Origin of the sequence: Actinomadura physcomitrii (assembly GCF_008923205.2) — a bacterium.
Classification (GTDB): Bacteria; Actinomycetota; Actinomycetes; order Streptosporangiales; family Streptosporangiaceae; genus Spirillospora; species Spirillospora physcomitrii.
In genome coordinates this window covers 1-57671 of sequence record NZ_WBMS02000047.1, presented here as the reverse complement: position 1 = coordinate 57671, position 57671 = coordinate 1, and the positions used below count along the sequence as shown (strand labels likewise).

The window sequence follows — 57671 nt, the reverse complement described above, 5'->3', positions numbered from 1 at the left end:
GGTGTTGGAGTCGTGCGCCGACGACGAGCCGCGCAGCATCGCGACGTTCCCGCTCTTCAGGCAGAGCGCGGCGGCGTCCACCGTCACGTTCGGGCGGCCCTCGTAGATGATCCCGACGACGCCGAGCGGCACCCGGACCTGCCGCAGCTCCAGCCCGTTCGGCAGCACGCTCCCGCGCACCGACTCCCCCACCGGGTCGGGCAGCACCGCGACCTTGCGCACCGCGTCGGCGATCCGCGCGATGCGGCCCTCGTCCAGGCTCAGCCGGTCGATCATGTACTCGGACGTGCCGCTCTCGCGGGCCCGCGCGACGTCCGCCGCGTTCGCCTTGACGATCTCGGGGGCCGCGGCGACCAACGCGTCCGCGATCGCGTGCAGCGCCGCGTCCTTGGCCGCCCGCGGCAGCGGCGCCAGGCCCGCCGCCGCCTCCCGGGCGCGCCGCGCCACCATCAGGAACTGCTCGCGCTCGCTCATCGCGAACTCCTCACTGCTCGGTCAGGACCACCAGGTGGTCGCGGTGGATGATCTCGCGCTCGTACTCGGCGCCCAGCTCGCGCGCCAGCCAGCGGGTCGAGCGCCCCATCAGCTCGGGGATCTCGGACGCGTCGTAGTGCACCAGGCCGCGCGCCACGACCCGGCCGGACGGGTCGCACAGGTCGACGGGGTCGCCCGCCGCGAAGTCGCCCTCGACGCCCGTGACGCCGGCGGGCAGCAGCGACTTGCGGCGCCGCACCACCGCGTCGACGGCGCCGGCGTCCAGCGTGACGCGGCCCTGCCCGGTAGTGGCGTGCGCGAGCCACAGGTCGCGGGTCGACATCCGGCGGCCGCCGGCCGGGTGGAACAGCGTGCCGACCCCGTCGCCGGCCAGCGCGTGCGCGGCGGACGCGGCGTTCGTCAGCACGACCGGGACTCCCGCGATCCGCGCCGCCTCGACCTTGGTGACCATCCCGCCGGTGCCGACCCGCCCGGACCCGCCGAGCTCGACCTCCGCGAGGTCGGCGGGACCGTGCACGTCGGTGATGCGGCGGACGCCGGGACGCCGCGGGTCGCCGGTGTACAGCGCGTCGACGTCGGACAGCAGCACGACCGCGTCCGCGCGGGTCAGGTGCGCGACCAGCGCGGCGAGCCGATCGTTGTCGCCGAACCGGATCTCGTCGGTCGCGACCGTGTCGTTCTCGTTCACGATCGGCAGGACGCCGAGCGTGATCAGCTGCTCGAGGGTGCGCTGCGCGTTGCGGTGGTGCGTCCTGCGGATCATGTCGTCCGCGGTCAGCAGCACCTGCCCGACCGTCACCCCGTACCGGGCGAACGAGGAGGTGTAGCGGGCGAACAGCAGGCCCTGCCCGACGCTCGCCGCCGCCTGCTGCGTCGCGAGGTCGCGCGGCCGCCGGGTCAGCCCGAGCGGGCCGAGCCCCGCCGCGATCGCGCCGGACGACACGAACACGATCTCGGCGCCGCCGGCGCGGCGCGCGGCGAGCACGTCCACCAGCGCGTCGATGCGGTTCGCGTCGATCGTGCCCTGCGGGGTGGTGAGCGACGACGATCCCGCCTTCACCACGATCCGGCGGGCCTTCGCGATCGCCTCGCGCTCGCTCATCGGGCCTCTCTCCTCAGGGGGTGCGATCGGAGCCTCCCGGGACGGGACGAACCCCGCGTCCCCCGCCGGCTCCCTCGGCATCAGTAGTGGCCGTCCAGGCGGCGGTCGGTGCCGCGCGGGCCCGCCGCCGCCTCGCCGGCGGCGATCTCCGGCTCCCAGTCGAACACGATCGAGTCGTCCGGGGTGCCGATCAGCACGGTCGCGCCGGCGCTCGCCCCGGCCTCGGTCAGCGCGTCCTCCACGCCGAGCCGCGCCAGCCGGTCCGCGAGGTAGCCGACGGCCTCCTCGTTGGCGAAGTCGGTCTGCCGCAGCCACCGCACCGGCTTCGCGCCGGTGATCAGGTAGGTGTTGTCGCCGAGGTCCTTCACCTCGAAGTCGGCGCCCCCGCCGACCGGCTCCGGCCGGATCACGATCCGGGTCGGCTCCGCCGGCGGCAGCGACGCCCGGTGCTCCTCGACCATCGCCGCCATCGCGAACGACAGCTCCCGCAGCCCCTCGTGCGACGCCGCCGACACCTCGAACACCCTCAGCCCGCGCGCCTCGAACTCGGGCCGCACCAGTTCGGCGAGGTCGCGGGCGTCCGGCACGTCGACCTTGTTCAGCACGACGATACGCGGCCGGTCCGACAGCGGCCGGTCGCCGAGGACCCGGTCGTAGGCCCGCAGCTCGCGCTCGATGACCTCGAAGTCGCTGACCGGGTCGCGGCCCGGCTCGGGCGTCGCGCAGTCCAGCACGTGCGCGAGCGTCGAGGACCGCTCGATGTGGCGGAGGAACTCCAGGCCGAGGCCGCGACCCTCGCTGGCGCCCTCGATCAGACCCGGCACGTCCGCGACGGTGAACGCGGTGTCGCCCGCGCTCACCACCCCGAGGTTCGGGACCAGCGTGGTGAACGGGTAGTCGGCGATCTTCGGCTTGGCCGCCGACAGCGCCGCGATCAGCGACGACTTCCCGGCGCTCGGGAAGCCGACGAGCGCCACGTCCGCGACGCTCTTCAACTCCAGCACCACATCGCGCTCCTCGCCCGGCTCGCCGAGCAGCGCGAACCCGGGCGCCTTGCGCTTGGCGGTCGCGAGCGCCGCGTTCCCGAGCCCGCCCTGGCCGCCGCGCGCGATCACGAACCGGGTTCCCTCGCCGACCAGGTCGGCGAGGATCGCCTCGCCCTGCTTCACCACGGTGCCGTCGGGGACGGGCAGCACCACGTCCGCGCCGTCCGCGCCCGTCCGGTGCCCGCCCTGCCCGGGACGCCCGTTGCCCGCCTTGCGGTGCGGGCGCCGGTGGTACTCCAGCAGGCTCGCCGCGTTCGAGTCGACGACGAGGACGACGCTTCCGCCGCGGCCGCCGTTCGCCCCGTCCGGGCCGCCGAGCGGCTTGAACTTCTCCCGGTGGATCGACGCGCAGCCGTTGCCGCCGTTGCCCGCGGCGACGTGCAGCACCACCCGGTCGACGAACTGCGCGCCCGAACCCGCTCCAGCGGCCACGGTGGTCCTCCTCGGTGTCGGCCCTGCGGCGGGGCGCGCGCCCCGCGCACGGGGGCGCCCCATGAACAGGGCAAAGGGGCGGACCTTCAGCGGTCCGCCCCTCGGAAAACGTCTGATGCAGGCGGACTACTCCGCCGGCGGGACGATGCTCACGGCGTTGCGGCCGCGGTACCGGCCGAACTGCACCGCGCCCGCGACCAGCGCGAACAGGGTGTCGTCGCCGCCGCGCCCGACGCCGGGGCCGGGGTGGAAGTGGGTGCCGCGCTGCCGGACGATGATCTCGCCCGCGTTGACGACCTGGCCGCCGAACCGCTTCACGCCGAGGCGCTGGGCGTTGGAGTCGCGACCGTTACGGCTGGACGATGCGCCCTTCTTGTGTGCCATGTGACCGCTCTCCCTTACTTCCCGGACTCGATACCGGTGATCTTGACCTCGGTGTACGGCTGACGGTGACCCATCCGCCGCTTGTAACCGGTCTTGTTCCGGTAGTGCATGATGTTGATCTTCGGGCCCTTGACCGCACCGAGGATCTCGGCGGTCACCTCGTAGCGGGCCAGATCGGCCGAGCCGCTGACGACGTTGTCGCCGTCCACCACCAGCAGCGCCGGGAACGTGACGGTCGAGCCGACCTCGCCGGCCAGCTTGTCGACGGTCAGCACGTCGTCGACGGCGACCTTCTCCTGCCTGCCGCCTGCGCGGACAATCGCGTACACCGCGGAAACCTCTCGTCTGCGCGCGCTTCCGGACTGAACCGGTCCCGCACGTGGCTTACACCAGCCTCCGGATGGAGGCCTACCCCCGGCACCGGGCCGAAGGCGGCACGCCGGGGCGGCACCCCAGGCGCTCTCTGCTGTTCCCCGCCGGATCGGCGGGGCGTGCACCGGACGAGCCCCGGACGGGCCTCGCGGTGCTGGTCCGGACGCGTCACAAGACGCGCCGAACTCCGAGTGTACTGCATCCTCCGCGCCCGCCGGGTCGTGCCGACCCGGCGCGGGGCCGGGCCGGCACGACGCGCGGGACTACTCGCTCTCGGCCTGGGCGGCCGCGCGCGGGCGGCGGGTGCGGCGGCGGCGCGGGGCCTCCTCCGCCGGCTCCGCGACCTCCGTGGATTCCGCCGGCTCGGCGGCCGGAGCCGCGCCGTTCGCCTCGGCCGGGGCGGCGCCGTTCGCCGAGACCGCGACCGGCTCGTCATCGAGGATGCCGGGCGAGGTGCCCGCCACCTCGCCCGCGGCCTCCGCGGCCTCGACCGCCGCCTGCGCCGGCGGCTCCTCGCCGTCGACCTCGGGCGGCGGGCCCGCGGGACGCTTGGCCGGGCCCGACTTCTTCGGCCGCGACCGGACCGGCTCGGGCCGCGCGGCCTCCGCCTCGGGCTCCTTCGGCTCGGCCTCCCGCCTCGGCTCGGCCGGCTCCTTCTTCGCCTCGTGCTGCGCCAGCTTCTCCTCGACGGCCTTCTCGACCTCGCCCTTGCGCTTGCGGCGGCGGCCCGTCTCCTTGCCCGCGGCCTTGTCCGGCTTCGGCTCGACCGGGGTGAGGTGGACGTGGATGCCGCGCCCGTTGCAGGACTCGCAGGTCTCCGAGAACGCGTCCAGCAGGCCCTGCCCGACCCGCTTGCGGGTCATCTGCACCAGGCCGAGCGAGGTGACCTCGGCGACCTGGTGCTTGGTACGGTCCCGCGACAGGCACTCGACGAGGCGGCGCAGCACCAGGTCCCGGTTGCTCTCCAGCACCATGTCGATGAAGTCGATCACCACGATGCCGCCGACGTCGCGCAGCCGCAGCTGGCGGACGATCTCCTCGGCCGCCTCCAGGTTGTTGCGGGTGACGGTCTCCTCGAGGTTGCCCCCCTGCCCGGTGAACTTGCCGGTGTTGACGTCGATGACCGTCATCGCCTCGGTCTTGTCGATCACCAGCGAGCCGCCGGACGGCAGCCACACCTTGCGGTCGAGGGCCTTGGCGATCTGCTCGTCGATCCGGAACGCGCCGAGCACGTCCTGGCCGCCGTTCCAGCGCTCGACGCGGTCGGCCAGGTGCGGGGCGACGTACTCGACGTACTCCGAGACGGTGTCCCACGCCTCGTCGCCCGAGACGACGAGCTTGGAGAAGTCCTCGTTGAAGATGTCGCGGACGACCCGGATCGTCAGGTCCGGCTCACCGTACAGCAGCGACGGCGCCGAGGCGGTCTTGACCTTCTTCTGGATGTTCTCCCACTGGGCGGCCAGCCGCGACACGTCGCGGCCGAGCTCCTCCTCGGTGGCGCCCTCGGCGGCGGTACGGACGATCACGCCCGCGTTCTCCGGCATGACCTTCTTCAGGATCGACTTCAGCCGGCTGCGCTCCTTGTCGGGCAGCTTGCGGCTGATGCCGGTCATCGAGCCGTCCGGCACGTACACCAGGTAGCGGCCGGGCAGCGAGACCTGGCTGGTCAGCCGGGCGCCCTTGTGGCCGAGCGGGTCCTTGGTGACCTGCACCAGCACCGACTGGCCGGACTTCAGCGCCGACTCGATCCGGCGCGGCTGGCCCACCAGGCCCGCGACGTCCCAGTTGACCTCGCCCGCGTACAGCACGGCGTTGCGGCCCTTGCCGATGTCGACGAACGCCGCCTCCATCGACGGCAGCACGTTCTGCACCTTGCCGAGGTAGACGTTGCCGACGTAGGACTGGTGCGTCGCGCGGTTGACGTAGTGCTCCACGAGCACGTCGTCCTCGAGGACGGCGATCTGCGTGCGGTCGCCCTCCTGCCGGACGACCATGACCCGCTCGACGGCCTCGCGGCGCGCCAGGAACTCCGCCTCGGTGATCACCGGCGGGCGGCGGCGGCCCTGCTCGCGGCCCTCGCGGCGGCGCTGCTTCTTGGCCTCCAGCCGGGTCGAGCCCCGCACGGACTGGACCTCGTCCTCGGCGGCGGCGCGCTCCTCGCGGGCCGTGCGCACGTGCACGACGGTGTTCGGCGGGTCGTCGGACCCGCCGCCGTCGCCGTCGGCGCCCGAACGGCGGCGGCGGCGCCGACGCCGGCGGCTGGTGCCGCCCTGAGAGCCCTCGCCCTCCTCGTCGCCCTCGGCCTCGTGCTCGGCCTCGGCGTCCTGCTCGTCCTTGTCCTTGGCGGACCTGGACTTCGACTTGGCCTTCGCGGGCTTGGCGGGCTCCTCCTCCTTGGCCTCGGCGGCCTCGGGCTCCTCGGCCTCGTCCGCCTCGTCCTCGGCGCCCTCCTTGCCGCCGCGGCCGCGGCCACGGCCGCCCCTGCGGCGGCGGCGGCGCGACGGCCGGTCCTCCGACTCGTCCTCGTCGGACGGCCCGTGGTCGCCCTCGTCCTCACCGGCGGCGGCGTCGCGATCACGGTCGCGGTCGGACGGCTCGGGCTTCGGCTCGTCCTTCGGGCGCGCGGACGGCTCGGCCGTCGGCTGCGGTGGCTGGAACACCACCATGGGCGGCTGGAACGTCACGCCGGGGACGCCGACGCCGCTGGCGGGCTCGCTCTCCGACACCTGGCCGGCCTCCGGCCCGGCGCCGGCGACCGGAACGGAGGGCACCTCCGGCACGGACGGCACCGGGGGCACCGTCGGCGCCGCGGGCGGCGCGGCGGTCTCGGGGGTCTCGGCGGTCTCGTCCTTGGCGACCGCGGTGCGCCGGCGGGTGCGGGTGCGGCGCGCGGGTTCCGGGGGCGCCTCGGCGGCCTCGGGCGCCTCGGCGGCGGCCGGGGCGGGCTCCTCAGCGATCTCCGGGGAGGTCCCGGCGCCCGTCGGCGGGACCGGCTCGGCGGTTTCGGCGGCCTTCGCGGCACGGGTGCGGGTCCGGGACCGGGCCGGCTTCTTCGCGGGCGGCTCGGCGGCCTCGGCCGCGGGCTCCGCGGCCCCGGCGGGCTCCGGCTCGCCGGACGACGGCGCGGGCGCCGCGGCGGGGGGCTCGGCCGCGGTCGCGTCCTCGACGTCCGGCGGCGGCCCGGCAGGGCGGCTCGCCCGGCGGCGCGGGTGCGAGGTCACGCCCGCCGCGGCGCCGTTCTCGGCGGCGGCGCCTCCGGTCGCGGTTCCGGTGGTCTCTTCTTCGGTGCCTTCGGCGTTGGCCGCATCGGCTTCGTTATCAAGCATCCGGGTGATCTCCCGTCAGGCTCCCGGGCGCGACCGCTCGTCCCGCCAGGGGGCGGGGCCGGGCGGTGCGCCGCGCGGGAGCGCTCCGTCAGTCGTCGGCGTCGTCACGAACGGCACGTGGTCCCGGCGGGTCCAACAAATAGTCGGGGGTGCGCCGCGGGGGTGCGCTCCGTCTGTGGTGGGGGTCGTCACGACCGGACGGTGGTCCGGTCGTGACGACGAAGTCGTCGGGGGTGCGCCCGCCGTCCCCTGCGGGACCGGTTCCGTGTCGCCACGGCTTCGGTCCCACGATCAGGCGCTGACGGCATCCGCGCTCGCGGGGTCCCCGGGGCGCGGCCGCGCGCCGCCGGCCGGACCGGCGTCGTCGCCGATCGGCAGGCCGGTCTCCCGGTCCGGATCCAGAGGATCCGCGAGGCCACCGGTGGCCGCGTCCAGGGGCCCCTGCGCCAGCCTGGTCACCAGTGGCGGTGACGGCGGCGCGAGGTCGGCGACCTGGCGCAGTCCGGTGAGGATGTCGTCGGGTCGTACGGCCGGTGTGGAATGCCGAACAACCATTCGAAGTATCGCACAAGGGGCATCCGCCGCCTCCGCGGCGCGCCGGTCCAGCTCGCAGGTGGACACGGCGGCGCGCACGTCGAAACGGCGCCGCCCCTTCTTGGTGAGGCGCTCGACCTCGATGCTCTCGGCGGCCATGAAGGCGGCCACGGCAGCGGCGGCGGCGTCGTGCGCCACCCCGTCCAGCCGGATCCGCCACTGCGACGCCTCGAGCCGATCGGCGAGCGCGGCCGGCCTGGCCTGCGCGTCGCCGGTGCGCCCCGGCCCGGCCGGCACGACATCCACGATGTCGAGCCCGGGGGGCAGGGCCGCGTCGAGATCGGCCTGCACCCGCGCAGGGTCGCGGGTCTCGGTCAGCCCGATCTCGAGGTACTCCGCCTCACTGGCCACCCCAGTCGCCGCCGCACCCGCGTACGAGATCTTCGGGTGGGGGGTGAATCCGCCGCTGAACGCGACAGGGATCCCGGCGCGCCGCACGGCGCGTTCCACGGCCCGGGAAATGTCGCGGTGGCTCGTGAACCGCAGCCTGCCGCGCTTGGCATAGCGCACGCGCAGTCGCTGGATCACGGGGGCCGGCGCCGGTCCCTCCGGCATGGGTGCCAGGGTTCTGGTCCTTCCTACTCGTGCCGAGTCGAAAAACAAGGTCTCTCTATAGAGTACGGGGCGGCGGACATCGTTGCGCCGGGCCCCGTCCCCCGGACGGCCGCCCCCGCCCAGGCCACAAGCCCGAAAAGCCCGATTGCAGCGGCGTTTCGCGGGGCCGGCGCGCGGCGTCAGACGACCGAAAGTGGAAGCAGCTTCCGGCCCGTCGGGCCGATCTGGATCTCCGTGCCCATGGTCGGGCACACCCCGCAGTCGTAGCAGGGCGTCCAGCGGCAGTCCTCGACCTCGGTCTCGTCGACGGCGTCCTGCCAGTCCTGCCAGAGCCACTCGCGGTCCAGGCCCGCGTCGAGGTGGTCCCAGGGCAGCACCTCGACCTCATCGCGCTCCCGGACGGTGTACCAGTCGAGGTCGACGGGCTCGCCGGCGAGGGCCTTCTCGGCGCAGGCCGTCCAGCGCTCGTAGGAGAAGTGCTCGCTCCAGCCGTCGAACCGGCCGCCGTCCTCCCACACCGCGCGGATGACCTTGCCGACGCGGCGGTCGCCGCGCGACAGCAGGCCCTCGATAATGGACGGCTGGCCGTCGTGGTAGCGCAGGCCGATCGCGCGGCCGTACTCCTTGTCGCCGCGCAGCTCGTCCTTGAGCGCCTTGAGGCGGCGGTCGACGGTCTCGTGGTCGCACTGCGCCGCCCATTGGAACGGGGTGTGCGGCTTCGGCACGAACCCGCCGATCGACACCGTGCAGCGGATGTCCTTGCGCCCGGTCGCCTCGCGGCCCGCCTGGATGACCCGCTTGGCCATGCCCGCGATCGCGAGTACGTCCTCGTCCTCCTCGGTGGGCAGCCCGCACATGAAGTACAGCTTGACCTGCCGCCACCCGTTCTCGTAGGCGGTGGTGACGGTGCGGATCAGGTCGTCCTCGGTGACCATCTTGTTGATCACCTTGCGCATCCGCTCGGAGCCGCCCTCCGGCGCGAACGTCAGCCCGGAGCGCCGGCCGCCGCGGGAGAACTCGTTCGCGAGCGTGATGTTGAAGGCGTCCACCCGGGTGGACGGCAGCGACAGCGAGGTGTTGGTGCCCTCGTAGCGGTCGGCGAGGCCCTTGGCGACGTCGCCGATCTCGCTGTGGTCGGCGCTGGACAGGCTGAGCAGCCCGACCTCCTGGAACCCCGACTCCTTCAGCCCCTGCTCGACCATGTCGCCGATCGTGGTGATCGACCGCTCCCGCACCGGACGGGTGATCATCCCGGCCTGGCAGAACCGGCAGCCGCGGGTGCAGCCCCGGAAGATCTCCACGCTGAACCGCTCGTGCACCGTCTCGGCCAGCGGCACCAGCGGCTTCTTCGGGTACGGCCACTGGTCGAGGTCCATGACGGTGTGCTTCTCGATCCGCCACGGCACGCCCGGACGGTTCGGCGCGACCCGCTGGATCCGGCCGTCGGGCAGGTACGTCACGTCGTAGAAGCGCGGCACGTACACCCCGCCGGACGCCGCGAGCCGCATCAGCAGCTCGTCGCGGCCGCCGGGCGAGCCCTCGCCCTTCCACTCCCGGACGACCTCGGTGATCGCCAGCGCGATCTCCTCGCCGTCGCCGAGCACCGCCGCGTCGACGAAGTCGGCGATCGGCTCGGGGTTGAACGCCGCGTGGCCGCCCGCGACCACGATCGGGTGCTCGTCGGTGCGGTCGGCGGCCTCCAGCGGGATGCCCGCGAGGTCCAGCGCCGTCAGCAGGTTGGTGTAGCCCAGCTCGGTGGAGAACGAGACCCCGAACACGTCGAACGCGGCGACCGGGCGGTGCGCGTCGACGGTGAACTGCGGGATGCCGTGCTCGCGCATCACGGCCTCCATGTCGGGCCAGACCGAGTAGGTCCGCTCCGCCAGCACGCCGTCGCGCTCGTTCAGGATCTCGTAGAGGATCTGGACGCCCTGGTTCGGCAGCCCCACCTCGTAGGCGTCCGGATACATCAGCGCCCACCGGACGTCGGCGCCGTCCCACTCCTTGACCTGCGAGTTCAGCTCACCGCCGACGTACTGAATCGGCTTCTGCACGCTCGGGAGCAGCGGCTCCAGGCGCGGGAAGAGCGACTCGACAGGCATGGCGGTGTCCTCCGTGCTGCGTACAAGGAATGAACGCCCAGCCTACCGCCGCCCGACCGGTCGAACGGCGGCTAGTCGAACGGCCTGCGGCGGATGTGCACGGCCTGGAGGAGGCCGAAGGCGATCATGTTGGCGAACGTCGCGGACCCGCCGTAGGACACGAACGGCAGCGGCAGGCCCGTGATCGGCATGATGCCGAGCGTCATGCCGACGTTCTCGAACGTCTGGAACGCCAGCCAGCACACCACCCCGGTCGCCACCAGGGTGCCGAACAGGTCGGCGGCCTGGGACGCGATCCGCAGCCCGCGCCACAGCACGACGCCGAGCAGCAGGACGATCACGGCGGCGCCGACGAAGCCGAGCTCCTCCCCCGCGACCGTGAAGATGAAGTCGGTCTGCTGCTCGGGCACGAAGTGCCCGCCGGTCTGCTGGCCGTTGAACAGGCCCTTGCCGAACGGGCCGCCCGAGCCGATCGCGATCCGCGCCTGCTGGGCGTTGTAGCCGGCGCCGCGCGGGTCCGCGGACGGGTGCAGGAACGCGGTGAACCGGTCGATCTGGTACTTCTTCAGCAGCCCGAAGAAGAACACCGCGGCCCCGGCCGCCGCGCCGCCCACGACGAGCCCCACGAGCCAGCGCTTCTGCGCCCCGGAGATCGCGAGCATCCCCAGCACGACGGCGATGAACACCAGCGTGGTGCCGAGGTCGGGCTGCAGCATGATCAGGACGCCGGGCACCCCGGCGAGCGCCAGCGCGAGCAGCACGTCCCGGCGGCCCGGGCCGATCTCCCCGTCGCGCGGCTCGCCCAGGATCATCGCGAGCAGCACCACCAGGCCGACCTTCGCGAACTCCGACGGCTGGATCTGGAACCCGCCGCCGATGACGATCCACGAGTGCGACCCGTTGATGGTGGAGCCGAGCGGGGTCAGCACGGCCAGCAGGCCGACGCACGCCAGCGCGTACAGGATCGGGACGTAGGCGCGCAGCAGCCGGTAGTCCAGGACGGTGACGACGCCGCCCAGCACGAAGCCGATGAGCAGGTTGAGGATGTGCCGCTTCAGGAAGCCCTCGGGGTCGTCGCCGTGCTCGAGCGCCAGCTGGAACGTCGCGGACCGCACCAGCAGCGCCCCGGCCACCGACAGCACCAGGACGGTGACGGTCAGCGGCCAGTCGAGCTTGCGCAGCCCGGCGAGCCGCCCCTGCCACAGACTCCGGTCGCCGTACCCGCCGACCGACCCGGCTCCCGTGCTGTTCAGCATCGTCCCGCTCCGATCGGCGGCTCGCAGTGCCGCACGGCGGCGCCCGCGGCGGTCACGGCGCGGTCCCCTGGACGGGCGCGCTCGGCAGCTCGGACGGCAGCTTCCCGTCCTTCAGCAGCGGCTTCTGCTTCTTCGTCCCGTACATGGCCTCCCAGATCTCCCGGACGGCCGGCGCCGCCGTCACGGCGCCCTGCCCGCCTTGGGCGACCATGACCACCACCGCGTACCGGGGGTGCTTCACCGGGCCGAACGAGGCGAACCACGAGTTGTCGTCCTTGCCGTAGACCTCCGCGGTGCCGGTCTTGCCGGCCACGTCGACCTTCTTGAAGTCGAAGCCGTTGAACGCACCGGCGGCCGTGCCGCTCTTGGTGACGCCCGCGAGGCCGCCCCGGATGTAGGCCAGCACCTTCGGGTCGACCGGCAGCTTCGTGGGCGGCGGGTCGGCGATCCGGCGCTCGATGCCGCCGTCCGGGCGCATCACCGCGAGGCCGAGGCGCGGGGTGAACAGCTTGCCGCCGTTGGCGACCGCCGCGTACGCGCGGACGAGCTGCAACGGCGTGACCAGCACGTCGCCCTGCCCGACGGAGAAGTTCGCCGCGTCACCGGCGCGCCACACGTACCCGTCGACGCAGTTCTCCGCGGCGACCGCCTTCAGGTACGCGGCGCGCGCCGGGTCGGTCTTCTGCACGTCGGGGAAGCCGCTCTTGGCCGCCTTGCAGTCCGCCTTCTTCGTGGCGTCCCAGTAGTCCTTCTTCCAGCCGCGGTCCGGGATGCGGCCGCCGGCCTCGCTCGGCAGGTCGATCCCGGTGGGCTTGCCGAACCCGTAGTCGCGGGCCATCTTCACCATCGGGTCCGACGGATTCTTCTTCGGGTGCATGCCGCCGTCGCGCAGCCACTCCTCGTACGCGAACTTGTAGAACACCGTGTCGCACGACTTCACCAGCGCGGTGTGCAGGCTCATGGAGCCGAGCGCCTCGCCCTCGAAGTTGTGGAACGCGCGGCTGCCGACGTCGAACGACCCGGGGCACTGGTAGGTGCCGTTCAGCGGGTAGCCGTCCCGCACCGCCGCCGCCACCGAGGAGACCTTGAAGGTGGAGCCGGGCGCGAACTGGCCCTGGGTGACCCGCGAGATCAGCGGCTCGCCCTTCTTCTTGCCGAGCAGCGCGTCGTACTCGTCCTGGGAGATGCCGCCGGTCCAGATGCTGGGGTCGTAGGTCGGGTAGCTGGCCATCGCGACCATCCGGCCGGTCTGCACGTCCATCACCACGGCGGCGCCCGCGTCGGACGGGTGGCCGCCCTTGCGGCCGTTCTCGATCGCGTGCTTCAGCGCCTTCTCCGCCGCGCCCTGCACCCCGGCGTCGATGCTGGTGACGAGGTTGCCGCCGGGCACGGCCGCCTTCTCCTCGGCGGTGCCGGTGACGCGGCCCTGGCTGTCGACCAGCACCCTGCGGAACCCGGGCTCGCCGCGCAGCGCCGCGTCGTACTGGGCCTCCAGCCCGGCGCGGCCGATCAGGTCGACGCCGCTGTAGCCGGTGACCTTCAGCCCCTTGCGCTTGTCGAGCTCCTCCTGGGTGATCGGCTGCAGGTAGCCGAGGACCTGCGCGGCGGTCGCGCCCTCGGGCCGCGGGTAGTCGCGGACGGCCTGGACCTGCGCGGTCACGCCGGGGAAGTCCTCCTGCCGCTCCATGATCTGCAGCGCGCGCTTGGGGTCGACGTGGTCCTCGACGGGGATCGGCTGGTACGGCGAGCCGGGCCAGCACGGCCGCTTGATGCCGGGTCCGCACAGCCGGATGCGGTTCGCGACGTCCTGGTAAGTGGTGCCGAGGACGCCGGCGAGCCGGCCCAGCACGGCCTTGCCGCCGTCCTTCTGCCGAGACAGCGTCGTGCGGTCGACGGACACGACGAGCGCGCTGCGGTTGCGGACGAGCGGGATCCCGCGGTCGTCGAGGATCATGCCGCGGACGGCCGGGACGACGATGTCGCGGGTGCGGTTCTGGTCGGCGAGCTGCTGGTAGTGCGAGCCGTCGAGGATCTGCATGCTCCACAGCCGGCCCATCAGGACGAGCAGCAGCAGCCCGACGAGCACGTACAGGACGACGAGCCGGAAGTGCGTTCTGGGGTTCACAGGCCGCCGCCCCGCCCCGACATCGCGCGGTAGCGGGCGGTGGGCACCGACAGGCGGTCCCCGCGGGAGCGTTCGCCGCGCTCGTACCTGCGGGTGACGCGCAGCACCGCCCATACGATGAACGGGCTGGCGACCACGTCGTAGCCGACCTGCAGCGGCACCATGCTCGACACGGTGTCCCACTGGGCGCGCGGATCGCCGAGGATCATGCCGGTCACCGCGTACAGCACGGTGCCGGCGAGGGCGCCGGCGGCGACCGCGAAGAACGGCACGAGCGTCTGCCGGTCCATCTCGGCGGACGCGATGCCGCACAGGTGGCCGATGAGGCAGTAGACGAGCGCGTACCGGCCGATCGTGTGGTCGGCGGGCGGGATGATGTCGGCGGCGAGGCCCGCGAGGAACCCGGTGACCATCCCGGTCATCGAGCCGAAGACGAGCGCGAGCGCGACCACCGCCAGCAGCACCAGGTCGGGCTGCACCCCGCCGGGCAGCGGCAGCCGGTTGGCCACCGACACCTGCAGGATCAGCGCGACCACGATCACCAGCACGGTGGTGAGGGTGCGGCCGGTCTGCGACGTCTCCGGTGGGTTCAGCACGTCATCCCCCCGAGGTCGGGTTCGCGGACGGGGTGGCGGTGCCGTCCGCTTCGGTCTTGGGTCCCTTCTTGCCCTTCTTCTTCTTTGCGCCGGGCGAGCCGCTGGGGGTGGGCGTCGGGCTCGGCGGCGGGGCGGGCTTGGGCGGCAGGACCGCGTCGCGCGGGTCGGTCTTCGGCGGCGCCACCACGACGGCGACCACGTCCAGGCGGGTGAAGTGCACGAACGGCTTGACGTAGGCGGTGCGGGTCAGCCCGCCGGAGGAGGCGTCGATGCGCTCCACGGTGCCGATCGGGACGCCCGGCACGTACGGGCGCTCGCCCTGCGAGCCGAGCGTGACGAGCCGCTGCCCGACCTTCATCGGCGCGCTGGCGTCCAGCAGCTGGAAGCGCAGCGGGGTGGCGCCGCCGCCGAGGCCCCGCCGCCCGGTGCCCTGCACGATGCCGATCTCCTTGGAGTCCTCCAGGCGGGACCCGACGGAGGAGGTCTGGTCGGTGGCGAGCAGCACGGTAGCGGTGGCGGGGCCGACCCGGGTGACCCGGCCGACGAGGCCGTCCGCGCTCATCACGGTCATGTCGGGGCGGACGCCGCTGCGGCTGCCGACGTCGATGGTGACGGTGTCCTCGAAGCCCTGCCCGGCGGAGATCACCTGCGCGGCGAGGATCTTGTAGCCGCCCATCCCGGCGGTGCCGAGCAGCCGCTGCAGCTGCGCGGAGCGGTCCTGGTCGAGCCGGGTGGAGCGCAGCTGCTCGCGCAGCCGCTGGTTGTCGCGGGCGAGCCGGTCCGCGCGGCGGCGCTCGCCCGGTGCGTCGGTGATGGCGTCGAAGGTGTTGCCGACCGGCCGCACCACCGCCGCCGACGCCCGCTCGACCGGCCCGAACACGGCCGCGCCGGCGCTTCTCAGGCCGCGCAGCGGCGAGTCGTCCCCGCCGCGGTAGTCCATGGTGATCATCGCGAGGGCCGCGACGAGCAGCACGCCGAGGACCGCGCGGGTGCGCCGGGTGTCCTTCACCCACCGACCTCCGGATTCTGTGGTCGCCGCCGGCAGTTCAGTGCCGCGACCGGTTCAGTGCCGCGACTCCGGTACGAGGACCTGCCGCAGCGACTCGAAGTCCTCGACGCACTTGCCGGTGCCGAGCACCACCGAGTCGAGCGGGTTGTCGACCAGGTGGATCGGCATGCCGGTCTCCTCGCGGAGCCGCTCGTCCAGGTTCTTCAGCAGCGCGCCGCCGCCCGTCAGGGCGATCCCGCGGTCCATGATGTCGCCGGACAGCTCCGGCGGGCACTTGTCGAGCGTGGTCTTCACCGCGTCCACGACGGCGTTGACCGGCTCCTCGATCGCCCGCCTGACCTCCTCGGCGGAGATCACGACGGTCTTGGGCAGCCCGCTGACGAGGTCGCGGCCGCGGATCTCGGCGTGCGGCTCCTCGTCGCCGCCGGGATAGGCGGACCCGATCGCCATCTTGATCTCCTCGGCGGTCCTTTCCCCGAGCATCAGCGAGTACTCCTTCTTGGAGAAGGAGATGACCGCCTGGTCCAGCTCGTCGCCGCCGACCCGCACCGACTGGCTCGTCACGATGCCGCCCAGGGAGATGATCGCGACCTCGGTGGTGCCGCCGCCGATGTCGACCACCATGTTCCCGGTCGGCTCGTAGACGGGCAGCCCGGCGCCGATCGCGGCGGCCATCGGCTCCTCGATGATGTACACGCGGCGGGCTCCGGCCTGGTAGCCGGCGTCCTTGACGGCGCGCTGCTCCACCCCGGTGATCCCGCTCGGCACCGCCACCACGATCCGCGGCTTGGCGAAGTGCCGGCGTTTGTGGACCTTCTGGATGAAGTAGCGCAGCATCCGCTCGGTGACGTCGAAGTCGGCGATGACACCGTCCTTGAGCGGGCGGACCGCCACGATGTTGCCGGGCGTGCGGCCGATCATCCGCTTGGCCTCGATGCCCACCGCGACGATCTTGCCGGTGTTGGTGTTGATCGCGACCACGGACGGCTCGTTGAGGACGATGCCGCGACCGCGCACGTACACCAGCGTGTTGGCGGTGCCAAGGTCGACCGCCATGTCACGGCCGAGAAACGACAGCTTGTTACCCATGAAGAAAGGGAGCCCTTCATGATTGTCGGGCGTGTATAGCGGCGCGTCCATCGTAACGTGCAGGCGCGCTCGCGGGCAGTCGCCCCCGCTCCGCGCGTCGCCCAAAAAACGGGTGCTGACCAGCCCGCTTTTAGCTAAAGCAACGCGGGCCGGAGATCTCCGGCCCGCGTGTCGTGCGGGACCCGTACGGGCGGTCGCGAGGGTCGCCCCCGAGGAGGGTCAGCCGAGCTCGGGGAAGAAGAGCTTGATCTCGCGCTCGGCGGAGTCGGGCGCGTCCGAGCCGTGCACGATGTTCTCGCCGATCTCCAGGGCGAAGTCGCCGCGGATGGTGCCGGGCGTGGCGCTGACGGGGTCGGTGGCGCCGGCCAGGGCGCGGAACGCCTCGATGGCGCGCGGGCCCTCGACGACCATCGCGACGAGCGGGCCGCCGGTGATGAACTCGACGAGCTCGCCGAAGAACGGCTTGCTCGAGTGCTCGGCGTAGTGCGCCTCGGCGGTCTCCCGGGAAAGGGTGCGCAGTTCGAGCGCGGCGAGCGTCAGTCCCTTGCGCTCGATCCGGGCGATGACCTCGCCGACGACGCCGCGCCGGACGCCGTCGGGCTTGACCAGGACGAGAGTGCGCTCGGACACGTGTGTTTCTCCTTGTGGAATTCAGATTGGGTGAGCGCGCGAATCCTACCCGGCTTCGGGGACCGGAGCGGATTCGGCGGCGCGGCGGTGCCGTTCACCGCTGCCGCCCTGCCGTTCACCGCTGCCGCTCTGCCGGGCGATGAGGCGCAGGGTGAGGGCGGCGAGCAGGACGGCGGCGCCGCCGGCGACGAGGAGCCAGACGCGGTAGCCGTCGGCGAGCGCGCCGAGGTGCGACGCGCCGGCGGGCGCGTCCGTGCGCCGCAGCCGGTCCGCCTGGAGGGAGAGGACGAAGAGCTGGCCGGTGAGGACGGCGGGGAAGCACAGCGAGAGGCCGAACAGCGCGGCGCCGACGTGCGCGTCCCGCAGGGAGGCGGCGAGGGCGAGCCCGGCGCCGGTGCCGATTGGGACGAGCAGGACGACCGGTGTCCAGCGTCCGGTGGGCCCGGCGGCTACGGCCAGGGCGATGCCGGCGGCCATCAGGGCGTGGCCGGCCGCGACGGCGGCGCGGGGGCGCGCGCGGGACGCGGCGAGCGCGCCGATGACCGCGGCCACGGCCGCGGCGGCGGGCGGCAGGGTATCGGACGCGGGGCCGCCCGCGGCGGCGAGGCCGGACAGCGGCGCCGCGAGCGGGTAGGTGAGCAGGCCGGTGGCGACCATGACGACCGCGCAGCCGAACGGGCCGCCCTCCGCGCCGCCGGCCGCCGCGATTCCGGCGAGCGCGGCGAGCGCGGACGCGGCGACGACGAGGCGGGCGCCGGGCGACCAGCCGTGCGCCGCGACGACGGCGAGGAACGCGAAGCCCGCGATGGGGACGGACGGGAGGGCGAGCCGTCCGCGCTCGGCGAGGCGCGGCGGCGGCAGCGTCCACGGGACGCGCCCGCGCAGCAGGAACCCGAGGACGGCGGCCGCCGCGGCGGCGCCCGCGAGCCAGGGGAAGGGGGCGAGCGCCGCGTGCCACCCGGCGGGCGCCGCGCCCGGGCGCGGCGGCGGGACGGCGTGCAGCGCGACGGGCATCGCGACGAGGAGCGCCGCGGCGAGCACGCCGGCCCAGACGACGGACAGGACCGCGTTCCGCCGCTCCCACACGAGGACGAGGGAGGCGGGCAGTGCGATCCCGGCGCCGGCGCCCTGCGCGGCGCGGACGGCGCCGACGAGCGGCACGGAGCCGGCGAACCGGACGGCGCCGAGCCCGCCGAGCAGGACGGCGAGGCCGGTGGCGAGGACGGTCCACGCGGGCAGCCGGCGGGCGGCGACGGCGGCGAGCGGGACGGTGAGCGCGAGCGCGGGCAGCGACAGGCCGGTGGCGCGCAGCAGGGCGGGGACGCGGGCGTCGCCGAGGCCGAGCGCACGCGCGGCGGCGGGGACGGCTCCGGCGGTGGCGTCGGGCACGACCAGCACGGCGGCGGGCAGGACGGTGACGGCGGTCAGCAGCGCGCCGAGCGCCGCGGGCAGGCGCCGTGCGGCGGCGCCCCCGCCGGCGGCGGGGCGGTCCGGCGCCGTGCGGTCCGGCGCCGTGCGGTCCGGCGCCGGGAGCGGGACGCCCGGCTGGTCGTGCGCGTGGGAGGACACGGCGTGCTCCTTCGGAGGTCGTCCCCGCCGAACGCACTATTTCCCAAAAAAGAAGAATGTCAGAATTGTTCGTTCATCGTGCGCAGGGATCCGGCGAGGAATGGGTGCCGTCCCCGCGAATTTAGCGCGCCGGGAGCCGCTCCACCTTGCGTCCCATCCAAAAGGCCGTCAGCCAGAGCGCCCCGAACACGGCACCGAGGAAGAACATGGCCGGCACCATGAACCCGGTCGCGATGATCGCCACCTGCAGCACCGAGCCCGCCGCGAACGACCACCGGAACCGCAGCAGCCCGGCCATCAGCAGGCACAGCACCGCCAGGCCGCCGCACACCGCCCCGGCCGTCGCGCCGGACACGTCCAGCACCGCGACCGCCACCGGGATCGCCAGCGCGATCACGATCGCCTCGCAGGCCAGCACCGTCGCGTACAGCCTGCGCACCCCGTCGGCGGCCTTCCTCCCGCCCCTTCCGGCCTGCTCCTCGACGCCTTCCGTCGTGCCTTCCGCCATGGCGGTCACCGGCCCTCCCCTACCCGCAGCAGTGTCCTGGCGTCGCCGGCGGTGACCACCGAGCCGGTGATCAGTACGCCGGCGCCCCGGTACTCGCCGGTCTCCTCGGCCAGCCCGATCGCGCGGTCGATCGCGTCGTCCAGCCGCTCGGCGACGTGCACCCGCTCCGGCCCGAAGACCCCCTCGGCGAGCTCCGCCAGCTCCTCCGGCGGCAGCGACCGCGGCGAGGAGTTGCGCGTCACCACCAGCTCGGCCAGGACCGGTTCGAGCTGGTCGAGGACCCCGGCGACGTCCTTGTCCGCGGCGACGGCGAGCACGCCGACCAGCCGGGTGAAGCCGAACGACTCGGTGACCGTGGCGACCGTCGCCGCCATCCCGGCCGGGTTGTGCGCCGCGTCCAGCAGCACGGTCGGGCCCGTCCGGGCGACCTCCAGCCGGCCCGGCGACGCCGACTTGGCGAACCCGCTGCGCACCAGCGCCGGGTCGAGCTGCCCCTCGTCGCCGCCCAGGAACGCCTCCCCCGGCGCGATCCGCGTGGCGGCCTCCAGCGCGACCTCTCCCCTGGTCGGCGCGCCGCTGGCGAACGCCTCGACGGCCGCCAGCGCGGTCGCGGCGTTGCTCGCCATGTGCTCGCCGAACAGCGGCAGGAAGATCTCCTCGTAGGTGCCGTGCAGCCCGCGCAGGCCGATCATCTGGCCGCCGACGGCGACGTCCCGGCTCAGCACGCCGTACTCGATGCCCTCGCGCGCCGCGGCGGCGCCGGTCTCCACGACCCGCCGCAGCAGCACCTCGGCCGCCTCGACGGGCTGCTGGGACAGCACCGCGACCGAGCCCGGCTTGATGATCCCCGCCTTCTCCGCGGCGATCTCCTCGAGGGTGTCGCCGAGGTAGCGGGTGTGGTCGAGGCCGATCGGGGTGACGACGGCGACGGCGCCGTCGGCGACGTTCGTGGCGTCCCACGTCCCGCCCATGCCGACCTCGACCACCGCCACATCGACCGGCGCGTCGGCGAACGCGGCGAACGCCATCGCGGTCAGCACCTCGAAGAACGACAGCCGCGCCTCGTGCTTGCCGTCGATCAGCTGCACGTACGGCAGCACGTCCTGGAACGCCTCGGCGAACCGCTCCTCGCCGATCGGCTCCCCGTCGATCGCGATCCGCTCGCGCAGCGTGGTCATCTCGGGGCTGGTGTACAGCCCGGTGCGCAGGCCGCGCTCGCGCAGCAGCGCCTCGATCAGCCGCGCGGTGCTGGACTTGCCGTTCGTGCCCGCGACGTGGATCACCGGATACGCGCGGTGCGGCTCGCCCAGCACGTCCACGAGGTCGCGGATCCGGTCGAGGGTCGGGTCGATCTCCCACTCGACGCCCCGGCTCATGATCGCGCTCACGGCGCCGCGGTAGTCGAGCGGCTCGGTTGCCTGGCTCACGATGCGAGCCTATCCGGCGCCGCCGGGAGCCCCGTCCGGACCCGCGCGCGGCGGCCGGGGGCGCGCGGAGTGGAACCATGGGACGTATGCGGGCCGACGAGGTTTTCTTCCGGGAATGGGAGCGGCGGCGTCCGGGTGAGACGCGCAGCCCGTCCCGCGCGCGGGAGCTGGCGGAGGTGCTCGGCGTCCTGTCCCCCGGCCTGCCGGTGCTGACCGTCGTCGGGTCCAAGGGCAAGGGGACGGCGGCGACGTACGCGTCGGCGTTCCTCGCCGCCTCGGGCCTGCGCGTGTGCACCGTCACCAGCCCGGGCCTGCGCAGCAACCGGGACCGGATCAGGATCGACGGCCGGGCGGTCGCGGCGGCGGACCTCGCGCGCCTCGGCGCCCTGCTCGACGCGGCCATGGCGGGGCTCGGCCCGCCGGTGGACGGCTACCTGTCGCCGTCCGGGCTGTTCACGCTGGCCGGCGTCCTGCACGCGCGCCGGGCGGGCGCGGACGCGCTCGTCCTGGAGGCCGGGATGGGCGGCCGGTCCGACGAGGTCGCGCTGTTCCCGCCGGACGTGGTCGCGATCACGCCGGTCTTCCTGGAGCACGCCGGGGTGCTCGGCGACACGCCCGCGGAGATCGCCGCGGAGAAGCGGGGGGTGGCGAAGCCGGGCACGCGGATCGTGTCGGCGCCCCAGACCCCGGACGTGACGGAGGCGCTCGGACCGGTGGAGCACGCCGGCGACGGCGGCGTCCCCGCCGATCTCCTGCCCGCCGGGCTCGGACGCGCCGCCGCCGCGACCGGCATCGCCGCCGCGCGCGTCCTCACCGGAGGCGATCCTCCGGCGGAGACGCTCCGACAGGTGCTGGCCACGGTCGTGCTGCCCGGCCGGATGTCGTGGCACACCGTGCCCGGGACGGCCACGACGCTGCTCATCGACGCCGCCATCGACGGCACCGGCGTCGCCGCCGCGCTCGCCGCCGCCCGCGACCGCTGGGGCGAGGTCGACCACGCCGTCGTCTGCCTGCCCGACCACAAGGACCTCGACGGCGCCGTGCGCGCGCTCGGCGACCTGCCCGTCACCTACGTCCGGCTGCCGCAGCCGCACCTGCGCTTCACCCGGCCCCTGCCGCCGTCCTGGGACGTCGTCGGCGCCGAAGCCGTCACGCCGGAGGCGCTGGCCACCCTCGGGCACCGGGTGGCCGTGCTCGGCACCGGCTACTTCACCGGGCTGGTCCTCGGCCGGATCGGCGCCGGCACCGAGCGGCTGTTCGTCCCGCCCGCTACCGCGCCGGCTTCTCGACGTCCTTCCTGATCCGGCGCATGACGTCGTCCATCAGCGAGAAGTCGGGGTTCCGGGTGGCGACGTCGGACGCGACCACCCCGTAGGAGTCGCGGGTCGCCCACGCGCAGTACGTGTGCGTCTCGGCGAGCACCGCGAACGTCCCGCACTCCGCCCTGCCGCCGTTCTGCCCCGGGTTGCCCTGCTCGCCGGAGATGAACGTGCTGGGCCGCAGCTTGCGCAGGAACGCCGCCGGGTCGCCGACCGCGCCCGTCCCGCCCACGAACAGCACGTTCGTGCGCCCGACCGGCTCGGCGTAGACGGCCGTGCCGTTCTTCGCCGCGGGGACGCCGGCGGCCTGCACGGCCGCCATGACGAACGGGTACGCCGCGCTGGCGGCGGGCTCGATCGCCTCCCTGGCCATCCCGCCGGCCCGCGGCACGGCGTTGATCTTCCGGGTGGACGCCGCGGGCCCCGGTCCGGCGGTCTTGCGCCCCTTCCCGGCGCCGGACCCGCCGGGCTTGAACGCCAGGACGCCGACCAGCAGCACCGCGACCAGTGCCGCGCCGATCGCGGCGCCGAGCAGCAGCCCGGACACGTTCCGGCGCTCCCGCGGCGGCTCGGCCGCGCCGGGCGGCGCCGCGCCCAGCGGCGCGGGCAGCGCGTGCGGCCCGGTCCCGTTCGGCAGGACGATCGGGCCGGTCCCGTTCGGCAGCGGGCGCCCGCCCGTGCCGCCGGGCAGCGGATGCCCGCCGGTGCCGCCGGGCAGCGGATGCCCGCCGGTGCCGCCGGGCAGCGGATGCCCGCCGGTGCCGTTCGCCGGGACGGGCAGGCGGTGACCGCCCGTCCCGCCCGCGACCGGCTGCGGGCCGGTGCCGTTCGCGATCATCTGCGGCCCGGTTCCGTCGGCGCCCGCCGACCACCAGGGCGGCGAGTCGCCCCAGGGCGCCGGGGCGGCGGTGAACCCCCCGGGCGGCCCGCCGTCCTCGACGACCTGCTGGCGGCCCGGCTCGTCGCCCGGCACCGCACCCGGCGCGCCGGGGCGAGGAGATGATTCGGCCATTGCTCTCCCGAGTCTTCCGTACCGCCTCAAAGCCCGCGGATCACCCGGATCGTAACCGGGCGGCCGGGCCGGTGCCGACCGTTCGCGGCAGGCCGCGCCGGGCCCGGCCGGGCCCGCCGCATGGCGCGCCGCGCTCAGGCCGGCGGCAGCGCGCCGAGCTGCGCCTCCAGCCGCGCGATGGCGGCCTCCGCCTGCGCCAGCCGGTCGCGGTTCTTGGCGACGACCGCCTCGGGCGCCTTCGCCATGAACGCCTCGTTGCCGAGCTTGCGCCGCGCCTGGTCGGCCTCCTTGCGGGCCGCCGCGAGATCCTTGTCGAGCCGCTTGCGCTCGGCCGCGACGTCGATGACCCCGGCGGTGTCCAGCCGGACGGTGACGCCCTCGACCGGCAGCGACGCGGTGGCCGCGAAGCCGTCGCCCGGCGCGGTCAGCCGCAGCAGGGCGCGGACGCCCTCCTCGTGCGCGGCGAGCGGCGACCCGCCCCACTCCAGCGCGGCGGCGACCTTCTGGCCCGGCTTGAGCCCCTGGTCGGCGCGGAACCGGCGGACCTCGGTGACGAGCCGCTGCAGCGACTCCACGACCGTCTCGGCGCCGCGGTCGGCGCGCGCGGCGTCGGCGGACGGCCAGGACGCGGTCACGATCGTCTCGGCCCCGGTCAGCGAGGTCCACAGCTCCTCGGTGACGAACGGGATCACCGGGTGCAGCAGCCGCAGCAGGTTGTCCAGGACCTCGCCGAGGACGCGCCGTGTCGCATCGGCGCGCTCGTCGGCGAGCTGCACCTTCGCCAGCTCCACGTACCAGTCGCACACCTCGTCCCACGCGAAGTGGTACAGCGTCTCGCACGCCTTGGCGAAGTCGTAGGACTCCAGCTGAGCGTCCACCTCGGCGATGACCGCGTGCAGCCGCGACAGGATCCACGCGTCCACCGTCGACAGCTCGGCCGGGACCTCGCCGCGCACGTGCGCACCGTTGATCATCGCGAACCGGGTCGCGTTCCACAGCTTGTTGCAGAAGTTGCGCGAGCCCTGCGCCCACTCCTCCGCGACCGGGACGTCGCCGCCCGGGTTCGCGCCGCGCAGCAGCGTGAACCGGGTCGCGTCCGCGCCGTACCGGTCGATCCAGTCCAGCGGGTCGACGACGTTGCCGAACGACTTCGACATCTTCTTGCCGTGCTGGTCGCGGACCATCCCGTGCAGCGCGATGGTCGCGAACGGCTGCACGCCGTCCATCGCGTACAGCCCGAACATCATCATCCGGGCGACCCAGAAGAACAGGATGTCGTAGCCGGTGACCAGCACCGACGTCGGGTAGAAGCGCTCCAGATCGGGGGTCTTGTCGGGCCAGCCGAGCGTGGAGAACGGCCATAGCGCCGAGGAGAACCAGGTGTCGAGGACGTCGCCGTCCTGCGTCCAGCCGGCGGGCGGCTCCTCGTCCGGGCCCGGGCAGGCGGTCTCGCCGTCCGGGCCGTACCAGACCGGGATGCGGTGCCCCCACCACAGCTGCCGGCTGATGCACCAGTCGTGCATGTTGTCGACCCACTCGAAGTAGCGGGACGCCATCTCCGGCGGATGGATCGCCACCCGCCCGTCGCGGACCGCGTCGCCCGCCGCCTTCGCCAGCGGCCCCACCTTCACGAACCACTGCAGCGACACCCGCGGCTCCACCACCGTGGAGCAGCGCTGGCAGTGCCCGACCGAGTGCTCGTACGGGCGGATCTCCTTGACGATCCGGCCCTGCTCGCGTAGCGCCGCGACGACCGCCGGGCGCGCCTCGAACCGGTCCAGGCCCTCGAACGGGCCGGGCGCGGTGACCACGCCGCGCTCGTCCATCACCGACATCGACGGCAGCGAGTGCCGGCGGCCGATCTCGAAGTCGTTCGGGTCGTGCGCCGGGGTCACCTTGACGGCGCCGGTGCCGAACGCGGGGTCGACGTGCTCGTCCGCCACGACCGGGATGCGGCGGCCGGTCAGCGGCAGCTCGATCTCGCGGCCGACCATGTGCGCGTACCGGGCGTCGTCCGGGTGGACGGCGACGGCGGTGTCGCCGAGCATCGTCTCCGCCCGCGTGGTCGCCACGACGATCTCGTCGTCGCCCGACCCGTACCGGATCGAGACGAGCTCGCCGTCCACGTCCTCGTGCTCGACCTCGATGTCCGACAGCGCGGTCAGGCAGCGCGGGCACCAGTTGATGATGCGCTCGGCCCGGTAGATCAGGCCGTCGTCGAACAGCCGCTTGAAGATCGTCCGGACGGCGCGGGCGCGGTGGTCGTCCATCGTGAACGCCTCGCGCGTCCAGTCGACGGAGTCGCCGAGGCGGCGCATCTGGCCGAGGATCCGGCCGCCGGACTCGGCCTTCCACTTCCACACCCGGTCGACGAACGCCTCGCGGCCGAGGTCGTGCCGGGACAGGCCCTCCTTGGCCAGCTCCCGCTCCACGACGTTCTGCGTCGCGATGCCCGCGTGGTCCATGCCGGGGATCCACGCCGTCTCATGCCCCTGCATCCGGCGGCGCCTGATCAGCGTGTCCTGGATGGAGTGGTCGAGGGCGTGCCCCATGTGCAGCGAACCGGTCACGTTCGGCGGCGGGATCACGATCGAGTACGCGGGACGCGACGGGTCGCGGGCCGGGTCGGCGGTGAACAGCCCGGCCGATACCCACCGCTCGTAGAGCCGGCCCTCGACATCGGCCGGTCGGTACTGGGTGGGCAGGTCGACGTCCGCGGCGGCCCCGTGGCCGCGCTCAGTGCTGGGCTGTGTCACGGCCAACGATTCTACGGGGACCGCGGCGGTCCCACGGCCCGCCCCGCGCCGCCCGCCCCGCGCAGCCCGGCGGCGCCGCGGACCGGCCCGCACCGGCCCCAGAGAGCGTTTTCCCGCCGTGTTCGGGACACAGGTCACCTGACACCGGGTCGCCCCCGAAGAAAGGGTGATGCCGACACGCCGCGACATCGGGGGCGAAGGGAGTGGGAAGGGATGCGAGCGGTACTGGGGCGCACCGCCGCGCTGGCCGGCGCGTTCGTCGCCGGAGCCGTCGCGGCGCACGCCGCGGCGATCCCCCACCTCGTGCGCCTCACCCGCGACCTGCAGCGCTCCCGCGAGCGGATCCTCGCCAGCCGGGAGGAGGAGCGCCGCCGACTCCGCCACGACCTGCACGACGGCCTCGGCCCCACCCTCGCCAGCCTCGCCATGTCGCTGGACGCGGCGCGCATCACCCTCGCCGGCGAGCCCGAGCGGATGGACCCGCTGCTCGCCGACGTGCGCGACCGGCTCGCCACCGCCGTCGGCGAGATCCGCGACCTCGCGCACGGCCTGCGCCCGCCCGCGCTGGACGACCTCGGCCTCGTCGCCGCCATCGAGTCGTTCGCCGAGGGCTGCGCCGAACGCGTCGACGTCCGCTTCGACGGCGGGCCCGCCGAACTGCCCGCCGCCGTGGAGGTCGCCGCGTACCGGATCGTCCAGGAAGCGCTGACGAACGTCCGGCTGCACGCGCCCGACAGCACCGCGATGGTGCTGCTGCGCCGCGACGCCGACTTGCACGTGATGGTCGCCGACTCCGGCCCGGGGCTGCCGGACGGCGCCCGCAACGGCGACCGCCCGCGACCGCGCCGCGGGATGGCCGCGATGAAGGAGTGGGCCGCGGAGATCGGCGGCGGCTGCACCGTCACGTCCCGGCCCGGCGGCGGGACCGTGGTGTCGGCGCGGCTGCCGCTGCCCGCCCCCGGCGCCGCCGGGTACCATCATGCTCCGCCCGGACACCGCAACGGGCACCCCTGAGCAGGTTGAGCGGAGGCCGCCGATGACGGACGCGATCCGGGTCCTCATCACCGACGACCACCCGGTGTTCCGGCAGGGCCTGAAGGGCCTGCTGCAGGCACTGGGCGTCGAGGTCGTCGGCGAGGCCGAATGCGGCCCGGACGCCGTCCGGATGGCCGCCGAACTGCAGCCCGACGTCGTCGTGATGGACCTGCACATGCCCGGCGGCAACGGCATCGAGGCCACCCGGACCATCACCCGCACCAGCCCCCGCATCGGCGTGCTCGTGCTGACGATGTTCCGCGACGACGACTCGGTGTTCAACGCGATGCGCGCGGGCGCCCGCGGCTACCTGCTGAAGGAGTCCGGCGCCGAGGAGATCGCGCGCGCGGTGAAGGCCGTCGCGGCGGGCGAGGCCATCTACGGGCCGGAGATCGCCCGCCGCGTCCTCGCCTACTTCACCGACATGCCCGACCCGCGGCAGGCCGCGTTCCCGCAGCTCACCGAGCGGGAACGGGAGGTCCTCGAGCTGATCGCGCAGGGCCGCAGCAACCCCGAGATCGCCGCGACGCTGTTCCTGAGCCAGAAGACCGTCCGCAACCACGTGTCGAACATCTTCATGAAGCTGCACGTCGCCGACCGCGCCCAGGCCATCGTCCTCGCCCGCGAAGCCGGTCTCGGCGGCTGAGTCTCCACAACCCCGGCCCAAGGGCCTCGCCTAGGGGCTGTGTTTCCACAACCCCGGCCCAAGAGCCTCGCCTAGCGGCTCGGCCCTTGACCGTGCTTGGGCGAGCGCGAACTCGCTTCGCGAGCTTCCCGGTGGGGCTCGCCTTCGGCTTCGCCCCACCGGTCAGATAACGCGCCCGCATGCAGGCTCGGGTCGCTGCATGAGGTTCTGAAACGCGGGAACGCCCCCGGCGCGGTGGGCGGGGGCGTTCGCGGGCGTGCTAGGCGCTCTTCTCGCGCGGTTCACGCTTGGGGCGGTCGCGTGGGACGAGGGTCGGGTTGACGTGCTCCAGGACCGCCTCGCGGGTGATGACCACGCGCGCGACGTCCTGCCGGCTCGGCACCTCGTACATCACCGACAGCAGGACCTCCTCCATGATCGCGCGGAGGCCGCGGGCGCCGGTGCCGCGCAGGATGGCCTGGTCGGCGATCGCCTCGAGGGCGTCGTCGGTGAACTCCAGGTCGACCCCGTCCAGCTCGAAGAGGCGGTGGTACTGGCGCACCAGCGCGTTCTTCGGCTCGGTCAGGATGTTGATCAGCGCTTCCCGGTCCAGGTTGTGCACCGAGGTGATCACCGGGAGCCGGCCGACGAACTCGGGGATCATGCCGAACTTCAGCAGATCCTCCGGCATGACGTCGCCGAGCACCGCCGAGGACTCCTCGAAGTCGGACTTGGAGCGGATCTGGGCGCCGAAGCCCATGCCCTGCTTGCCCACCCGGGACTCGACGATCTTCTCCAGGCCGGCGAACGCGCCGCCGCAGATGAACAGCACGTTCGTGGTGTCGATCTGGATGAACTCCTGGTGCGGGTGCTTGCGGCCGCCCTGCGGCGGGACGCTCGCGGTGGTGCCCTCCAGGATCTTCAGCAGCGCCTGCTGGACGCCCTCGCCCGAGACGTCCCGGGTGATCGACGGGTTCTCGCTCTTGCGGGCGATCTTGTCGACCTCGTCGATGTAGATGATCCCGGTCTCGGCCTTCTTGACGTCGTAGTCGGCCGCCTGGATCAGTTTCAGGAGGATGTTCTCGACATCCTCGCCGACATATCCGGCCTCCGTCAGCGCCGTGGCGTCCGCGATGGCGAACGGGACGTTGAGGAGTTTGGCGAGCGTCTGCGCGAGCAGCGTCTTGCCGGATCCGGTCGGGCCGAGCAGCAGGATGTTGGACTTGCCCAGTTCGACCTGGTCGTCCCGGCCCACGTCACCCGACTGGATCCGCTTGTAGTGGTTGTAGACGGCGACCGACAGCGCCTTCTTCGCCGTCTCCTGCCCGATGACGTAGGAGTCCAGGAACTCGTAGATCTCCCGCGGCTTGGGCAGGTTGTCCCACTTCAGGTCGGAGGTCTCGGAGAGCTCCTCCTCGATGATCTCGTTGCAGAGATCGATGCACTCGTCGCAGATGTACACGCCCGGACCCGCGATGAGCTTCTTGACCTGCTTCTGGCTCTTCCCGCAGAACGAGCACTTGAGCAGATCACCACCGTCGCCGATGCGTGCCACCCAACTGTCTCCTTTTCGTGGGGCCGCCCGTCTGAGAGGGTGCGGCGCGGCGTCCTGGCGTCCCGAGGGCTCTCGACGTTGGACTCGACGTTACCGCCTCCAACGGACTTGGTAAGCCCCTCGCCCGGAAGTATGGCCACCGGGCTCGGGACTCCCGCGTCCTACGTCCTCAGGACGACACTACCTCTGCCTTGCGCTTCCTGCTGGCGAAGACGTCGTCGATGAGACCGTACTCCTTGGCCTCGTCGGCGGTGAGGATCTTGTCGCGCTCGATGTCGCGGCGGACCTCCTCGATGGGCTTGCCGCTGTGCTCGGCCAGGATCGTCTCGAGCAGCTCGCGGATCCGCATGATCTCGCGGGCCTGGATCTCGATGTCGCTGGACTGGCCGTAGGTGCCCTCGGTCGCGGGCTGGTGGATCAGGATCCGCGAGTTGGGCAGCGCCGCCCGCTTGCCCGGCGTGCCGGCGCCGAGCAGGACGGCGGCGGCGGAGGCGGCCTGGCCGATGCAGACCGTCTGGATGTCGGGCTTGACGAACTGCATCGTGTCGTAGATCGCCGTCATCGCGGTGAACGAGCCGCCGGGCGAGTTGATGTAGATGCTGATGTCGCGGTCGGGGTCGATCGACTCCAGCGTGATCAGCTGGGCCATCACGTCGTTGGCGGACGCGTCGTCGATCTGCACGCCGAGGAAGATGATCCGCTCCTCGAAGAGCTTGTTGTACGGGTTCATCTCCTTGACCCCGTACGTGGTGCGCTCGACGAAGGAGGGGATGATGTACCGGCCGTCGACCGGCATCGGGGACCCGCCCGCCTGGACGCCGGGCCGGACCAGATCGCTGAAGCCGGGTCGGATGAGGTCGCTCACTGTGTGCCTCCGATTAGGTGTTCAGGTCGTCAGGAGACGGGGCCCTCGGAGGGCACCTGGTTGGCGCTGAGGACGACGTGGTCGACGAACCCGTAGTCCTTGGCCTCGTCGGCGGTGAACCAGCGGTCCCGGTCGGAGTCGCGCTCGATCTGGTCGAGCGGCTGGCCGGTGTGCGCGGAGATCTTCTCGGCGAGCGTCTTCTTGACGTACAGCATCTGCTCGGCCTGGATCTTGATGTCGGAGGCGGTGCCGCCGATGCCGCCGGACGGCTGGTGCATCATGATCCGGGCGTGCGGCAGGGCGTAGCGCTTGCCCGTGGTGCCCGCGCACAGCAGGAACTGGCCCATCGAGGCGGCCAGCCCCATCCCGACCGTGACGATGTCGTTCGGGACGTACTGCATGATGTCGTAGATCGCCATGCCGGCGGTGACGGAGCCGCCTGGCGAGTTGATGTAGAGCGTGATGTCGCGGCGGCCGTCCTCGGCCGACAGCAGCAGGAGCTCGGCGCAGATGCGGTTGGCGATGTCGTCGTCGACCTGCTGGCCGAGGAAGACGATGCGCTCGCGCAGCAGCCGCTGGAACAGCTGGTCGCCCAGGGGCAGCAGGGGCGCCTCGGCCACCCGCGCCTGGATCCGCGACGACTCGTCGAAAGTCGGAGGCATGCTCACCGGGTGTTCCTCCGGTCCTTTTAATCGGTTCGGATGCTTGGACAGTAACGCGCTCACGACCCCGTTCACGCCCAGGGGGCCGCCTTTTCGCCAGGGGCGTACCCACGCCTCCGCGAGGTATGGACGATCTCCGCGAACGCGACACGCCCCGCACCCGGAGCGCGGGTGCGGGGCGTGTCGGGAACGCTCAGAGCGTCCTGGACGTGACGGGCCTACTTGGCGTCGTCCTTCTCGGCCTCGGCGGCGGGGGCCTCCTCAGCGGCGGCCTCAGCCGTCTCCGCGGGGGTCTCCTCGGCGGCCTCCTCGGCCTCGGCGGCGTCGCCCTCGGCGGTCTCGGCGGTCTCGCCGTTCAGCTCGCGCTGCACGGCCTCCACGTCGATCACGTTGCCGGACTCGTCCTTGATCGTGACGTGCTCGACCACGAGGTTCAGCGCCTTGCTGCGCAGCACCTCCGACACGATCGCCGGGAGCTGGTTGTTCTGGGTGAGGTACTCGGCGAGCTGCTGCGGCGCCACGCCCATCTGCATGGCCTGCGTGACGACGTACTCGCTGAGCTCCTCGTTCTCGACGCCCAGCTCCTCCTGGACGGCGAGCTGGTCGAGGACGAAGCCGCCCTTGACGGCGAGCCGGGCCGCGTCGGCGACCTCGGTGTCGAACTCCTCCTCGGACTTCTCCTCGTCCTTGAGGTAGTCCTCCTTGGCCATCCCCGCCATCTGGAGCTGCTGCTCCAGCTGCTGGTTGCGGCGGCTGATCTCCTCCTCCACCACCTTCTCGGGCAGCGGGATGTCGATCTTCTCCAGCAGCGCCTCGAGGGCCTTGTCGCGCGCCTCGGACAGCTGCTGCAGCTTCACCTGCCGGCCGAGCCGCGTGCGGACGTCCTCGCGCAGCTCCTCGATGGTGTCGAACTCGCTGGCGAGCTGGGCGAACTCGTCGTCCAGCTCGGGCAGGTTCTTCACCTTGACGCTCTGCACCGTGACGGTGATCTCGGCTTCCTCGCCGGCGTGCTCGCCGCCGACCAGGGTGCCGGTGAAGGTCTTGTCCTCGCCGGCGGACAGGCCGACGAGGGCGTCGTCCAGGCCCTCGATGGCGGACTTGCTGCCGACCTCGTAGGAGTAGCCGGTGGTGGAGGCGTCCTCGATCTCCTCGCCGTCGATCCTGGCGACCAGGTCGACGGTGGCGAAGTCGCCCTCCTCGACGGCGCGCTCGGCGGTGGTCAGCGACGCGAACCGCTCGCGCAGGTTGCCGACGGTCTCATCGACCTGCTCGTCGGTCACCTCGGCGTCGTCGACGACGACCTCGATGCCGTCGTAGTCCGGCACCTCGAACTTCGGCCGGATGTCGACCTCGGCGGTGAAGGCGAACTGGGAGCCGTCGTTCAGCTCCGTCACCTCGACCTCCGGCTGGCCGAGGACGAAGATCTCGGTCTCCTCGACGGCGCGGCCGTACAGCTCGGGAAGCGCGTCGTTGACCGCCTCCTGCAGGACCGCACCCCGGCCGACGTACTTGTCGATCAGCGGGGCGGGGACCTTGCCGGGCCGGAAGCCCTTGATCCGCACCTGCTGCGAGATCTCCTTGTACGCCTTGTCGAGGTTCGGCTTGAGCTCGTCGAACGGAACCTCGACGGTGAGCTTGACCCGGGTGGGGGTCAGCTCCTCGACATCGGTCTTCACTGGGGTAGGTCTCCTTGATCGGGCGCTGTCTCGGCCGCGGCGTTCGACGCGTGCTCTTTCCTGCCTGCGAGCGCCCGGCCTCGACGCAGGCGGCCTCAGTGCCGCTGCCCGTCTGCGTCTTCTCAGCCGGTCGGTCTTCGCGGGCGCGGGCATGCCGAGATGCGGCTCCGCGCCCTCGCGCGCCAAGTCTATGGGGTAGCGGCGGCGTCTGCGGACATCGCGGTGCGCTTCGATCGGCTTGGACCGGCGAATCGCTGTCAACAATCCCGTACGGGCAGTGACATTTGGCACTCTTGCCCCCATACTCGTCCGGGATGAACGGGATAGCCGCGGCCTTCAGCGCGACCGGTCTGTACTACCTGGGGTTCGCCGTCTTCAAGCTGGCGGCGGACCGGATGGCCCCTGTCCGGGGCAACCGCATCCTGCACATGATCTGGACGATCGTGAGCAACTGGATCTTCCTCATCGCCCTCGCCATCGTGCTCGGCGGCCTCAGCCTGCAGATCGTGGCGCTCGGGAAGCTCCCGCTGTCCACCGCGGTGCCGATCTTCATGTCCGGCGTCGTGCCGCTGCTGCTGATCGCGATGGTCTTCTTCGGCGAGCGGCTCACCGTCCGCGAGTGGCTCAGCCTGCTGCTGATCGCCGCCGCGATCCTGCTGCTCACCGCGTCCATCAGCGGCCACGAGCCGATCCGGTCGGCCGACGTGCCGCTGTGGAAGATCGCGGTGGTGGTGGCGCCGGCGGTGCTGGTGCCGGTGCTGATCCTGGTGCTCGGCGACTACCGGCCGGACGGCCGGCACGCCCGTCCCGTCACCGGCATCGCCTACGGGCTGAGCTCCGGGTTCCCGGTCGGCACCGCCGAGCTGGCGATCAAGGGCTGGAGCGACGACGCGCACGCCACCAGCCTGCGGATCGCCACGACGCCCTGGCCGTACCTGACGGTGTTCGCGGCGGCGATCGGCTTCGGGATCATGGTGATGGCGTTCCAGCGCTGCCGGGTGTCGATCGTAGCGACCGTGATGACGGTGGCCGCCAAGTCGTACCTGCTCACCATGGGCACCTTCATGTACGCGGAGGCGTGGCCGAAGGACATGGGGCACTCGGCGATGCGGTTCGGCGCGCTGCTGCTCGGCGCGGTCGCCGTCCTGCAGTTCCCCCGGCACCGGCCGGTCGAGGAGGACGAGCGCCCGCGCGAGGAGCCCCTCGACGCGCACCAGGACCCGTTCGGCGGGCCCGCGGTGGGCGGGCCGGTGCTCGGCGGGCCGCAGCTCGGCGCGCCGCAGCCTCCGCCCCGGGTGCCGCCGCAGCGCAGCCCGTACGCGCAGGACCCGCTGGGCACGGGGCCGTACAACCTGCCGAACCCGCCGCAGGGCGGTTCGCCGCGGCGGCCCGCGCCGGATCCGCGCCGCTCCCCCGCGCCGGAGCACCACACCGAGACGGGGTCGGACGGCCGCTGGCGCGGGACCGGCCGCTGACCGCCCGGCGCGTCACGAACGGCGCGTCATGAACGGCGCGTCATGAAACGGCAGGGGCCGCCGCCACCGGAAGTCCGGTGACGGCGGCCCGCCGCGTATGAAGGTCCGCTGAAGAGGCGGGACGGTTCAGCGGGACTTGCGGTCGCCGCCGGGCAGGCCCTTGTCGAGGCCGGCGCGGCGGAGCGCGTCCGCCATCGCGCCGCCGCCGGAGAAGCCGCCCTGCCCGGACCGGCCGCGTCCGCCGCCCTGGCCCTGCCTCTGGCCTTGACCCTGGTTGCGGCCGCCGCCCTTGCCGCGTCCGCCGCTCTGGCCGCCTTGACCGCCCTGGCCGCCGCCGCGGCCGGGACGGCGCTGGTCGCGGTCGCGGGCGTCGCCGCCGCGGCCGCCCCGCCGGTCGCGGCCCGGCTCGTCGTCCAGCCGCAGCGTGAGCGAGATCCGCTTGCGCTGCAGGTCGACGTCCAGGACCTTCACCCGGACGATGTCGCCGGGCTTGACGACCTCGCGCGGGTCCTCGACGTACCTGTCCGACATCGCGGAGATGTGGACGAGCCCGTCCTGGTGGACGCCGACGTCCACGAACGCGCCGAACGCGGCGACGTTGGTGACGACGCCCTCCAGCAGCATCCCGGGCTCGAGGTCGGAGATCTTGTCGACGCCCTCCTTGAAGGTCGCCGTCCTGAACGCCGGGCGCGGGTCGCGGCCGGGCTTCTCCAGCTCGGCGAGGATGTCGGTGACGGTCGGCAGCCCGAAGACGTCGTCGACGAACTCGGCGGGCTTCAGCGAGCGAAGCACGGCGGTGTTGCCGATGAGGCCCTTGATGTCGCTGCCGGCCGCGTCCAGGATGCGGCGCACGACGGGGTACGACTCGGGGTGCACGCTGGAGGCGTCGAGCGGGTCGTCGCCGCCGGGGATGCGCAGGAAGCCCGCGCACTGCTCGAACGCCTTCGGGCCGAGCCGCGGCACCTCCTTGAGCCCGGAGCGGCTGCGGAACGGGCCGTTGGCGTCGCGGTGGGCGACGATGTTGTCCGCGAGGCCCTCGCCGATGCCGGACACGCGGGTGAGCAGCGGCGCGGACGCGGTGTTGACGTCCACGCCGACGGCGTTCACGCAGTCCTCGACGACGGCGTCGAGGGAGCGCGACAGCTTCACCTCCGACACGTCGTGCTGGTACTGGCCGACGCCGATCGACTTCGGGTCGATCTTCACCAGTTCGGCGAGCGGGTCCTGCAGGCGGCGGGCGATGGACACGGCGCCGCGCAGCGAGACGTCCATGCCGGGCAGCTCGCGGCCCGCGTACTCCGACGCCGAGTACACCGACGCGCCCGCCTCCGACACCATGATCTTGGTGAGCTTCAGGTCGGGGTGCCGGGCGATCAGGTCGGCGGCGAGCTTGTCGGTCTCGCGGGACGCCGTGCCGTTGCCGATGGAGACCAGGTCGACCTTGTGCTCGCGGGCCAGGCGCGCGAGCGTCTCGATCGACTCGTCCCAGTTGCGCCGCGGCTCGTGCGGGTAGACGGTGTCGGTCGCGACGACCTTGCCGGTGGCGTCGACGACGGCGACCTTCACGCCGGTGCGCAGGCCCGGGTCCAGGCCCATGGTCGCGCGGGTGCCGGCGGGCGCGGCGAGCAGCAGGTCGCGCAGGTTCGCGGCGAACACCCGGACGGCCTCGTCCTCGGCCTCCTGCCGCAGCCGGGTGCGCAGGTCGATGCCGAGGTGCACGAGGATCCGCGTCCGCCAGGCCCAGCGGACGGCGTCGGCCAGCCACTTGTCGGCGGGGCGGCCCTGGTCGGCGATGCCGAAGCGGCGCGCGATCTCCGCCTCGTAGGAGCTGCGGGCGGCCGGGTCCTCGGGCGCGTCCTCCGGCTCCAGGTCGAGGTCGAGGACCTCCTCCTTCTCGCCGCGGAACAGCGCGAGGACGCGGTGCGAGGGCAGCTTGGCGAACGGCTCGGCGAACTCGAAGTAGTCGGCGAACTTCGCGCCCGCCTCCTGCTTGCCGTCGCGGACCCGGGACACCATGCGGCCCTGGTTCCACATGCGCTCGCGCAGGGCACCGATGAGGTCGGCGTCCTCGGCGAACCGTTCGACGAGGATGGCGCGGGCGCCCTCCAGCGCGGCGGCCTCGTCGGCGACGTTCTTCTCGGCGTCGACGTAGGCGGCGGCCTCGGCCCGCGGGTCGCGGGACGGGTCGTCCAGCAGCAGTTCGGCGAGCGGTTCGAGGCCGGCCTCGCGGGCGATCTGCGCCTTGGTGCGGCGCTTCGGCTTGTACGGGAGGTAGATGTCCTCCAGTCGGGCCTTGGCGTCGGCGGCCATGATCTGCGCGCGCAGCTCGCCGGTGAGCTTGCCCTGCGATTCGATCGACTCCAGGATCGCGGCGCGGCGCTCGTCCAGCTCGCGCAAGTAGCGGAGCCGCTCCTCCAGCGCGCGCAGCTGCGCGTCGTCGAGCGCGCCGGTCGCCTCCTTGCGGTAGCGGGCGATGAACGGGACGGTCGCCCCGCCGTCGAGCAGGTCCACGGCGACCCGCACCTGGCCCTCGCGGACGCCGATCTCCTCGGCGATGCGCTCGGTGATGGGCCGGATGGAGGGCTCGTCGCCCTCCCGGCCGGCGGACGTCTGGCTGATGGTCGCTGTCACAGCTTGGATTCGCTTTCTCCCCTGGGTATCGCCTGTGCATTGTCCAGGGATCGGGGCCGCTTGTCTTGTCACCGCTCGAATGACGGTAGGTCCAGCACCACCTCTCCGGCCGTTGAAGAGTGGGTCCAGCACCACCGAGCCCTGGGACGCGCTCGACCACAATGGTGGAGATCCACCGCTATGGCGACTGCTTGGAGGACATGGTGAGCGAGCCACTGCGCGCGTACGGGCGCCGCGTCCTGACCTCCTTGTACCCGAATCTGTTCCGCGCGGTCGTGCAGATCGTGGTGGCGTTCACGGTGAACCTGCCGCTGTTCATCCTGGCGGTGCTGTCGATCGCGTTCATCCCGCTGGGCGTCGGCGTCGTCCTGGCGCCGGTGGTGTTCCAGGCGATCCGGTCGGTCGCCGACCAGCAGCGGACGTGGGCGGCCGAGTGGTCGGGGGTGGCGATCCCCAGCCCGTACCGGCCGGAGCCGGCGGGCGCGGCGAATCCGTGGCGGCGGCTGAGGTGGCTGCTGGCCGACCCCGCGTCCTGGCGCGACCTGGTGTGGACGATTTTGAACGTGCCGGTCGCGCTGGTGCTCGGGGTGCTCGCGGGCGGGCTGGCGGTGTACGGGCTGGAGGGCGTGTTCCTCGCGCCGTGGCTGGCGCTGATCAGCGGCTACGGGTGGGGGCCGTTCTGGCCGCTGGAGGACTGGGGCGCGGCCGGGATCGCCGGGTCGGTCGTGCTGGGCGCGGCGCTGGTCGCGGTGGGCGGCCCAGTGGGGCCCTTCTTCCTGAAGGCGCACGCGCTGTTCGGCCAGTCGCTGCTGGCGCCGACGCGGGCCGCGCTCGCCGCGCGGGTCGAGCAGCTCGCGGAGTCGCGGTCGGAGACGGTGGACGCGTCCGCGGCGGAGCTGCGCCGCATCGAGCGGGACCTGCACGACGGCGCGCAGGCCCGGCTGGTGGCGCTGAGCATGAGCATCGGGCTGGCGGAGGAGATGATGAAGCATGACCCGGAGATGGCGGCGAAGCTGCTCGCCGAGGCCCGCGAGTCCAGCGGGACGGCGCTGACGGAGCTGCGCGACCTGGTCCGGGGCATCCATCCGCCGGTGCTGGCCGAACGGGGCCTGGACGGGGCGGTGCGAGCTCTGGCGCTGACGCTGCCGCTGCCCGTGGAGGTGCGCATCGACCTTTCCGGGCGGCCGGGAGGCGGGCCGGCCGGCCGGGGAAGGCTCGAGGCGCCGGTGGAGTCGGCGGCGTACTTCGCGGTCGCGGAGATGCTGGCGAACGTGGTCAAGCACTCCCGGGCGCGGCGGGCGTGGCTCCAGATCGAGCATTCCGGCGACCGGCTGATTATGATCATCGGGGACGACGGGACGGGCGGCGCGGACCCCGCGGCGGGGAGCGGCATGGGCGGCATCGAGCGCAGGCTCGCGGCCTTCGATGGGACGATGGCCGTGACGAGCCCGCCCGGCGGGCCGACCGTCGTGACCATGGAGCTGCCGTGCGCGTTGTCATCGCCGAGGACCTCGCCCTCCTCAGGGACGGGCTGATCAGGCTGCTCGGGGCGTTCGGCTTCGAGGTCGTGGAGGCGGTGGACAACGGGCCGTCGCTGCTGCGGGCGCTGACCTCGCACCGCCCGGACGTCGCGGTGGTGGACGTCCGGCTGCCGCCGACGTTCACCGACGAGGGGCTGCGGGCGGTGCTGGAGGCGCGCGAGCAGGTGCCGGGGCTGCCGGTGCTGGTGCTGTCGCAGCACGTGGAGCAGCTGTACGCGCGGGAGCTGCTGTCGGGCGGCTCGGGCGGTATCGGGTACCTGCTGAAGGACCGGGTGTCGGACGTCAAGCAGTTCGTGGAGGCGGTGCGGCGGGTCGCGGACGGCGGCACCGCGCTGGATCCGGACGTCGTGGCCCAACTGCTCACCCGGCACGCCCGCGAGGAGCCGCTGCAGCGGCTGACCCCCCGCGAGCGCGAGGTGCTCGGGCTGATGGCCGAGGGCCGCTCGAACGCGGCGATCGCCGCGAAGCTGTTCGTGACCGAGAAGGCGATCAGCAAGCACACGAACAACATCTTCGGCAAGCTCGGGCTGCCGCCGTCGGAGGACGACAACCGCCGCGTGCTCGCGGTCCTGGCCTATCTCGGCGGCTGAGCCCGCCCGGGCGACCGTGCGGTCACCGGGCCCACGGCGGGACGAGGCGCTCGTCCCCCTGCGGCGCGAGGTGGCACTTCGACGCGTCGACGACCGCGTCGGGGTCGTAGACGAGGCAGCCGGCGCGGGCGGCGACGACGGCGGTGAAGCCGTCGGCGGACGCGGTCACCTGGCGGCGCAGGTCGGCGGGCAGGACGACGGTGTCGCCGGGGCCGACCTCCAGCTTGCGGCCGTCGAGGTCGACGGTGGCGGCGCCGTCGAGGAACGTCCACACCTGCTCGGTGTCGAAGGCGTGCAGCGGGCCGGTCCGGCCGGGCGTGGCGTCGACGCGCCAGACGGCGATGCCCTCGGTGCCGCCCTGGGTGGGCGTCGCGAAGGTGGTCATGACGCCGTTCGGCGTCTCGGTGCGGCGGTTGTCGGCGTTGCGTACGAGGGTCATGGTCCCCATCCCGTAGATTGGTCAATATGGTTGTCCATATAGTCAACGAGGTTGTCTTTCATGTCAAGCGCTCCGACCGATCCGCCCGGCTTCGAGCTGCCGCTACGGCTGCTGCTGGCGTTCCAGGTGATCATCGATGACCTGCACGCCGAGATCGCCCGCCAGGGCCATCCCGACATGCGGCCGATGCACGGCTTCGTCTTCCAGGCGATCGGCCCGCACGGCACGACGGCCGTCGAGCTCGGCCGCCGGCTCGGCGTGTCCAAGCAGGCCGCGGGCAAGATGGTCGAGTCGCTGGAGCGGATCGGCTACGTCGAGCGCACCGCCGACCCGGCCGACGCCCGGCGCAAGATCGTCCGGCTGACCGCCCGCGGCGTCGACGCGTTGGTGCGGTCCGCGCGGATCTTCGACCGGATCCGCGACGACTGGGTGCGGCGGCTCGGCGCCGACCAGGTGCGCGCCCTGGAAGGCACCCTGCGCGCGATGACGCCGGACGACCTGTGGCACCTGGACATGCCGGGCTGGTTCGGGACGTCCTGAACCCGCGTTCCGGCCTTTCTCCGGCGCGCCGTCCCGTACGTCCCCAGGCAGGCGCCCAGACCACCAGGACCCCGGTCCGGTCGCCGTTCCGGAGGGCTTGAACGGCCGTGTCCGCGCGGTTACCATCACTCCAATTTCTTAGGAAACTTTCCTAAGAGAAAGAGCGGGGATTCCTGTTGGTTCGGGGGCACGGACGAACGGAGAATCATGTCCAGACCGGACGGAAGGCGGGCCGTCGCGCTCGCCGCCGCGGCCACCCTCGCACTCGCGACGTCCCTGCTCGCGGCGCCACCGGCGCCCGCGGCGGGCACGGTGACGGCCACGTGCGCCAAGACCTCGGACTGGGGCACCGGCTTCGAGGGCAACTGCACGATCAGCAACGGGACGGGCGCCGCGATCAGCGGCTGGAAGGTCGAGGCCGACCTGCCGGTCGGCACCTCCATCACCACGGTGTGGAACGCGACGAAGACCGTCTCCGGCGCCCACTACACCTTCGCCAACGCGAGTTGGAACGGTACAGTCGCGGCCGGCGCGACCACGAGTTTCGGCTTCGACGGCACCGGCTCCGGCTGGCTGACCGGCTGCACGGTGAACGGCGCCGCCTGCGACGGTTCCGGCACCCCGCAGCAGGACACCCAGGCCCCCACCGCTCCCGGGAACCTGCACTCGACGTCCAAGACCGCCACGAGCGTGTCGCTGGCGTGGAACGCGTCAACGGACAACGTCGGCGTCACCGGCTACGACGTGTACAACGGCGCCACCAAGGCCGCCACCGTCACCGGCACCAGCGCGACCGTGTCGGGCCTGTCCGCCAAGACCGCCTACAGCTTCACCGTCAAGGCGCACGACGCCGCCGGCAACGTGTCCGCCGCGTCCGGCGCCGTGTCGGTCACCACCGACGACGGCGGCGGGAACCCCGGCGGCGGGAACAAGGTCGTCGGCTACTTCACCGACTGGGGCGTCTACCAGCGCGCCTACTACGTCAAGAACATCGACACCAGCGGCTCCGCCGCCAAGCTCACCCATCTCAACTACGCGTTCGGCAACGTCACCAACGGCCAGTGCGCCATCGGCGACGCCTACGCCGACTACCAGCAGACCTACACCGCCGCCAACAGCGTCGACGGCGTCGCCGACACCTGGGACCAGCCCGTCGCCGGCAGCTTCAACCAGCTCCGCAAACTGAAGAAGAAGTACCCGAACCTGAAGGTCCTCTGGTCGTTCGGCGGCTGGACCTGGTCCGGCGGGTTCGGGCAGGCCGCCGCGAACCCCGCGGCGTTCGCCGACTCCTGCTACAACCTGGTCAAGGACCCGCGCTGGGCGGACGTGTTCGACGGCATCGACATCGACTGGGAGTACCCGAACGCCTGCGGGCTCTCCTGCGACACCAGCGGCCCGGACGCGTTCAAGAAGGTGATGGCCGCGCTGCGCGCGAAGTTCGGGTCGGGCAACCTGGTGACGGCCGCGATCACCGCCGACGCGAGCGACGGCGGCAAGATGGACGTCACCGACTACGCGGGCGCCGCCCAGTACGTCGACTGGTTCGACCCGATGACCTACGACTACTTCGGCGCGTGGGACGCGCAGGGCCCGACGGCGCCGCACTCGCCGCTGACGTCCTACCCGGGCATCCCGCACGCGGGCTTCAACACCTCCGACACCATCGCCAAGCTGAAGGCCAAGGGCGTGCCGGCGGGCAAGCTGCTGGTCGGCATCGGCTTCTACGGCCGGGGCTGGACGGGCGTCACCCAGTCCGCACCGGGCGGCACCGCGACCGGCGCCGCGCCCGGCACCTACGAGGCGGGCATCGAGGACTACAAGGTCCTCAAGGGCAAGTGCCCGGCGACCGGCACCGTCGGCGGCACCGCCTACGCCAAGTGCGGCAGCGAATGGTGGAGCTACGACACCCCGGCCACGATCGGCGGGAAGATGGCCTACGCCAAGGACCAGGGCCTCGGCGGCGCCTTCATCTGGGAGCTGAGCGGCGACACCGCGGGCGGCGAGCTGATCACCGCCATCAGGAACGGCCTCGGCTGACGCGGCTCCCCGGGACGCGCCCTCCCGGCGTCCCCTGAGCGCGGCCGAGCCCAACGGGCCCCTGACCGGAACCGGACACCGGTCAGGGGCCCCTCCACGCAGGCGATGCTCGAAGTAGTACGCGGGGCCGAGCGCGTCGGCGTCGTCGGCGGGGACGCCCGCGTTCCACGCGCCGCTTCGACCTTCACCCGCGTCGCTTCGAACCCGTCCGCGCGCAGGTCGGCGACGGTACGGGCGGCGGCGAGGGCGCCGGCGAGCGTGCCGCGGGTGCGCAGCGTCAGCATCGGCTGCGACGCCACCCGGCCGCGGTCCAGGACGATGTGGACGAACTTCAGGCCGCGCGCCGCCGCCCACCCCGCGACCGCTCCGGCGGCGGGATGGACGGTCACGTGCGTCTCGAAATCTCCGGCGAAGTCCACATCCGGATGGTCGCAAACCGGCCACCGCGGGACCTACCGGTTCTCCTTGCGGCCCGCCTGCGAGGGGTCCGGGCGGTCAGAGGCCCTGGCCGCCGTCGATGGTGAGGATCTCGCCGGTCATGTACGGGTTCGCCATGAGGAACAGCACGGCGGACGCGGCCTCGTCGGGGGTCCCGAGGCGGCCGAGCGGCATCTGCAGCCCGGCCTTCGCGACGGCCTCGTCCCCCGCCGGGTCCGCACCGGCGCCCAGCGCGCCGCGCGCCAGCGGGGTGTCGAACATCCCGTAGCGGACGGTGTTCGCGCGCAGCCGGCGCGGCGCCAGCTCCACGGCCAGGGCGCGGGTGAGCGTCTCGATGCCGCCGACGGTCGCGATCAGCGTCATGCCGGGCCGCGGCCGGGACACCAGGCCGCCGGACGTCAGGGTGATCGATCCGCCCGCGCGCATCCGCGGCACCGCGGCGCGCGCGGCGGCGAGCGCCGCCCACACCCGCCCCTCGAACGCCTCGCTCGCGGCGTCCCGGGTGAGCTCGGTGATCGGCGTGGGGCCGGCCATGCTGCCCGCGGTGAGCAGGACGTGGTCGACGGTGCCGGCGCGGTCGAAGGTCTCCTCGATCGCGGTGTCGTCGGCGGCGTCGCCCGCGACGCCCAGGACCTCGGCGCCCGAGCCCGCCGCGCGGGCGCGCTCGACGGCGGCGTCCAGCCGGGCCTTGTCGCGCCCGGTCAGCACGACCCGCGCGCCGAGCGAGGCCAGCATCGCGCCGGCGGCCAGGCCGATGCCGGAGCTGCCGCCGATGACGACGGCGGTCTGCCCGGCGAGGCCCTGCGGCAGCGGCGAGCGGACCGGGATGGGCGCCTCGGTGGTGGCCATCGCATCCTCCTCAAATAAAACATCTGGTTGGTTTAGCCCTCACCCTGGACCATCGCGGGCCGCAAAGTCAACCGGGTGGTTTAATTCAGGCCATGAGCTACGACGCGGAGGCCACCCGGCGGCGGATCTTCGCCGCCGCCACGGCCGAGTTCGCCGCGCACGGGCTGGCCGGAGCCCGCATCGAGCGCATCGCGTCGGCGGCCCGCGCCAACAAGCAGGCCATCTACCTGTACTTCGGCGGCAAGGAGAAGCTGTTCGGCGAGGTCGTGCGGTGCAAGGTCGACGAGATCTGCCACGGCGCCGACCTCCGCCCCGGAGACTTCGCCGAAGGGGTCGGCCGGCTGTTCGACTGGTACCGGGACCACCCCGAGCTGGTCCGGCTGGTGCTCTGGGAGGCCCTGGAAGGCCGCGGCGAGGTCCAGGGCGAGGCAGAGCGCCGCGAGGACTACCGCGCGAGAGTCCGCGAGATCCAGGCCACCGGGGTCGTCCGGGCTCGGCCCGGCGCGGAGGGCACCCGCGTCGCGCAGGACCGGATCTTCACCGTCCTCGGCCTCGTCGCGTGGAACTTCGCCGTCCCGCAGCTGCGCCGGCTCGTCCTGGACGAGGACGACGACGACGTCGCCCTCGCGCGCCGGCGCGCGTCCGTCGTGGAGGCCGCGCGCGCCCTCGCCGAGGCGGGGATCTTCACATGACCGGAAGCCCGGAGCCCCGCGCGGCCCAGCCGGACCCGGAGATCTTCTGGGTCACCTGCCTGGACGTGCCCCGCATCGCGTCGCCGGACGAGCTGCCCGGCCTGCTCACACCGTGATGCCGGCGAGCGCCGAGCGCGTCGGCTCGATCGCGATGACCTCGTAGCGGACGCGTCCGGTGCGCAGGAACGGGTCCTCGGCGGTGATCTCCTCGATGCGGGCGCGGTCGGCGCCGGCCGCGAGGATCACCCCGCCGACGCGCGGGTCGCGGCGGGCGGTGAGCAGGAACGTCCCGGCCTCCATGTGCCGGTCGACGTACGCGTAGTGCTCGGGGATCAGCGCGTCCAGCTCGCCGAGGACGCCGTCGTCGTAGTGCAGCAGCAACAGGAACATGCGGGCAGTGAACGCCGCGGCCCGCCGCCGCGTCCACGAGGCGCCGCCTATGGCGGGTGAGGCCCCGCCTAACGCCGCAGACGGCGGGCGACCGCCTCGGCGGCCGCGTGACCGGCGTCACGGCGCCAGGCGAGCGCGAACCTCAGGCGCGGCGCGTCCGCGGCGAACGGCCGCCACACGAGCCCCGGTTCGGCCGCCCGCTCCGGGCGCAGGGCGATGATCGGCTCCCCGGACGTCAGCTCGGCGCGGGCGACCGCGCGGCGGGCCGTCGAGACGCGGGTCTCCGGGTCCCAGCCCGCGGCGCGGCATGCGCCGAGCACCGCGTCGTGGTAGCCGGACGCGAGCCCGCGGTCGAACCACAGCAGCCGCTCGCCCGCCAGGTCGCGCCACGCGATCGCGTCCCGGCGGGCGAGCCGGTGGCCGTCCGCCATCAGGACGCCGAGCGGCTCGTCGTGGACGGTCTCGTGCGCCAGCCCGGCGAGGTCGGCGGGCAGCGTCACCACGGCGAGGTCCAGCTCGCGGCGGCGCAGCGCGGCGAGCTGGACGTCGGTCGCGGCGTCCGCGTACACCGGCCGGACGCGGGCCTCGCGCGCCGCCGCGCCGAGCCGTCCGGGCAGGTCGGGCGGGATACCGGGCGGTACGCCGACGACCAGGGGCGCGGTGGCGGACGCGGCCGCCGCCACCGCCCGCGCGCCCCGCTCGGCGGCGGCCAGCGCCGCCCGCGCCTCCGGCAGCAGCGCGGCCCCGGCCGGGGTCAGCTCCATCCCGGCGGCGGTCCGGTCGAACAGCGCGGCGCCCAGCTCGCGTTCGAGCCCGCGGACCTGCTGGCTGAGCGACGGCGAGCGCAGCCCGAGCCGTCCGGCGGCGCGGGTGAGGTTCGCCTCCTCCGCGACCGCGACGAAGTACCTGAGCTGCCGCAGTTCCACGCCCCCAGTCTCCCGGACGCCGCCGCCGGTGCGCGCTAGTCCTCCGGCGGCTCGGTACGGGCGAGGACGGCGCGGGCCCGGCTCTCCCCCGCCGCGTTCCCCAGGCTCCGGTACAACTCGAGGGCCTCGCGGGCGGGACGCCGCGCCGCCGCGCGGTCGCCGGCGTCCAGCAGGATCTCGGCGAGCGTGCGGCGCCCCCGCGCCTGCCACCAGCGGTCGCCCAGCCCGTCGAACTCCGCGGTCGCCTCGCGGACGGTGTCGGCGGCCTCGGCGTACCGGCCGAGCCGGGCCAGCGCGTTGGCCTCCGACACGCGGGTGCGCGCGACGCCCCAGACGTCGCCGAGGTCGGCGAGCACCCGGGCGGCTGTCCGCACGAACGTCAGCTCGCGCAGCCCGTTGCGGGGATCGCCGACCTCGCCGGCGGTGCGCAGGCAGCGCGCCTCCTCCCACTGCTCGTCCCGCCGCCGGAACGCCTCGGCGGCGCGCTCCAGCGTGGGCGCGGCCAGGCTGTACTTGATCTCGGCCGCCGCCTCGTCACCCGCCGCGTGCAGCGCGCGCGCCTCCGACGCCAGCACCTCCCCGAGCGCGCGCAGCGTCTGCGCCTCCGAGTACCGGTTGCCGTTGTGCTGGAACACCGCGAGCGCACGCTCCGCCAGTTCGCGGGCCTCCCCGTAGCGGCGCTGAGCGAGCCGCAGCTCGGCGAGGTTGCGGCGGGTCCGCGCCTGCCACCACGCGTCGCCTTCCTCCCCGAACACGTCGATGGCCTCGGTCAGGAAGCGCTGGCCCTCGTCGAGGTTGCCCGCGTCCCGCAAGCTCATGCCCGTGGCCCTCAGCGCGCGCGCCCGCCACCACGTCTCCCGGATTCCGGTGAAGATGCGGAGGGCCTCGGCGGCGTCCTCGTGCGCCAGGTCGATCCGCCCCTGGTTGCCGCGCATCGACGACCGCTCCAGCAGCGCGACGCCCAGCGAACGGGCGTCCAGATGCCCGGCGGCCGTGCAGGTCAGATCGGCCGCCGCCCTCCACTCCGGCCAGAACACCCGCAGCGAGTGGAACAGCGAGCACGCCGCCCGCCCGAGCCGCCACACCAGCGTCCACATCCCGCGCTCCGCGCCCTGCCCGAGCAGCGCCAGCAGCGCCGGACGCTCGCTCGCCAGCCAGTCGACCGCCGAGAACTCCAGAGCGGGCACCTGCCCCGCGCCGCGGTGCCAGTCCTGCGGCCAGCGGCTCGCCGCGACCCGCTCCGCCCGCTCCCGGTACCCGTCCAGCACCCGCTCGACCGCCGCGTCGTGCTCCTCCTCCTCGTTCTCCCTATCCGTCGCCTTCTCCACCGCGTACAGCCGGACGAGATCGTGCAGCCGGTACCGCATCGAGCCCGTCGCGTCGGTCCCCGAGCACTCGACGAGCTGCGCGTCCACGAGGGCCTCCAGCAGGTCCTCGCCCTCGAGATCCGACACACCGAGCAGCGCGCCCGCCGCCCACGCCTGCACGTCCGGGGCCGCCTGCACGCCGAGCATGCGCAGCAGCCGTTGCTGTGTCGGGCTGCAGTCGTCGTAGCTCAGCGAAAGGCTCGCCCGGACGCCGTTGTCGATGCCGTGCTCCAGCTCGCCGAGCCGGCGCCGCTCGTCGCGCAGCCGGTCGGTCAGCACCCGGAGCGTCCACGACTCGCGCGCCGCGAGCCGTCCGCCGCAGATCCCGATCGCCAGCGGCAGCCGGCCGCACAGCTCGGCGATCTCGGCGGCGGCGGCCGGGTCCGCGGCGACCCGGTCCCGGCCGGCGAGCCGGCCGAGCAGCTCCACCGCGTGCTCGGCGGTGAACTCGGTCAGCCGCCGGTCGAGGTTGTTGAGCAGTTTGAGCGGCTGCCGCGACGTCACCAGCACCGCGCAGTCGCCGCCCGGCGGCAGCAGCGCCCCCACCTGCGCCCCGTCGTGCGCGTTGTCCAGCAGCACCAGCAGCCGCCGGCCGCGCGTCCACGTCCACCACAGCTTCTGCAGCTCGGGCAGCCCGCCCGGGTCGGTCGCCAGCCGCACCCCGAGGGCCTGCAGGAACCCGAGCAGCACCTCCTCCGGAGGCACCGGCGCCCCGGCCGCGCCGCGCAGGTCGAAGTACAGCGCGCCGTCCGGGTACTCGTCGGCGATCTCGTGCGCGAACCGCGCCGCGAGCGCCGACTTGCCCACGCCCGCCGGCCCGTGCACCGACACCACCAGCGGCGACGCCGGCGACCCGGACCCGGCGGCGAAGGCCCGGCGCAGCTCGGCCAGCGACGCGTCCCGCCCGGTGAAGTGCGCGATCACCGGCGGCAGCTGCGCCGGCGTCACCCCGCCCGCGGCCTCCGCCGGCGGGTCGGGCCGGTCCGCCTGCTGCGCGCCCCACGCCGCGATGCCCGCCAGCACGGCCACCCCGCCCGTCACGGCGGCCTGCACCGGCGCGGGCAGGCTGAACGTGCCCAGCGACGTCGTCACCGCCGTGATCACCGCGGTCAGCCCGCCGACGATCCACGGCGCCGCCAGCCGCGCCCGCCGCTCCACCGGGGCGGCGCCGTCCGGGACCGGCCGCGAGCGCGCCCGGGACGTCCCGTTCGGCATCGGCAGCCCCTCCGTCCGCCCTCCGTCCTGTCTCCTCCGATCATGGTGCGCCGCGGACGCGCGTCGGCGGAACCCGCGGAGAACGGACGGTTAACAGCACGCTACTCGGTGCGCAGCACCGCCTCGATCTCCAGGACGATCTCGACCTTCTCGCTCAGCCCGAGCTTGCCGCCCGGGATGGTGGCGGCGTCGCCGACGCCGAACTCCAGCCGGCTGATCTCACCGGTCGCGGTGAACCCGGCGCGGGCCCCCTTGAACGGGTCGTCCTGCCGGAACACGTCCGGCCCGAAGCCCTCGACGACCAGGTCCAGCGTGACCGGCTTGGTGACGCCGTGCAGCGACAGCTCGCCGTCGAGCAGGAACCCCTCACCGCCGGCGCGCACGCCGGTGGACCGGAACGCCATCCGCGGGTACTTCTCGACGTCCAGGAAATCGGCGGACCGGACGTGCTCGTCGCGCTGCGCGTTGCCGGTGTCGACGGACGCCAGGTCGATCGTCGCGGTCACCTCCGAGCGCAGCGGGTCGTCGCCGGTGACGACCGTCCCCTCGAAGGTCCCGAAGCGGCCCCGCACCTTGCTCACCATCAGGTGCCGGATCGTGAACCCGACGCCGGAGTGCAGCGGGTCGATCGTCCAGGTGCCGGCGACGTAGCCGGGGATCTCGACAAGTTCCGCGGTCATCGTGTCTCCTTGGTTATGCACAGTAAGACGGTTCCTTTCCGGAACCGCCTCCATGGTGCGGACCTGCGCGCCACGGGCACAAGAAGGCACTTTTTCCTGCCTCGGTCACCTGGAGATAACCATGCACGTTCCCGAGCACACCGTCGCCGGCTGCCGCGGACGCGAGATCCTCGATCGCATCGGCGACAAGTGGTCCCTCCAGGTGATCGCGCTGCTCGGCGACCGGACCCTCCGGTTCACCGAGCTCAAGCGCGAGATCGAGGGCATCAGCCAGCGCATGCTGACCGTCACGCTGCGCGGCCTGGAGCGCGACGGCATCGTCACCCGCACCGTGTACCCGGTGGTGCCGCCGCGCGTCGAGTACGCGCTCACCCCCATGGGCGCGACCCTCCTGGAAGCGGCGATCACCCTCGTCTCCTGGGCCGAGTCCCACCTGTCCGAGATCGACGCCGCCCGCGCCGCCTACGACGCCCGCGAATCCGTCAACACCCCCTGAGCCTTTTTCGGCGAGGGGAATTCGGTGTGCGGGGGCGGGGGCGGCTCGGTTAGCGTTGGAGGCAGGTGTCCGCGAACGGGAAAGCGACCGATGGTCTTTCACGAGGTGGGGCGGCGAGCTAGCCGCGCCGAGCCGGGGAACGGGCAGTCGTGCCCGGCCCGGCTCGGCGGAGCGCGCCGTCATCCCATCGACCTCGTGAGGCCGTTCCATGCGCTCGTCTGAGATCCGCTCCACCTTCCTCGACTTCTTCCGGGAACGCGACCACCGCGTCGTCCCGTCCAGCCCGCTGATCCCGCAGGATCCGACGCTGCTGCTGACCAACGCGGGCATGAACCAGTTCAAGCCGTACTTCCTCGGCGAGACCGAGCCCGCGCACCCCCGCGCGATGTCCGTGCAGAAATGCGCGCGGACGTCCGACATCGAGAACGTCGGCCGGACGACTCGGCATTCGACGTTCTTCGAGATGCTCGGCAACTTCTCGTTCGGCGACTACTTCAAGGCGGAGGCGATCGCCTGGGCGTGGGAGCTGTTCACGCGCCATTACGGACTCGACCCGGATCGGATCTGGGTCACCGTGTACCTCGACGACGCGGAGGCAGAGGACATCTGGCGCCGCGTCGGCGTCCCGTCCGAGCGCATCCAGCGGCTCGGAATGGCGGACAACTACTGGTCGATGGGGACGCCGGGGCCCTGCGGGCCGTCCTCCGAACTGCACTACGACCGCGGCCCTTCGTTCGGCCGCGAAGGCGGCCCCGCGGTGGACGGCGAGCGGTACCAGGAACTGTGGAACCTCGTGTTCATGCAGAACCTGCGCGGCGAAGGGACCGGTAAGGGCGATTACCCGATCCTCGGCGAGCTGCCCGCGAAGAACATCGACACCGGGCTCGGCCTCGACCGTCTCGCGGCGGTCCTGCAGGACGTCGACACCGTGTGCGAGACGGACCTGCTCGCGCCGACGCTCCGGCTCGTCCAGGAACTCGCCGGACGCCCCTACCCCGGACGCGACGGCGGCGAGGACTCCATGTCGTTCCGCGTCGTCACCGAGCACGCGCGCTCCATCGCGTTCCTCATCGCGGACGGCGTGCTGCCCGCGCGCGACGGCCGCGGCTACGTGCTGCGCCGGCTGATGCGCCGCGCGGTCCGGCACGCGCGCCGGCTCGGCATCGACGAACCGGTCCTGGCGCCCCTGACGGGCAGCGTCGTCGGCAACCTCGGCGGGACGTGGCCGGAGCTCGAGCGCCAGTCCGGGCTGATCGAGCGGGTCGTCGCGGCGGAGGAGGACGCGTTCGACCGGACGCTGCGGCAGGGCACCCGGCTCCTGGAGTCCGCGATCTCCCGCGCGGACACCGAGATCTCCGGGCGGACCGCGTTCGAGCTGCACGACACCTACGGCTTCCCGATCGACCTCACCCTCGACGCGGCGCGGTCCGCGGGCCTCACCGTCGACGCGGACGCGTTCGCGGAACTGCTGGACGACCAGCGGCGCCAGGCGCACCGGGCGGGCCGCGACCGCAAGGGCGACGCGGTCGCGCGGCGCGACCTCTACGGGCGGGTGCTCGCCGAGCACGGCCGCACCGAGTTCGTCGGCTACTCCTCCACCACCGCCGAGACGCGGGTCGTCGCGCTCCTCGACGGGACGGGCACCGCGCCGGTCGCGTCCGAGGGCGACGAGATCGAGGTGGTCCTCGCGCGCAGCCCGTTCTACGCCGAAGGCGGCGGCCAGGTCGGCGACACCGGCGCGATCCGCACGCCCGGCGCGGTCCTGGAGGTGGTCGACACCCGTCCCGGCCTCGACGGCCTGCACGTGCACGCCGTCCGAATCGTGGACGGCGAGGTCCGTCCCGGCGACGAGGCGCAGGCGGTCGTGGACGCGGACCGGCGCGCGGCGACCGCCCGGTCGCACAGCGCCACGCACGTGCTGCACGCGATGCTGCGCCGCGTCCTCGGCGACCACGCGGCGCAGCGCGGCTCCCGCGTCGAGCCCGGCCGCCTGCGGTTCGACTTCGCGCACTTCTCCGCCGTGCCCGAGATCGGCACCGTCCAGACGCTCGTCAACGAGTACCTGGCGGACGACCCGGACGTGCGCGTGTGGGAGGCGTCCCGCTCCGACGCGCAGGCGGCGGGCGCGCTCGCGCTGTTCGGCGAGAAGTACGGCGACGACGTCCGCATCGTGGACATCGGGGACGCGTCCCGCGAGCTGTGCGGCGGCACCCACGTCGGGCACGGCTCCCAGGCGGGGCCGGTGCACATCGTCGGCGAGTCGTCCATCGGCACCGGCCTGCGCCGCATCGAGGCGCTCACCGGACCGGACGCGCTCCGCCACTTCGACCACGAGCGGGCGCTGCTGCACGAGCTCGCCGCGCTGCTGAACGTCCCGCCCGACCAGGCGCCCGGCCGGCTGCGGCAGCGCCTCGGCCTGCTCGCGGAGACGCAGCGCGAGCTCGACGCCCTGCGCCGCGCCGAACTGGACGCGCTCGCGGAGCGCCTCGCGTCCCAGTCCGAACCGGTGCCGTCCGGCTGGCTCGTCGCCCGGCAGGTGGACGACGCGACCACCGCGGACCTGCGCACCCTCGCGTCCGCGATCGTCTCCTCCGGCGACGGGCGCGGCCTGGCCGTCCTCGGCACCGCGTCCGGCGGCAGGGCGCAGCTGGTCGCGGCGGCCGGCCCGCGCTCCGGCGTCCGGGCGCGCGACCTGCTCACCGACGCGGCGCGCGAGGTCGGCGGCGGCGCGGGCGGCAAGGGCGCCGTCGCGAACGCGGGCGGCCGGCGCCCGGAGAACCTCGCCAAGGCGATCGCGGTCGCGGCGGCCCACGCCCGCGCCCTCTGAAACCGACCGCCACGGACGGAACGGCGAAGGCCGGGCAGGAGCACACGAACTCCTGCCCGGGTTTGCAGCCGGAGCGCCGTTTACAGAGGCGCCTTCGGGTACGGGTCGGGAATGGCGACCAGTGACCCCCGGCGACTTCTGGGCATCTACTTGAGCGACCATCTGGCAGGTGCGGCGGGCGGGGTGGCGCTGGCGCGCCGGATCGCGCGGACGCACAGCGGGTCGGGCGATGCGGAGCGGCTGGCGCGGCTGGCCCAGGACATCGCCGCCGATCGGGGCGCGGCGCTGTCGATCGTGCGGTCGCTCGGCCTGCCGGTCCGCGGGTACAAGAGCGTGGCGGTGTGGGCCGCCGAGAAGGCGGCGCGCCGGAAGTTCAACGGACGGCTGCGCGACCGCTCGCCGCTGAGCGATCTGGTGGAGCTCGAGGCCCTGCGCCTGGCGGTGGAGGGGAAGGCCGCCGGGTGGCGCACGCTGCTGGCCATCGCCGACCGGGAGACCGACCTGGACGCCAGGGCCCTTCGCATGCTCCTGGACCGCGCCGAGGCGCAGGCGGCCGTTCTCGAAGAACTGCGTGTGAAAGCGGTCGACGAGGTGTTCGGCGGAAGGGACGTCCACGCTGTCACCGACGCTTCCGAATAGGGGCACGCCACGGCCGACCGCACCGGCGCACGTTCGGGAAGCGGCCCAAGCGCGCGCCCGTCCGGACCCACTGGCACATTCGCGACAAGGCTCGCTCCGATAACGCTCTCCAGGCGTATCCTCAGCCCTACTGCGCGAACTCCGTCCGCATCGTGCTGGAGGTCGTTCGCCATTTCGACCGGGCCTGGAAGCCGTAATCCTGGGAGCGGGTGATGGGCCACCATGAGCGATCCGGCCGTACCCCCTGACCGGGCGGATGGCGCCGCCGAGCCCCCGCGGCCGTGGCGTGCGCGGATGAAGCGGTGGCGGGAGCGGCTGGCGCAGACGCTGGCGCTCGCGTTCATCCTGGTCACCCTCGCCTCGTTCGCTTACAACGCGGCCACGCGGGGCAGGGCCGCGCCGCCGGCGGGGCAGCTGTACGTCCAGGCCGGGGACGTGCGGACCCGCTACCGCGTGTGGGGCACGACCGGCAGCGCGATCGTCCTGGTGCACGGCGCGTTCGAGAACGCCGACATGTGGCAGCCGCTCGCCGAGGTGCTGGCCGAGCGGCACGTGGTGTACGCGCTGGACGCGACCGGCAACGGCTACAGCGAGCGGCGTCCGCCGTACAACGCGGCCCACATGGGCGCCCAGCTCGTCGCGTTCATCAACGCGCTGCATCTGACCAGGCCGGTCATCGCCGGGCATTCCAGCGGCGCGGCCATCGTCGCCGAAGCGGCGCTGCTCGATCCGCAGGGCATCGGCGGGGTGGCCTTCCTGGACGGGGACGCGTTGCTGACCGGGGCGGGCCAGCGCAGCCCGCTGCCCTACCTGCTGCTGGATCCCTACTGGACGTCCGCGCTGCGACTGGGCCTGCGCTCGGACTGGCTGGTACGCACCGCCTATGCCGCCATCTGCGGACCGCGCTGCGAACGGCTCGACCACGCCGGGGTGGACCAGTGGCGGCGGCCGTTCATGGTCGAGGGCGCGGAGAAGGCGATGTGGCAGATGCTGCGGGAGGGCGTCGTCGGCCTGCCCACGGCCCGGGTGGCGGCTCTGCGCGCTCTCCCCCTGCCCAAGAGGGTGATCTACGGCGCGGACGACCCTGTCTTCAGCAAGCGGTCGCCGTACGAGACCGCGGCGCGGATCGGCGCCCCGGCGCCGACGCTGATCCCGGACGCCCGGCACCTCGCGGTGATCTCCGATCCGGTCCCAGTGGCCACCGCGCTGGAGCCGCTGACGCGGTGATCCTCGGTTCGGCCCGCGAAAGGAAACGAGAGAGCGGGCGACGGGAATCGAACCCGCGTAGCCAGTTTGGAAGCGGCGCCGATGGACCTTTGTCTGATCATGGAAAGTCCATTAAACTGCAGGTCAGAGGCTGTTTCGTGTGCCATCCTGTACTCGTCGGTATCGCTCGGATTTCCATGTTCCAGTGACAAATGAGTGACAAATGATCTTGCTCGGGGGCCATGGGTTTCACACGCAAGCGCAAGTGGCCGAACGGCACCCGATACCAGGCGCTCTACGACGACGCCCGAGGCGTCCGCCAGACGGCCGGCACCTTCGGCGCCCGCAAGGAGGCCGACCCAGCCTGGCAAAGAGCCGAGTCCCGCATCGCCGAAGGCAAGGCAGGCGACCCCCGCCGAGCCCGCCAGACCTTCCGCACCTACGTCGAAGAACGCTGGTTCCCGAACCACCGCATCGAGGCATCAACCCGCCAGGACTACGCCTACGCGCTCGCCGCCCATGTCATGCCGTACTTCGGCGACATGAAGCTGCAGGACATCACCTCAGAGACCGTCCGCGAGTGGATCACGCACCTCAAGAAGCAGGGCGCCTCGGCCTACAGCATCAAGTACTGCAAAACCGCGATCCTCAACGCCATCTTCACCACCGCCGTCAACGACGGCGTCCTTGTCTACCACCCGAGCCGCGGCGTGAAGACCGACCCCGTCCCCGAGAAGCCGCGCCAGATCATCACCGCCGAGCAGTTCGCCCGCATCTACGAGGCGCTCCCGGACGCGACCGCCAAGCTCCTGGTCGAGACCGACATCGAGAGCGGCCTCCGCTGGGGCGAACTGACTGAACTGCGCGTCAAGGACCTCGACTTCGCCACCGGCATCCTCACCGTCAGCCGCTCGGTCGTCGAACTCGTCCCCAGGTTCCACCCCGAAGGCCGCCGGTTCCTGGTCAAGGACTACCCCAAGGGCAAGCGCTGGCGCCGCTTCAAGCTCAGCCCCCAGATCGTCGCCAAACTCAAGGCTCATGCAGAAGCCAACAACCTCACCCCCGACGACCTCTTCTTCAGTCGCCGCCGAGATGAACCGCCCAAACTCGAACTCCTAGACCCCGACACCCTCACCTTCACAGCACCTAACGGGCGCACCTACACCCATGGAACGATCACGGCCTACAGCCTCGGCAAGTGCAAATGTCACCACTGCCGGGCCGCCTACGCCGCCTACCGCGCCAAGCGCCGCGCCCAGGGCAAAGACAACCCCCGCAACCCGCGCGTCATCGATGACGACCCCCACATCTCCGCCAACTGGTTCCGCAGTACTGCTGGCACCCGGCCCGAGCCGCCGCCAACCTCGGGTGGTCACCCCGCATCCACGACCTCCGCCACGCCCACGCCTCCTGGCTCCTCGCCGGCGGCGCGGACCTCCAGGTCGTCAAGGAGCGCCTCGGCCACCGCAAGATCTCCACAACCGAGCGCTACCTCCACACCCTCCCCACAGCCGACGAAACCGCTCTAGAAGCCCTAGCCAAGATCCGCGCCACCCAGCAGGAGAGCCAGGACACAGCCTCAGACCTCGAAGCTCAACTCGCCGAAGCCCAAGCGAAGATCAGCCAACTACAGGCCGTCCTCGCTGACCGGATAGTCGCCCAGCACGCTGAGACGAGGCCGAACCTGCGCTCTGTGTAACCCCGCGCTGCCCGGGGCCGCGGTTCCTCCACCTGCCGATCCCACATTCGCGTGGTATCGAAGTACCATGGGGTACCAAGGTACTGGGAGGTGATCGTGTGGCTGCCGCAAAGCCCACGGCGGGACGGGCCGCCGCGCCGCTCAAGGTTGACCTGGACACAGATGAGTTGATCACTGACGGTGCCCACTTCCTCGGGATGACCAAGAAGGATCTGGTGGGTGAGGCTGTCCGGGCCTACCTGGCGTCCCGCCGCGAGGAGATGCGTCAGGCCATGCTCGACAAGCTCCGCAAGCTTGACGGGTCGGCCGCCTCCAGCGTCTCCCTCCTGACCGACATCCCAGCCGAGGACATCGAACGACTCGGCGGGATCAGCGAGGACACCTGATCGATGGAACCGACTCGGCCGACGCTGCGGGCGCTCCTGGAGGACCTCGGCCTCCCGCTGCCTCCGCTTGATCAGCCTTTAGACGAGATAGACCACCCCCTGCTGACCAAGGCCCGCGCCCAGTTCGCGGCAGACGAGGTCGGCCACGAACGGATCCGCGCGATAGACGGCAAGGTCGGATCCGCGCGATAGACGACAAGGTCGTCTTCAAGGTCAAGGTCCAGCGGTGGCGCGGCGCCGTCTGGCCCGATACGAACATGCCCTGGCTGATCGCCGCCGGCATACGCGAGGACGGCTCCGGCGACGACTTCTACCAGGCCCTCACGCGTGACGCCCAGGCGGCTCGTGCGCGCTACAACGCTGAGAACGCCAAACCGCTTGGCGGCAGAACCTATTATCGGTCATCTGCTGCCGACCGACGACGACCACAAGCGCCATCAGTTGGAAGCAGGCACCCGCCTGGTCCGCCGACTGATCAGGGTGATCCGCGAGTTGGCGCGCGGGTCTCTGCACGACGGTCACGAGCATGCTGCCGATCTGCCCGGCTTCCGGTTGGGCATCGTCGTCCGTGCTGACGACGGAAACGAGACCTATGTCGCCGTGAAGATCACCGGCTCTGTCCCCGGCGATCTGGTCGCTGTGATCCTGCGGCACGTGCCCGGCTGCGACCCCGAACTCTGGGACACCGCAGTCAGGCTTCCAGAGCGAAGTCTCTTCGGCCCTGAACAAGCCTGGTTCAACGTCATGGAACCAAAGGCCGCCGCCCAACTCCTGGAAGAGGACGTCTGACCCATTGGGGAGTATCAAGTTAACCCACGAGAGTACCGGCAAGCGGGGCAAAAAAAAGTAAGTACCTGACCTTTCGTGCCTGCCTTGCTATTTCGGTGGTGGGGGCCGAGGTCAGAGGTCCAACGCAGTTTCAATGGCATCACGATCTGGAACCGGAGCAGCGTTCGGTGCCTGCGACCGAAGTGGCGCTGGTGCTGGTCGACCACTGGGAGATCGGTGCATTGCCGCTGAAGCAGAACGTGGAGTTTGCGCATGAGAAGCGTGCTATAGGCGCAGACGCACCATCCTTGCTAAAACAGGTCGCTTGATGGTGGGAGTTGAAGCGCCGGACTCTCGTCTGGTTACTGCGGCTGTTTACTCGTGCGGCGGCACTCGCACCACGACAATGCCTGCGATGTTGTCCGGCATGTCCGATGTCAATCGGTCCTGATCGAAATCGCCCGAGGCGATTCCAAGGACGTAGCCGGGCGGCACGTGCAGTAGAGGGTTGAGTGTGTGCTCGAAGTACCTTTGACCCCAGTGCCCGGTGTCGTCGGGGACGTCGCCGAAGACCCGGCCAAGTTGGTCATGGTCACCAGATTGCGGGCTTGCGACGCTCGTCGATACTGCGGTGAACGCTCCGTAGCGGGCTCTCAGCACCTGGTCGATCATTGAACGGGTGACTGCTCGTGTTCCATCCTGCGGCTCCTGTAGGAAATTCAAGAGTTCCGGTGCGAGTTGCTTCTCGAGCGTTGGTATCAACAATGCGCCCGCCGGGGGCGGCGTCCACAAGTCCTCCAGCGCAACAGACCGCTCGTAGGTCGATACTGCGTCACTCACAATCAGTTTTTCTGCAAGTAGCGCTGGCATCAGGGAGATAGTGCGCTTGACGCAAGAGATGCAGTTCCCGTTCCCGTGGTCGTCCGAACAGCACTCCCACCCTCGGTAGTCGCCTGTTCCAAGGTAAAGCGCATATACAGGCAGAAGATCGAGTAGCGCCGCAGTGGAAAGAAGCATCTCCCGTTGCGGACGCGCCGCGCTTTTCACTTCGTAGCCGAAGTCGAAGCTCCAATTGCTCCTCGTCACGGTAACGCGCTTCGCCTGCACTAGCATCCCGTAAGCACCCGTTCCGTCCACCCACCACCAGACCCAGTCGGCACCAGTGAGAGCCTCGGCTCGCTGGGTGAACGGAACAACGGTGACTGCCCGCGCCGCCTGGGCCATCACGATCTCAGCCTGAATCCACCGCGGGAGTTTGGGTGATCGGCTGGCCCCTGTTTCCTGGTTTCGAGTGTGCTTGGCTGGCCGCTCACGGTTGTGCGGCTTGTCCATAGGCTGGTGGTCGGAGGGCTCGGGCAGGTGGCCGTGGTGGTCGTCAAGGGTGTGGTGACCGGGGTTTGGGCTGGTCAGGCCGCTGCTGCTGGTGGTGGGTGGACGGCTTGGAAGGCAGACAGCCAGGCGGGTGCCCAGGGCCAGTGCTCGGGCAGGTGCAGGGTGAGGTGACTGCGTCCGTGCCGGGCGAGGCGGGCCGGGACCTGGACCAGGTGGCGGCGCAGCGTCGCGCCGCGGGCGCGGGCGTGGAACGCCGAGGCCAGGCAGCCCGCGGCGCGCAGCAGGTTGTGGGTGATGGCCGCGCAGGTCAGCCAGGCCGCGTTGGCGGCGAAGTGCCCGGACGGCAGGTGCGCCACAGGCCCGTCGGTGAGGTCGGCGAAGGTCTG

50 protein-coding genes and 2 pseudogenes (1 of these 52 running past the window's edge) are annotated in these 57671 nt (G+C 72.7%); 19 read left to right on the top strand and 33 right to left on the bottom strand.

From position 1 onward, the window contains the following. From F8568_RS38865 to F8568_RS38785, 17 genes are all read right to left on the bottom strand, one after another. On the bottom strand, positions 1-474 hold the 5' end (the start) of the coding sequence (locus tag F8568_RS38865; protein ID WP_151598620.1) for a glutamate-5-semialdehyde dehydrogenase. It extends 783 nt beyond the left edge of the window; the window shows 474 of its 1257 coding nt (coding positions 1-474); the start codon lies at positions 472-474; its stop codon lies off the left edge, out of view. 10 nt (positions 475-484) lie between these two features. Continuing rightward, complete coding sequence (gene proB, locus F8568_RS38860; RefSeq protein ID WP_151598619.1) at positions 485-1597, bottom strand: glutamate 5-kinase; 1113 nt, start codon at positions 1595-1597, stop codon at positions 485-487. Between the two features lie 80 nt (positions 1598-1677). Further along, positions 1678-3075 carry a GTPase ObgE gene (gene obgE / locus F8568_RS38855; protein ID WP_328601214.1) on the bottom strand — a complete coding sequence of 466 codons (1398 nt, stop codon included), beginning with the start codon at positions 3073-3075 and terminating at the stop codon, positions 1678-1680. 126 nt (positions 3076-3201) lie between these two features. Next, positions 3202-3459: a 50S ribosomal protein L27 gene (gene rpmA / locus F8568_RS38850; RefSeq protein WP_151544591.1), complete on the bottom strand. Its 258-nt coding sequence runs from the start codon at positions 3457-3459 to the stop codon at positions 3202-3204. Between the two features lie 14 nt (positions 3460-3473). Beyond that, a complete protein-coding gene (gene rplU / locus F8568_RS38845) occupies positions 3474-3788 on the bottom strand; it encodes a 50S ribosomal protein L21 (RefSeq protein WP_151598617.1) in 315 nt (104 codons plus the stop codon). A 306-nt stretch (positions 3789-4094) separates the two neighbouring features. Next, the gene (locus F8568_RS38840) at positions 4095-7157 is read right to left on the bottom strand and encodes an Rne/Rng family ribonuclease (protein ID WP_151598616.1); all 3063 of its coding nucleotides are present in this window, start codon (positions 7155-7157) and stop codon (positions 4095-4097) included. Positions 7158-7448: 291 nt separating this feature from the next. After that, entirely contained in the window at positions 7449-8306 is an 858-nt protein-coding gene (locus F8568_RS38835; protein WP_202125845.1) for a TIGR03936 family radical SAM-associated protein, read from the bottom strand. A 179-nt stretch (positions 8307-8485) separates the two neighbouring features. Then, on the bottom strand, positions 8486-10408 hold the full coding sequence (locus F8568_RS38830) for a TIGR03960 family B12-binding radical SAM protein (protein ID WP_151598615.1): 1923 nt from the start codon (positions 10406-10408) through the stop codon (positions 8486-8488). Between the two features lie 71 nt (positions 10409-10479). Beyond that, the gene (rodA, locus tag F8568_RS38825; protein ID WP_151598614.1) at positions 10480-11664 is read right to left on the bottom strand and encodes a rod shape-determining protein RodA; all 1185 of its coding nucleotides are present in this window, start codon (positions 11662-11664) and stop codon (positions 10480-10482) included. 52 nt (positions 11665-11716) lie between these two features. Beyond that, positions 11717-13789, bottom strand: a complete 2073-nt coding sequence (gene mrdA / locus F8568_RS38820) for a penicillin-binding protein 2 (RefSeq protein ID WP_151598613.1) — start codon at positions 13787-13789, stop codon at positions 11717-11719. Beyond that, on the bottom strand, positions 13786-14385 hold the full coding sequence (gene mreD / locus F8568_RS38815) for a rod shape-determining protein MreD (protein WP_151598612.1): 600 nt from the start codon (positions 14383-14385) through the stop codon (positions 13786-13788). The genes mrdA and mreD overlap by 4 nt, the downstream gene beginning before the upstream one ends. Before the next feature lies 1 nt (position 14386). After that, positions 14387-15394: a rod shape-determining protein MreC gene (gene mreC, locus F8568_RS38810; RefSeq protein WP_151598611.1), complete on the bottom strand. Its 1008-nt coding sequence runs from the start codon at positions 15392-15394 to the stop codon at positions 14387-14389. A 54-nt stretch (positions 15395-15448) separates the two neighbouring features. Then, positions 15449-16483, bottom strand: coding sequence for a rod shape-determining protein (locus F8568_RS38805; RefSeq protein ID WP_151546476.1), 1035 nt, complete (start codon positions 16481-16483; stop codon positions 15449-15451). A gap of 219 nt (positions 16484-16702) precedes the next feature. Then, entirely contained in the window at positions 16703-17113 is a 411-nt protein-coding gene (gene ndk / locus F8568_RS38800; RefSeq protein WP_151598610.1) for a nucleoside-diphosphate kinase, read from the bottom strand. Positions 17114-17158: 45 nt separating this feature from the next. After that, positions 17159-18682 carry a hypothetical protein gene (locus F8568_RS38795; RefSeq protein WP_151598609.1) on the bottom strand — a complete coding sequence of 508 codons (1524 nt, stop codon included), beginning with the start codon at positions 18680-18682 and terminating at the stop codon, positions 17159-17161. Positions 18683-18803: 121 nt separating this feature from the next. Then, the gene (locus F8568_RS38790) at positions 18804-19190 is read right to left on the bottom strand and encodes a DUF4233 domain-containing protein (protein WP_151598636.1); all 387 of its coding nucleotides are present in this window, start codon (positions 19188-19190) and stop codon (positions 18804-18806) included. 5 nt (positions 19191-19195) lie between these two features. After that, a complete protein-coding gene (locus F8568_RS38785; RefSeq protein WP_151598635.1) occupies positions 19196-20566 on the bottom strand; it encodes a bifunctional folylpolyglutamate synthase/dihydrofolate synthase in 1371 nt (456 codons plus the stop codon). A gap of 128 nt (positions 20567-20694) precedes the next feature. Here F8568_RS38785 and F8568_RS38780 point away from each other — a divergent pair, with 128 nt between their 5' ends. Next, a complete protein-coding gene (locus F8568_RS38780) occupies positions 20695-21918 on the top strand; it encodes a folylpolyglutamate synthase/dihydrofolate synthase family protein (RefSeq protein ID WP_328601213.1) in 1224 nt (407 codons plus the stop codon). On the opposite strand, the gene F8568_RS38775 is transcribed toward F8568_RS38780, so the two are convergent. Then, entirely contained in the window at positions 21887-22948 is a 1062-nt protein-coding gene (locus tag F8568_RS38775) for a hypothetical protein (protein ID WP_151598608.1), read from the bottom strand. The two genes, F8568_RS38780 and F8568_RS38775, sit on opposite strands and share 32 nt — an antisense overlap. Positions 22949-23082: 134 nt before the next feature. Then, a complete protein-coding gene (locus F8568_RS38770) occupies positions 23083-25704 on the bottom strand; it encodes a valine--tRNA ligase (protein WP_151598607.1) in 2622 nt (873 codons plus the stop codon). A gap of 213 nt (positions 25705-25917) precedes the next feature. On the opposite strand from F8568_RS38770, the gene F8568_RS38765 reads away from it, so the two are divergent. Both F8568_RS38765 and F8568_RS38760 read left to right on the top strand, forming a co-directional pair. Further along, complete coding sequence (locus F8568_RS38765) at positions 25918-26718, top strand: sensor histidine kinase (protein ID WP_151598606.1); 801 nt, start codon at positions 25918-25920, stop codon at positions 26716-26718. A 22-nt stretch (positions 26719-26740) separates the two neighbouring features. Continuing rightward, the gene (locus F8568_RS38760) at positions 26741-27385 is read left to right on the top strand and encodes a response regulator (RefSeq protein ID WP_151598605.1); all 645 of its coding nucleotides are present in this window, start codon (positions 26741-26743) and stop codon (positions 27383-27385) included. A 259-nt stretch (positions 27386-27644) separates the two neighbouring features. On the opposite strand, the gene clpX is transcribed toward F8568_RS38760, so the two are convergent. The 4 genes from clpX to tig form a co-directional block, all read right to left on the bottom strand. Further along, positions 27645-28919 carry an ATP-dependent Clp protease ATP-binding subunit ClpX gene (clpX, locus tag F8568_RS38755; protein ID WP_151545781.1) on the bottom strand — a complete coding sequence of 425 codons (1275 nt, stop codon included), beginning with the start codon at positions 28917-28919 and terminating at the stop codon, positions 27645-27647. 169 nt (positions 28920-29088) lie between these two features. Then, a complete protein-coding gene (locus tag F8568_RS38750; protein WP_151598633.1) occupies positions 29089-29715 on the bottom strand; it encodes an ATP-dependent Clp protease proteolytic subunit in 627 nt (208 codons plus the stop codon). Positions 29716-29813: 98 nt separating this feature from the next. Beyond that, positions 29814-30446, bottom strand: coding sequence for a ClpP family protease (locus tag F8568_RS38745; RefSeq protein ID WP_151598632.1), 633 nt, complete (start codon positions 30444-30446; stop codon positions 29814-29816). A gap of 218 nt (positions 30447-30664) precedes the next feature. Further along, a complete protein-coding gene (gene tig / locus F8568_RS38740; protein ID WP_151598604.1) occupies positions 30665-32122 on the bottom strand; it encodes a trigger factor in 1458 nt (485 codons plus the stop codon). A gap of 314 nt (positions 32123-32436) precedes the next feature. On the opposite strand from tig, the gene F8568_RS38735 reads away from it, so the two are divergent. Continuing rightward, positions 32437-33597, top strand: coding sequence for a hypothetical protein (locus tag F8568_RS38735; RefSeq protein WP_151598603.1), 1161 nt, complete (start codon positions 32437-32439; stop codon positions 33595-33597). 126 nt (positions 33598-33723) lie between these two features. Here F8568_RS38735 and F8568_RS38730 read toward each other — a convergent pair whose 3' ends face one another. After that, positions 33724-36174: a Tex family protein gene (locus F8568_RS38730; protein ID WP_328601215.1), complete on the bottom strand. Its 2451-nt coding sequence runs from the start codon at positions 36172-36174 to the stop codon at positions 33724-33726. Positions 36175-36428: 254 nt separating this feature from the next. Between F8568_RS38730 and F8568_RS38725 the strand changes: the two genes are divergently transcribed. Continuing rightward, on the top strand, positions 36429-37763 hold the full coding sequence (locus F8568_RS38725; RefSeq protein WP_151598601.1) for a sensor histidine kinase: 1335 nt from the start codon (positions 36429-36431) through the stop codon (positions 37761-37763). Next, positions 37715-38359, top strand: a complete 645-nt coding sequence (locus F8568_RS38720) for a LuxR C-terminal-related transcriptional regulator (RefSeq protein WP_151598600.1) — start codon at positions 37715-37717, stop codon at positions 38357-38359. Before F8568_RS38725 ends, F8568_RS38720 begins: the two co-directional genes overlap by 49 nt. A 22-nt stretch (positions 38360-38381) precedes the next feature. Here F8568_RS38720 and F8568_RS38715 read toward each other — a convergent pair whose 3' ends face one another. Beyond that, positions 38382-38798, bottom strand: a complete 417-nt coding sequence (locus F8568_RS38715) for a cupin domain-containing protein (protein WP_151598599.1) — start codon at positions 38796-38798, stop codon at positions 38382-38384. A gap of 60 nt (positions 38799-38858) precedes the next feature. Between F8568_RS38715 and F8568_RS38710 the strand changes: the two genes are divergently transcribed. Both F8568_RS38710 and F8568_RS38705 read left to right on the top strand, forming a co-directional pair. Next, on the top strand, positions 38859-39338 hold the full coding sequence (locus tag F8568_RS38710) for a MarR family winged helix-turn-helix transcriptional regulator (RefSeq protein WP_151598598.1): 480 nt from the start codon (positions 38859-38861) through the stop codon (positions 39336-39338). A gap of 207 nt (positions 39339-39545) precedes the next feature. Further along, positions 39546-41375 (top strand): glycoside hydrolase family 18 chitinase, encoded by a 1830-nt coding sequence (locus F8568_RS38705; RefSeq protein WP_151598597.1) that lies wholly within the window; start codon positions 39546-39548, stop codon positions 41373-41375. Here the strand turns inward: F8568_RS38705 and F8568_RS38700 are convergent. Both F8568_RS38700 and F8568_RS38695 read right to left on the bottom strand, forming a co-directional pair. Beyond that, a complete protein-coding gene (locus F8568_RS38700; RefSeq protein ID WP_151598596.1) occupies positions 41273-41794 on the bottom strand; it encodes a hypothetical protein in 522 nt (173 codons plus the stop codon). The genes F8568_RS38705 and F8568_RS38700 overlap by 103 nt on opposite strands. Positions 41795-41870: 76 nt before the next feature. Continuing rightward, positions 41871-42662 (bottom strand): SDR family NAD(P)-dependent oxidoreductase, encoded by a 792-nt coding sequence (locus F8568_RS38695; protein ID WP_151598595.1) that lies wholly within the window; start codon positions 42660-42662, stop codon positions 41871-41873. A 92-nt stretch (positions 42663-42754) separates the two neighbouring features. Between F8568_RS38695 and F8568_RS38690 the strand changes: the two genes are divergently transcribed. After that, on the top strand, positions 42755-43354 hold the full coding sequence (locus tag F8568_RS38690; protein WP_151598594.1) for a TetR family transcriptional regulator: 600 nt from the start codon (positions 42755-42757) through the stop codon (positions 43352-43354). A 105-nt stretch (positions 43355-43459) separates the two neighbouring features. Here the strand turns inward: F8568_RS38690 and F8568_RS38685 are convergent, their stop codons facing one another. The 4 genes from F8568_RS38685 to F8568_RS38670 form a co-directional block, all read right to left on the bottom strand. Then, complete coding sequence (locus tag F8568_RS38685) at positions 43460-43744, bottom strand: YciI family protein (RefSeq protein WP_151598593.1); 285 nt, start codon at positions 43742-43744, stop codon at positions 43460-43462. A 68-nt stretch (positions 43745-43812) separates the two neighbouring features. Next, on the bottom strand, positions 43813-44670 hold the full coding sequence (locus F8568_RS38680; RefSeq protein ID WP_160573921.1) for a LysR family transcriptional regulator: 858 nt from the start codon (positions 44668-44670) through the stop codon (positions 43813-43815). A 35-nt stretch (positions 44671-44705) separates the two neighbouring features. Continuing rightward, a complete protein-coding gene (locus F8568_RS38675; RefSeq protein ID WP_151598591.1) occupies positions 44706-47252 on the bottom strand; it encodes an ATP-binding protein in 2547 nt (848 codons plus the stop codon). 101 nt (positions 47253-47353) lie between these two features. Continuing rightward, a complete protein-coding gene (locus tag F8568_RS38670) occupies positions 47354-47932 on the bottom strand; it encodes a YceI family protein (RefSeq protein ID WP_151598590.1) in 579 nt (192 codons plus the stop codon). A 121-nt stretch (positions 47933-48053) separates the two neighbouring features. On the opposite strand from F8568_RS38670, the gene F8568_RS38665 reads away from it, so the two are divergent. The 10 genes and pseudogenes from F8568_RS38665 (at position 48054) to F8568_RS38630 (ending at position 56282) form a co-directional block, all read left to right on the top strand. Further along, positions 48054-48428, top strand: a complete 375-nt coding sequence (locus tag F8568_RS38665) for a winged helix-turn-helix transcriptional regulator (protein ID WP_151598589.1) — start codon at positions 48054-48056, stop codon at positions 48426-48428. A 208-nt stretch (positions 48429-48636) separates the two neighbouring features. Further along, the gene (gene alaS, locus F8568_RS38660; protein ID WP_151598588.1) at positions 48637-51255 is read left to right on the top strand and encodes an alanine--tRNA ligase; all 2619 of its coding nucleotides are present in this window, start codon (positions 48637-48639) and stop codon (positions 51253-51255) included. A gap of 111 nt (positions 51256-51366) precedes the next feature. Next, a complete protein-coding gene (locus tag F8568_RS38655) occupies positions 51367-51894 on the top strand; it encodes a hypothetical protein (RefSeq protein ID WP_151598587.1) in 528 nt (175 codons plus the stop codon). 294 nt (positions 51895-52188) lie between these two features. After that, complete coding sequence (locus tag F8568_RS38650; protein ID WP_202125843.1) at positions 52189-53121, top strand: alpha/beta fold hydrolase; 933 nt, start codon at positions 52189-52191, stop codon at positions 53119-53121. Between the two features lie 221 nt (positions 53122-53342). Further along, positions 53343-53636: pseudogene (locus tag F8568_RS51275) on the top strand (tyrosine-type recombinase/integrase); the annotation flags it as partial. A 782-nt stretch (positions 53637-54418) separates the two neighbouring features. Beyond that, on the top strand, positions 54419-54799 hold the full coding sequence (locus tag F8568_RS49035) for a tyrosine-type recombinase/integrase (protein WP_236009919.1): 381 nt from the start codon (positions 54419-54421) through the stop codon (positions 54797-54799). Positions 54800-54897: 98 nt separating this feature from the next. Then, entirely contained in the window at positions 54898-55185 is a 288-nt protein-coding gene (locus F8568_RS38640) for a hypothetical protein (protein ID WP_202125842.1), read from the top strand. 3 nt (positions 55186-55188) lie between these two features. Next, positions 55189-55377, top strand: coding sequence for a hypothetical protein (locus tag F8568_RS47275; protein WP_202125841.1), 189 nt, complete (start codon positions 55189-55191; stop codon positions 55375-55377). 186 nt (positions 55378-55563) lie between these two features. Continuing rightward, positions 55564-55974: a hypothetical protein gene (locus F8568_RS47270; RefSeq protein WP_202125840.1), complete on the top strand. Its 411-nt coding sequence runs from the start codon at positions 55564-55566 to the stop codon at positions 55972-55974. A 98-nt stretch (positions 55975-56072) separates the two neighbouring features. Next, positions 56073-56282, top strand: a complete 210-nt coding sequence (locus F8568_RS38630) for a hypothetical protein (RefSeq protein WP_151598584.1) — start codon at positions 56073-56075, stop codon at positions 56280-56282. A gap of 46 nt (positions 56283-56328) precedes the next feature. Here the strand turns inward: F8568_RS38630 and F8568_RS38625 are convergent, their stop codons facing one another. Next, positions 56329-57180, bottom strand: coding sequence for a hypothetical protein (locus F8568_RS38625; protein ID WP_202125839.1), 852 nt, complete (start codon positions 57178-57180; stop codon positions 56329-56331). 179 nt (positions 57181-57359) lie between these two features. Continuing rightward, a pseudogene (locus F8568_RS38620) lies at positions 57360-57671 on the bottom strand (IS1380 family transposase); the annotation flags it as partial.

Bases quoted from the DNA above. Each gene is read 5' to 3' on its own strand.
- proB (WP_151598619.1), bottom strand. From the start codon at position 1,597: ATGAGCGAGCGCGAGGCGATCGCGAAGGCCCGCCGGATCGTGGTGAAG.
- rpmA (WP_151544591.1), bottom strand. From the start codon at position 3,459: ATGGCACACAAGAAGGGCGCATCGTCCAGCCGTAACGGTCGCGACTCC.
- F8568_RS38840 (WP_151598616.1), bottom strand. From the start codon at position 7,157: ATGCTTGATAACGAAGCCGATGCGGCCAACGCCGAAGGCACCGAAGAA.
- F8568_RS38835 (WP_202125845.1), bottom strand. From the start codon at position 8,306: ATGCCGGAGGGACCGGCGCCGGCCCCCGTGATCCAGCGACTGCGCGTG.
- F8568_RS38830 (WP_151598615.1), bottom strand. From the start codon at position 10,408: ATGCCTGTCGAGTCGCTCTTCCCGCGCCTGGAGCCGCTGCTCCCGAGC.
- rodA (WP_151598614.1), bottom strand. From the start codon at position 11,664: ATGCTGAACAGCACGGGAGCCGGGTCGGTCGGCGGGTACGGCGACCGG.
- F8568_RS38805 (WP_151546476.1), bottom strand. From the start codon at position 16,483: ATGGGTAACAAGCTGTCGTTTCTCGGCCGTGACATGGCGGTCGACCTT.
- F8568_RS38790 (WP_151598636.1), bottom strand. From the start codon at position 19,190: ATGGCGGAAGGCACGACGGAAGGCGTCGAGGAGCAGGCCGGAAGGGGC.
- F8568_RS38785 (WP_151598635.1), bottom strand. From the start codon at position 20,566: ATGAGCCGGGGCGTCGAGTGGGAGATCGACCCGACCCTCGACCGGATC.
- F8568_RS38780 (WP_328601213.1), top strand. From the start codon at position 20,695: ATGGGACGTATGCGGGCCGACGAGGTTTTCTTCCGGGAATGGGAGCGG.
- F8568_RS38775 (WP_151598608.1), bottom strand. From the start codon at position 22,948: ATGGCCGAATCATCTCCTCGCCCCGGCGCGCCGGGTGCGGTGCCGGGC.
- F8568_RS38765 (WP_151598606.1), top strand. From the start codon at position 25,918: ATGCGAGCGGTACTGGGGCGCACCGCCGCGCTGGCCGGCGCGTTCGTC.
- F8568_RS38760 (WP_151598605.1), top strand. From the start codon at position 26,741: ATGACGGACGCGATCCGGGTCCTCATCACCGACGACCACCCGGTGTTC.
- F8568_RS38750 (WP_151598633.1), bottom strand. From the start codon at position 29,715: ATGCCGGTCGACGGCCGGTACATCATCCCCTCCTTCGTCGAGCGCACC.
- F8568_RS38745 (WP_151598632.1), bottom strand. From the start codon at position 30,446: ATGCCTCCGACTTTCGACGAGTCGTCGCGGATCCAGGCGCGGGTGGCC.
- F8568_RS38735 (WP_151598603.1), top strand. From the start codon at position 32,437: ATGAACGGGATAGCCGCGGCCTTCAGCGCGACCGGTCTGTACTACCTG.
- F8568_RS38725 (WP_151598601.1), top strand. From the start codon at position 36,429: ATGGTGAGCGAGCCACTGCGCGCGTACGGGCGCCGCGTCCTGACCTCC.
- F8568_RS38715 (WP_151598599.1), bottom strand. From the start codon at position 38,798: ATGACCCTCGTACGCAACGCCGACAACCGCCGCACCGAGACGCCGAAC.
- F8568_RS38710 (WP_151598598.1), top strand. From the start codon at position 38,859: ATGTCAAGCGCTCCGACCGATCCGCCCGGCTTCGAGCTGCCGCTACGG.
- F8568_RS38705 (WP_151598597.1), top strand. From the start codon at position 39,546: ATGTCCAGACCGGACGGAAGGCGGGCCGTCGCGCTCGCCGCCGCGGCC.
- F8568_RS38695 (WP_151598595.1), bottom strand. From the start codon at position 42,662: ATGGCCACCACCGAGGCGCCCATCCCGGTCCGCTCGCCGCTGCCGCAG.
- F8568_RS38690 (WP_151598594.1), top strand. From the start codon at position 42,755: ATGAGCTACGACGCGGAGGCCACCCGGCGGCGGATCTTCGCCGCCGCC.
- F8568_RS38685 (WP_151598593.1), bottom strand. From the start codon at position 43,744: ATGTTCCTGTTGCTGCTGCACTACGACGACGGCGTCCTCGGCGAGCTG.
- F8568_RS38675 (WP_151598591.1), bottom strand. From the start codon at position 47,252: ATGCCGAACGGGACGTCCCGGGCGCGCTCGCGGCCGGTCCCGGACGGC.
- F8568_RS38670 (WP_151598590.1), bottom strand. From the start codon at position 47,932: ATGACCGCGGAACTTGTCGAGATCCCCGGCTACGTCGCCGGCACCTGG.
- F8568_RS38665 (WP_151598589.1), top strand. From the start codon at position 48,054: ATGCACGTTCCCGAGCACACCGTCGCCGGCTGCCGCGGACGCGAGATC.
- alaS (WP_151598588.1), top strand. From the start codon at position 48,637: ATGCGCTCGTCTGAGATCCGCTCCACCTTCCTCGACTTCTTCCGGGAA.
- F8568_RS38655 (WP_151598587.1), top strand. From the start codon at position 51,367: ATGGCGACCAGTGACCCCCGGCGACTTCTGGGCATCTACTTGAGCGAC.
- F8568_RS38650 (WP_202125843.1), top strand. From the start codon at position 52,189: ATGAAGCGGTGGCGGGAGCGGCTGGCGCAGACGCTGGCGCTCGCGTTC.
- F8568_RS47275 (WP_202125841.1), top strand. From the start codon at position 55,189: ATGGAACCGACTCGGCCGACGCTGCGGGCGCTCCTGGAGGACCTCGGC.